The sequence below is a fragment of the Flavobacterium soyangense genome (genome assembly GCF_015277675.1).
GTDB lineage: Bacteria > Bacteroidota > Bacteroidia > Flavobacteriales > Flavobacteriaceae > Flavobacterium > Flavobacterium soyangense.
This window is the reverse complement of record NZ_JADHEC010000006.1, coordinates 57672-115342: the sequence shown is the minus strand read 5'-3', so window position 1 is coordinate 115342 and position 57671 is coordinate 57672. Positions and strand designations below refer to the sequence as shown.

Annotated in this window: 58 protein-coding genes (2 of these 58 cut by a window edge); 44 read left to right on the top strand and 14 right to left on the bottom strand. The window is 33.9% G+C overall.

Going from position 1 to position 57671, the window contains the following annotated elements; translation table 11 throughout:
- From IR213_RS04610 to IR213_RS04570, 10 genes are all read left to right on the top strand, one after another.
- On the top strand, nt 1-200 hold the 3' portion of the coding sequence (locus tag IR213_RS04610; RefSeq protein WP_194311132.1) for a DinB family protein. 328 nt of this gene lie to the left of the window's left edge; the window shows 200 of its 528 coding nt (coding positions 329-528); the start codon falls outside the window, past its left edge; the stop codon is at nt 198-200.
- Nucleotides 201-346: 146 nt separating this feature from the next.
- On the top strand, nt 347-472 hold the full coding sequence (locus tag IR213_RS16460; RefSeq protein WP_262892061.1) for a hypothetical protein: 126 nt from the start codon (nt 347-349) through the stop codon (nt 470-472).
- On the top strand, nt 447-1370 hold the full coding sequence (locus IR213_RS04605; protein WP_194311131.1) for a hypothetical protein: 924 nt from the start codon (nt 447-449) through the stop codon (nt 1368-1370). Before IR213_RS16460 ends, IR213_RS04605 begins: the two co-directional genes overlap by 26 nt.
- A gap of 181 nt (nt 1371-1551) precedes the next feature.
- Nucleotides 1552-2187: a LysE family translocator gene (locus IR213_RS04600; protein ID WP_194311130.1), complete on the top strand. Its 636-nt coding sequence runs from the start codon at nt 1552-1554 to the stop codon at nt 2185-2187.
- 105 nt (nt 2188-2292) lie between these two features.
- Nucleotides 2293-2862 carry a cysteine hydrolase family protein gene (locus tag IR213_RS04595; protein WP_194311129.1) on the top strand — a complete coding sequence of 190 codons (570 nt, stop codon included), beginning with the start codon at nt 2293-2295 and terminating at the stop codon, nt 2860-2862.
- 130 nt (nt 2863-2992) lie between these two features.
- Nucleotides 2993-3463, top strand: a complete 471-nt coding sequence (locus IR213_RS04590) for a DinB family protein (protein ID WP_194311128.1) — start codon at nt 2993-2995, stop codon at nt 3461-3463.
- Between the two features lie 253 nt (nt 3464-3716).
- Nucleotides 3717-4235, top strand: a complete 519-nt coding sequence (locus IR213_RS04585) for a GNAT family N-acetyltransferase (protein ID WP_194311127.1) — start codon at nt 3717-3719, stop codon at nt 4233-4235.
- A 55-nt stretch (nt 4236-4290) separates the two neighbouring features.
- Nucleotides 4291-5487 carry a serine hydrolase domain-containing protein gene (locus IR213_RS04580; RefSeq protein ID WP_194311126.1) on the top strand — a complete coding sequence of 399 codons (1197 nt, stop codon included), beginning with the start codon at nt 4291-4293 and terminating at the stop codon, nt 5485-5487.
- Between the two features lie 202 nt (nt 5488-5689).
- On the top strand, nt 5690-6286 hold the full coding sequence (locus IR213_RS04575; RefSeq protein ID WP_194311149.1) for an HD domain-containing protein: 597 nt from the start codon (nt 5690-5692) through the stop codon (nt 6284-6286).
- A 163-nt stretch (nt 6287-6449) separates the two neighbouring features.
- The gene (locus IR213_RS04570) at nt 6450-7037 is read left to right on the top strand and encodes a Crp/Fnr family transcriptional regulator (protein ID WP_194311125.1); all 588 of its coding nucleotides are present in this window, start codon (nt 6450-6452) and stop codon (nt 7035-7037) included.
- Between the two features lie 56 nt (nt 7038-7093).
- On the opposite strand, the gene IR213_RS04565 is transcribed toward IR213_RS04570, so the two are convergent.
- Nucleotides 7094-8077, bottom strand: coding sequence for an NAD(P)-dependent alcohol dehydrogenase (locus IR213_RS04565; RefSeq protein WP_194311124.1), 984 nt, complete (start codon nt 8075-8077; stop codon nt 7094-7096).
- A 127-nt stretch (nt 8078-8204) separates the two neighbouring features.
- On the opposite strand from IR213_RS04565, the gene IR213_RS04560 reads away from it, so the two are divergent.
- Nucleotides 8205-8873: a Crp/Fnr family transcriptional regulator gene (locus tag IR213_RS04560; RefSeq protein WP_317173116.1), complete on the top strand. Its 669-nt coding sequence runs from the start codon at nt 8205-8207 to the stop codon at nt 8871-8873.
- Between the two features lie 32 nt (nt 8874-8905).
- On the opposite strand, the gene IR213_RS04555 is transcribed toward IR213_RS04560, so the two are convergent.
- From IR213_RS04555 to IR213_RS04545, 3 genes are all read right to left on the bottom strand, one after another.
- The gene (locus IR213_RS04555) at nt 8906-9865 is read right to left on the bottom strand and encodes an NAD(P)-dependent alcohol dehydrogenase (protein ID WP_194311123.1); all 960 of its coding nucleotides are present in this window, start codon (nt 9863-9865) and stop codon (nt 8906-8908) included.
- 219 nt (nt 9866-10084) lie between these two features.
- Complete coding sequence (locus IR213_RS04550) at nt 10085-10792, bottom strand: LytR/AlgR family response regulator transcription factor (protein WP_194311122.1); 708 nt, start codon at nt 10790-10792, stop codon at nt 10085-10087.
- A gap of 1 nt (nt 10793) precedes the next feature.
- Complete coding sequence (locus IR213_RS04545; protein WP_194311121.1) at nt 10794-11849, bottom strand: sensor histidine kinase; 1056 nt, start codon at nt 11847-11849, stop codon at nt 10794-10796.
- Nucleotides 11850-12063: 214 nt separating this feature from the next.
- Here IR213_RS04545 and IR213_RS04540 point away from each other — a divergent pair, with 214 nt between their 5' ends.
- The 12 genes from IR213_RS04540 (at nt 12064) to IR213_RS04485 (ending at nt 24676) form a co-directional block, all read left to right on the top strand.
- On the top strand, nt 12064-13479 hold the full coding sequence (locus IR213_RS04540; protein WP_194311120.1) for a C1 family peptidase: 1416 nt from the start codon (nt 12064-12066) through the stop codon (nt 13477-13479).
- A gap of 505 nt (nt 13480-13984) precedes the next feature.
- Entirely contained in the window at nt 13985-14185 is a 201-nt protein-coding gene (locus IR213_RS16240; RefSeq protein ID WP_228479091.1) for an SRPBCC family protein, read from the top strand.
- Between the two features lie 636 nt (nt 14186-14821).
- A complete protein-coding gene (locus tag IR213_RS04530) occupies nt 14822-15886 on the top strand; it encodes a sensor histidine kinase (protein WP_194311119.1) in 1065 nt (354 codons plus the stop codon).
- A complete protein-coding gene (locus IR213_RS04525; protein WP_194311118.1) occupies nt 15879-16574 on the top strand; it encodes a LytR/AlgR family response regulator transcription factor in 696 nt (231 codons plus the stop codon). Before IR213_RS04530 ends, IR213_RS04525 begins: the two co-directional genes overlap by 8 nt.
- 134 nt (nt 16575-16708) lie before the next feature.
- The gene (locus IR213_RS04520) at nt 16709-16894 is read left to right on the top strand and encodes a hypothetical protein (protein WP_194311117.1); all 186 of its coding nucleotides are present in this window, start codon (nt 16709-16711) and stop codon (nt 16892-16894) included.
- A 31-nt stretch (nt 16895-16925) separates the two neighbouring features.
- A complete protein-coding gene (locus IR213_RS04515) occupies nt 16926-19307 on the top strand; it encodes a TonB-dependent receptor (protein ID WP_194311116.1) in 2382 nt (793 codons plus the stop codon).
- A 36-nt stretch (nt 19308-19343) separates the two neighbouring features.
- Nucleotides 19344-20168 carry a DUF4249 domain-containing protein gene (locus IR213_RS04510; RefSeq protein ID WP_194311115.1) on the top strand — a complete coding sequence of 275 codons (825 nt, stop codon included), beginning with the start codon at nt 19344-19346 and terminating at the stop codon, nt 20166-20168.
- 211 nt (nt 20169-20379) lie between these two features.
- Complete coding sequence (locus IR213_RS04505; RefSeq protein ID WP_194311114.1) at nt 20380-21075, top strand: porin family protein; 696 nt, start codon at nt 20380-20382, stop codon at nt 21073-21075.
- Nucleotides 21076-21153: 78 nt separating this feature from the next.
- Nucleotides 21154-21705, top strand: coding sequence for a hypothetical protein (locus IR213_RS04500; RefSeq protein WP_194311113.1), 552 nt, complete (start codon nt 21154-21156; stop codon nt 21703-21705).
- A 129-nt stretch (nt 21706-21834) separates the two neighbouring features.
- Nucleotides 21835-22683 (top strand): alpha/beta fold hydrolase, encoded by an 849-nt coding sequence (locus tag IR213_RS04495; RefSeq protein WP_228479090.1) that lies wholly within the window; start codon nt 21835-21837, stop codon nt 22681-22683.
- 198 nt (nt 22684-22881) lie between these two features.
- Nucleotides 22882-23646: a hypothetical protein gene (locus tag IR213_RS04490; protein ID WP_194311112.1), complete on the top strand. Its 765-nt coding sequence runs from the start codon at nt 22882-22884 to the stop codon at nt 23644-23646.
- Between the two features lie 172 nt (nt 23647-23818).
- Nucleotides 23819-24676: a CPBP family intramembrane glutamic endopeptidase gene (locus tag IR213_RS04485; RefSeq protein ID WP_194311111.1), complete on the top strand. Its 858-nt coding sequence runs from the start codon at nt 23819-23821 to the stop codon at nt 24674-24676.
- A 269-nt stretch (nt 24677-24945) separates the two neighbouring features.
- On the opposite strand, the gene IR213_RS04480 is transcribed toward IR213_RS04485, so the two are convergent.
- The 3 genes from IR213_RS04480 to IR213_RS04470 all read right to left on the bottom strand — a co-directional run bounded on the left by IR213_RS04480 (nt 24946) and on the right by IR213_RS04470 (nt 27512).
- On the bottom strand, nt 24946-25353 hold the full coding sequence (locus IR213_RS04480; protein WP_194311110.1) for a c-type cytochrome: 408 nt from the start codon (nt 25351-25353) through the stop codon (nt 24946-24948).
- 202 nt (nt 25354-25555) lie between these two features.
- On the bottom strand, nt 25556-27136 hold the full coding sequence (locus tag IR213_RS04475; protein WP_194311109.1) for an NADP-dependent glyceraldehyde-3-phosphate dehydrogenase: 1581 nt from the start codon (nt 27134-27136) through the stop codon (nt 25556-25558).
- A 64-nt stretch (nt 27137-27200) separates the two neighbouring features.
- Nucleotides 27201-27512: a rhodanese-like domain-containing protein gene (locus IR213_RS04470; protein ID WP_194311108.1), complete on the bottom strand. Its 312-nt coding sequence runs from the start codon at nt 27510-27512 to the stop codon at nt 27201-27203.
- 338 nt (nt 27513-27850) lie between these two features.
- Here IR213_RS04470 and IR213_RS04465 point away from each other — a divergent pair, with 338 nt between their 5' ends.
- The 13 genes from IR213_RS04465 (at nt 27851) to trpA (ending at nt 38025) form a co-directional block, all read left to right on the top strand.
- A complete protein-coding gene (locus IR213_RS04465; protein ID WP_194311107.1) occupies nt 27851-28306 on the top strand; it encodes a MarR family winged helix-turn-helix transcriptional regulator in 456 nt (151 codons plus the stop codon).
- Nucleotides 28307-28322: 16 nt separating this feature from the next.
- Nucleotides 28323-28955 (top strand): NAD(P)H-dependent oxidoreductase, encoded by a 633-nt coding sequence (locus IR213_RS04460; RefSeq protein WP_194311106.1) that lies wholly within the window; start codon nt 28323-28325, stop codon nt 28953-28955.
- Between the two features lie 51 nt (nt 28956-29006).
- A complete protein-coding gene (locus IR213_RS04455) occupies nt 29007-29573 on the top strand; it encodes a YceI family protein (RefSeq protein ID WP_194311105.1) in 567 nt (188 codons plus the stop codon).
- Between the two features lie 304 nt (nt 29574-29877).
- Nucleotides 29878-31278, top strand: coding sequence for an anthranilate synthase component I family protein (locus IR213_RS04450; RefSeq protein WP_194311104.1), 1401 nt, complete (start codon nt 29878-29880; stop codon nt 31276-31278).
- Nucleotides 31279-31331: 53 nt separating this feature from the next.
- Entirely contained in the window at nt 31332-31898 is a 567-nt protein-coding gene (locus IR213_RS04445) for an anthranilate synthase component II (RefSeq protein WP_194311103.1), read from the top strand.
- A gap of 53 nt (nt 31899-31951) precedes the next feature.
- Nucleotides 31952-32788, top strand: coding sequence for a c-type cytochrome (locus IR213_RS04440; RefSeq protein ID WP_194311102.1), 837 nt, complete (start codon nt 31952-31954; stop codon nt 32786-32788).
- Nucleotides 32789-33781, top strand: a complete 993-nt coding sequence (gene trpD / locus IR213_RS04435; RefSeq protein ID WP_194311101.1) for an anthranilate phosphoribosyltransferase — start codon at nt 32789-32791, stop codon at nt 33779-33781. It begins immediately after the preceding gene.
- A gap of 38 nt (nt 33782-33819) precedes the next feature.
- The gene (locus IR213_RS04430; RefSeq protein WP_194311100.1) at nt 33820-34188 is read left to right on the top strand and encodes a four helix bundle protein; all 369 of its coding nucleotides are present in this window, start codon (nt 33820-33822) and stop codon (nt 34186-34188) included.
- Between the two features lie 59 nt (nt 34189-34247).
- The gene (trpC, locus tag IR213_RS04425; RefSeq protein ID WP_194311099.1) at nt 34248-35027 is read left to right on the top strand and encodes an indole-3-glycerol phosphate synthase TrpC; all 780 of its coding nucleotides are present in this window, start codon (nt 34248-34250) and stop codon (nt 35025-35027) included.
- Between the two features lie 2 nt (nt 35028-35029).
- Nucleotides 35030-35656, top strand: a complete 627-nt coding sequence (locus IR213_RS04420) for a phosphoribosylanthranilate isomerase (RefSeq protein WP_194311098.1) — start codon at nt 35030-35032, stop codon at nt 35654-35656.
- A 10-nt stretch (nt 35657-35666) separates the two neighbouring features.
- Nucleotides 35667-36848 (top strand): tryptophan synthase subunit beta, encoded by a 1182-nt coding sequence (gene trpB / locus IR213_RS04415; RefSeq protein ID WP_194311097.1) that lies wholly within the window; start codon nt 35667-35669, stop codon nt 36846-36848.
- 15 nt (nt 36849-36863) lie between these two features.
- On the top strand, nt 36864-37205 hold the full coding sequence (locus IR213_RS04410; RefSeq protein WP_228479089.1) for a gamma-glutamylcyclotransferase family protein: 342 nt from the start codon (nt 36864-36866) through the stop codon (nt 37203-37205).
- Nucleotides 37206-37263: 58 nt separating this feature from the next.
- Nucleotides 37264-38025: a tryptophan synthase subunit alpha gene (trpA, locus tag IR213_RS04405; RefSeq protein WP_194311096.1), complete on the top strand. Its 762-nt coding sequence runs from the start codon at nt 37264-37266 to the stop codon at nt 38023-38025.
- A gap of 539 nt (nt 38026-38564) precedes the next feature.
- Here trpA and IR213_RS04400 read toward each other — a convergent pair.
- Nucleotides 38565-39122 (bottom strand): DUF4494 domain-containing protein, encoded by a 558-nt coding sequence (locus IR213_RS04400; protein ID WP_194311095.1) that lies wholly within the window; start codon nt 39120-39122, stop codon nt 38565-38567.
- Nucleotides 39123-39368: 246 nt separating this feature from the next.
- Between IR213_RS04400 and lipA the strand changes: the two genes are divergently transcribed.
- Genes lipA through IR213_RS04385 form a run of 3 tightly spaced genes read left to right on the top strand, consistent with a single transcriptional unit; the run spans nt 39369 to nt 43544 of the window.
- A complete protein-coding gene (gene lipA / locus IR213_RS04395; protein ID WP_194311094.1) occupies nt 39369-40268 on the top strand; it encodes a lipoyl synthase in 900 nt (299 codons plus the stop codon).
- Nucleotides 40269-40325: 57 nt separating this feature from the next.
- Entirely contained in the window at nt 40326-41318 is a 993-nt protein-coding gene (gene gap, locus IR213_RS04390; protein ID WP_194311093.1) for a type I glyceraldehyde-3-phosphate dehydrogenase, read from the top strand.
- A 51-nt stretch (nt 41319-41369) separates the two neighbouring features.
- A complete protein-coding gene (locus tag IR213_RS04385; protein ID WP_194311092.1) occupies nt 41370-43544 on the top strand; it encodes a tetratricopeptide repeat-containing hybrid sensor histidine kinase/response regulator in 2175 nt (724 codons plus the stop codon).
- 6 nt (nt 43545-43550) lie between these two features.
- Here IR213_RS04385 and IR213_RS04380 read toward each other — a convergent pair whose 3' ends face one another.
- Nucleotides 43551-44363, bottom strand: a complete 813-nt coding sequence (locus tag IR213_RS04380) for a purine-nucleoside phosphorylase (protein ID WP_194311091.1) — start codon at nt 44361-44363, stop codon at nt 43551-43553.
- Nucleotides 44335-45387, bottom strand: coding sequence for a tetraacyldisaccharide 4'-kinase (gene lpxK, locus IR213_RS04375; RefSeq protein ID WP_194311090.1), 1053 nt, complete (start codon nt 45385-45387; stop codon nt 44335-44337). Before lpxK ends, IR213_RS04380 begins: the two co-directional genes overlap by 29 nt.
- A 111-nt stretch (nt 45388-45498) precedes the next feature.
- Here lpxK and IR213_RS04370 point away from each other — a divergent pair, with 111 nt between their 5' ends.
- From IR213_RS04370 to rluF, 4 genes are read left to right on the top strand one after another with little or no spacing between them, the layout of a single operon-like run.
- The gene (locus tag IR213_RS04370) at nt 45499-46593 is read left to right on the top strand and encodes a Nif3-like dinuclear metal center hexameric protein (RefSeq protein ID WP_194311089.1); all 1095 of its coding nucleotides are present in this window, start codon (nt 45499-45501) and stop codon (nt 46591-46593) included.
- Nucleotides 46594-46603: 10 nt separating this feature from the next.
- Complete coding sequence (locus tag IR213_RS04365; protein WP_194311088.1) at nt 46604-47383, top strand: zinc ribbon domain-containing protein; 780 nt, start codon at nt 46604-46606, stop codon at nt 47381-47383.
- A gap of 41 nt (nt 47384-47424) precedes the next feature.
- Entirely contained in the window at nt 47425-48273 is an 849-nt protein-coding gene (locus IR213_RS04360) for an alpha/beta fold hydrolase (RefSeq protein WP_194311087.1), read from the top strand.
- 44 nt (nt 48274-48317) lie between these two features.
- Nucleotides 48318-49130: a 23S rRNA pseudouridine(2604) synthase RluF gene (rluF, locus tag IR213_RS04355; protein ID WP_194311086.1), complete on the top strand. Its 813-nt coding sequence runs from the start codon at nt 48318-48320 to the stop codon at nt 49128-49130.
- A gap of 59 nt (nt 49131-49189) precedes the next feature.
- Here rluF and IR213_RS04350 read toward each other — a convergent pair whose 3' ends face one another.
- From IR213_RS04350 to argS, 4 genes are all read right to left on the bottom strand, one after another.
- On the bottom strand, nt 49190-50071 hold the full coding sequence (locus IR213_RS04350) for a bifunctional 5,10-methylenetetrahydrofolate dehydrogenase/5,10-methenyltetrahydrofolate cyclohydrolase (protein WP_194311085.1): 882 nt from the start codon (nt 50069-50071) through the stop codon (nt 49190-49192).
- A 74-nt stretch (nt 50072-50145) separates the two neighbouring features.
- The gene (ffh, locus tag IR213_RS04345; RefSeq protein WP_194311084.1) at nt 50146-51504 is read right to left on the bottom strand and encodes a signal recognition particle protein; all 1359 of its coding nucleotides are present in this window, start codon (nt 51502-51504) and stop codon (nt 50146-50148) included.
- A gap of 128 nt (nt 51505-51632) precedes the next feature.
- Complete coding sequence (locus IR213_RS04340; protein ID WP_228479088.1) at nt 51633-52358, bottom strand: hypothetical protein; 726 nt, start codon at nt 52356-52358, stop codon at nt 51633-51635.
- 51 nt (nt 52359-52409) lie between these two features.
- Nucleotides 52410-54188: an arginine--tRNA ligase gene (argS, locus tag IR213_RS04335; protein WP_194311083.1), complete on the bottom strand. Its 1779-nt coding sequence runs from the start codon at nt 54186-54188 to the stop codon at nt 52410-52412.
- Nucleotides 54189-54426: 238 nt separating this feature from the next.
- Between argS and IR213_RS04330 the strand changes: the two genes are divergently transcribed.
- On the top strand, nt 54427-57671 hold the 5' portion of the coding sequence (locus IR213_RS04330; RefSeq protein WP_194311082.1) for a T9SS type B sorting domain-containing protein. Its footprint extends 1009 nt past the window's final position; 3245 of the gene's 4254 nt are visible here — the first part of the coding sequence; the start codon lies at nt 54427-54429; the stop codon falls past the right edge of the window.

The window sequence follows — 57671 nt, the reverse complement described above, 5'->3', positions numbered from 1 at the left end:
ACATGCTTAGTGTTTCATTGATGAAGATTGTTAGTGAATTATGCATAAAAATAGAGGATTTGAGTGATCAAGATCTTAATAGCCTGCAAATCCCCCATCCGTTATTGGGTAATTTGACCTTGCAAGAAATGCTCTACAACGCTATATATCACGTTGAACATCATCAAAAATCGACAGTCAGAAATTTAATGAATAAATAGACAAAAAAATTAGAATAAAAAGTAACTGATGATTTTGTTGGACAGGCAATTTCATGAAGTTATGTTAGGCAATGCATCGAATAATACATGAAAAGTATCAACTATTTATTCTTGATCAATTAGGGCTGTATTTTGTCAACAAAAAAATGATTAAACAAATAATTACAGACACTGCATCGGCCAAATTATTAAAAAAAGCAGGATTTAAACTCAATGAAAATCAGGAAATAAACAATTGTCACCAACATGAATACCAATACAATGATGTTTAAAAAAGAAAACTTTACCAAATTAGGGGTTTTACTATTAGTTATCCTATCGTCTTCATTTTATGTATATACGATTAAAGAAATATCTAACAGAGGTTATTCGACCTCTGAAAACATGATGTTTAGAGGCGGGATTTGTCTATTTATGGGAATAGTAATTTCAAAGATGAAAGGCTATTCTATAATCCCAAAAAACCAGAAAACACAAATGATACGGTTTTTTACCAGCGGTTTTGCTTCTTATTTTTATACGTCCTCATTTACGTTTTTAAGTGCTTCTACCATTGCTTTAATAGGAAGATTGGATATTCCTTTTTTGCTCATTTTAGTTGCTCTTTACACCAATCAAAAAAATAATCTAAAATCGAATTTGCAATTTTGGCTTTCGGTTTGGACAATAGTTGTAGTAGGTTATATTGCCATGAATGGAATATTTAGCAACGGAAATCCTGTAGGCTTTTTTTATGCTTTTCTTAGCATCTTGTTTATTGCATTGGGGTATCTCTTTATGAAAAACTCGGCGAATAAAGAGAATGTTTTAGTTTTAAGTAATATTTTTAGCTTGAGCATTTTAATCTTTGGCTTTATTTTATTGCTTATCAAAAAAGAAACTTTGCATTTTGACATAAAAGATAGTGGGGTGTTTTTATTGAATGCTTTTAGTCAAATTGGAATTTATGCCTTATCTGTAAAATTATACAAATGGTATGATGTTGAAAGGGCAAGACTACCCTATGTGATAGCCACTTTTACAATTTATTTTATAGAAATAATGCTTGGTCAAAGAAAATTTGAATTAACTGTATTTATGTTGTCTTTAATTATTACAGGAATGATTGTTACCATTATTCTTAATCCAAAAACACCTCAAACAAAACATACATTTTTAGACAATACATGAGCAAATGATATAATAAAACAGTCTAAGTGCTTTATAGGGCATTTTTGCAAATAAATTATTTTGCTTTTTTAATAATTAGCAGGAGTCTCAAATGAACCAAAAAAGCAGAAAGTTAGCATTGGGCAATTGTCTGAGGACAGAAAAACAATATATATAAAATTTAATTTAAAACCCATACAACATGATCCCTATTAATGAACTTTTACTATTTTCTCTGGCCGCACTTGTATTGGCAATTAGTCCTGGTCCAAACATGATTTATTTGGTTTCTCGTTCTATTACACAAGGCAAAAAAGCGGGAGTAATATCGCTTTTGGGAGTGATTTGCGGATTTTTATTTCATATTATTATGGTTTCTTTTGGTCTGACTGCCGTGCTTTTTGCAGTACCAATGGCCTATACGATTCTAAAAACTATTGGGGTTATTTATCTTTTGTATTTAGCCTTTCAAGCCATAAAGCCAAATAGTAACGGGATTTTTGAAACTCAAGGAAATTTGTCGATAGACAAGCCAAATAAATTATTCAGAACTGGACTTTTAACCAATGTCTTGAACCCCAAAACGGCAGTTTTCTATTTGTCGTTTTTTCCTCAATTCATAAAACCCGAATATGGATCGATTTTTACACAAAGTATTCAATTAGGCTTTACACAAATTGTAGTTAGTTTTAGTGTCAATTTAATGGTTGTTTTAACTGCATCAAAAATTTCAGTGTTTTTTTCAAATAATCCGGTTTGGGTGAAAGTACAAAAAAGGTTTATGGCCGGAGTTTTGACAACTTTGGCAGTTAAAATGGCTTTCACAAAAGTTAATTAAACTGTTCGAGAGTAGCATGTTAAATAGCACTTTTTTCCAAACCAATTTATCAATAATACAAAAAGTAGAATTCAATAATTTAATGTAACCAATACTAAATACAATATGAAAATTTCTAAAACAGACAAACCTGCCTTAATCCTGATTGACATTCAAAAGGCATTCGACAATATTCCGTATTGGGGCGGACAGAGAAATAATCCAAATGCGGAAGAAAATGCAGGTGAACTCTTGAAACTTTGGAGAAAAAATAAACTTCCAATTTTTCACGTCAAACATTGTTCTTCAAATCCGGAATCATTGCTGAATGAAAACAAGATCGGGAATCAGTTCAAAGACATGGTTCAGCCCATTGAAGGCGAACCCATAATTAAAAAGAAGGTAAATAGCGCTTTCATCGGGACAGACTTACAAGAGCAACTTGACCATGCAAAAATCACTTCGGTTGTAATTGTGGGATTGACGACAGACCAATGTGTTTCGACAACCACCAGAATGGCTGGGAATTTAGGATTTGAAACTTTTATCGTTAGAGATGCTACGGCAACATTCAACAAAAAGGGAGTGGATGGACAGAATTATTCGGCCGAACTTATCCACGAAACAGCACTTGCAAGCTTGAATGGAGAATTTGCCACAGTGGTAACGACAGACTTTTTGCAACAAAATATTTAACTAAAAAAGAATGACTGACATCCGTTTACAAATTGAGCGCTGATTTTATTTTGAAAAATCATTGGCTCCATAATCCTCAATTAGGCCAGATAGTATTCTGGTCGAGATAATCAAAAATCAATATTACAACATGACACAAAACGAAATTATCATTCTCAACTTTGAAGAAATAAGAAGAAGAAGCATAAAACTTTGGGAAGGAATTACACCCGACAATTATTTTTGGCGTCCTGACATCAATGCCTTGAATTGCCTTGAAATGGTTAGACACGTTTTAGAAGGAGAACACTTATTTCAAGTCATCGTCAACAACAGAGGAAATTTGGGCGACTACATTTCCCCATGGGCGAATAGACATTTTACTAACTTACAAGATGAACTTGACTTTGCCACACCTTTTAGAGAAAATTTTTTAGACAGCATCAAGGAGTTTTCACCTGACGATTTCACGACCATTGAAATTATTCGTTCAGAGAAAGGACAACGCAAACGACTTGGAGATTATTTGCAACGAATAGCCTATCACGAGGCAGTCCATACTGGACAAATGCTTTCGTATTTGCGAACACTTGGAGTTGAAAGACCTCAAATATGGGACTAACAAACCAAAGAAAAATAATAAACAAGAATAAAAGATGTATATCCCGAATCTTAACTTAATTACTGATACGACAGAAATCGTGGAATTAATGAAACGGTTCAGTTTTAAGACAATTATAGCTGCCAAGGGTAATCCTACAACTGTTGCCAATATACTATTTCTTGTAACAAATAATGAAGGCACTATTTTATAGGCTTTTAATTTTGCAAAAGCAAACTTACTAAACCTTATAAAAAAGCGAAGGAACTAAAAAATGAAAACATTTGAAACCGAAAGATTAATTCTAAAGCCTACATCTAAAGAAGATGCTGGTTTAATTTTGCAGTTATTTAACACCCCGAAATTTTTAGAATATATTGGAAATCGAGAATTATACACCCTTAAAGATGCAGAAGAGTATATTAAAACCAAAATACTTCCCCAAATAGAAAGGCTTGGTTTTGGTAATTATACGATAATAAGAAAATATGACAGCGAAAAAATAGGCTCTTGTGGCCTATATGACAGAGAAGGTGTGAAAGGAATAGACATTGGATTTGCATTGCTTCCGCTTTTCGAAAAACAAGGCTACGCTTATGAAAGCGTCCTAAAATTAAAAGAAATGGCTTTCAATGATTTCAAATTAAATCAAATCAGTGGAATAACCTCTGAACAAAATAAAGCCTCACAGGATTTGCTAATGAAAATTGGTCTCGAATTTGAAAAAATTATAAAACTTCCACATAAAAAAGAAAAAATAATGTTGTTTAAATTAAACCAAAATAAAGAATAGATTGAAATTAAAAACCGCTTGTATCAATCTAATTCCTAAATTAAAAATCTATAATATGAAAAAAATCATTATTTTCCTACTTTCAATTCTACTTTTTTCCTGTGCAAAGACTATAATTAATCCTAAAGACTATGCCTATAAAGAACCTCAAATACTTAATGATGGCTTAAAAATCAAAAACATTACAACAACTAGTATTAATTCAGACCTCATTCAAAAAATGACTAATGATTTAATCAATGAAGAATTACATAATCTACATAGCGTACTAATTTTCAAAGATAATGCTCTTGTTTATGAAAAGTACTTAAATGGAAAAGATCAAAAACATGGCAAAAACTTGGGGATTATTGAACATGATATAAATTCATTACACGATGTCAGGAGTATTTCTAAAAGCGTAGTTTCAGCTTGTGTTGGTGTAGCAATTAAGAAAGGATTGATACACAGCGTGGATGATCCCATCAGCATGTATTTCTCTGAAATTGGCAGGACTAATTCAAATGACGAGAGATTAAAGATTACTATCAAGGATCTTCTCACGATGTCAAGTGGCTTTTCGTGGAAAGAAATTGGGAATTACAAAAACCTGTTGCTGAATGATGAAACAAGAATGGATATAAGTTATAACCCCATAAAATTCGTACTGAATAAAAAAGTTGTAAATGAGCCAGGAACCATTTGGAATTATTCAGCCGGCAATACGCAATTATTGGCAGAAATAATCAAAAGAAAAAGCGGACAAAATATCGAACAGTTTGCACAAGAAAATATTTTTTCACCTTTACAAATAACAACCAGTGAATGGATTGGATTAACGATTACCAATGAAAAAGCGGCTGCCTCAGGACTAAGACTTACTTCTAGAAGCTTGCTTAAACTTGGAATTATGTATAAAGATTTTGGCAGGTTCAATGCTAAACAAATTATTGACAGTATCTGGACAGAAACCAGTACTTTTCCCCATATAAAGAGACCACCATTAAACCAGTTGAATATCCAGGACGGCAGTTATGGCTTTAATTTTTGGTTGTATGATTTTAAAATTAACGATAAAAATGTAAAAATTATGGAAGCCAAAGGCAATGGAGGTCAATCCATTTTCATATGCAAAGAACTGGATTTAGTAGTCGTTATTACGGCCGGGAATTACAGCAAGGTAAAATATAATGACTTACCTTATAAAATAGTATCTTCTTACATTTTACCCTCTTTGTTTACGCCCGGCCGACTTACAAAACAGAAAAACTGACGAAAATACTGTTTTCAAATCAGCACTTCATCCTAGATTAAAAACGTCAATGCGAACGATAGATCTTTTCTTGTTCGTTGACGATCATGACGATCATCATTTAGCCAGAATAACAGAATTATTAAACTTTCAATAGAATAATGAAAAAATGAAAAATCTAACAAATACGAGTAGAATAGAAAAAAAAACAGAATCAGTAAATATGCAATTTGAAAGTTTATTAAAACAAGTAGATTTCATAAAAGAAATTGATAAAGTAAAATACATTCAACGTAAAACCAAACTATTTAATAGTGAAAGGAATGAAAATGATGCAGAGCATAGTTGGCATTTAGCAATTATGGCTTTTGTACTTGCAGAACATTCAAATGAAAAAATTGATTTGCTAAAAGTAATTAAAATGCTACTAATCCACGATATAGTTGAAATTGATGCTGGAGATACGTTTATCTATGATACATTAAAAAATCATAAAAACACAGAAGAAGAGTCAAAAGCATCGAAAAGAATTTTTGGAATTTTACCAAAAAATCAAGCCGAGGAACTCATTCAAATTTGGGAAGAATTTGAAAAAGGGGAAACAATTGATGCGAAATTTGCAAAAAGTATGGATAGGTTTGAACCACTTTTACAGAATACTTCAAATAACGGTGGGACTTGGAAAGAATTTAATATTGATTATGAAAAAGTTTACAAAAAGAAGAAAGAAATTGATAAAGGCTCTAATTTAATTTGGGATTATGCTGAAAATTTATTAAATGAAAGTGTTGAAAAAGGAATTCTGACGAAAAGGAATTAAACACACATTTGCGTTCTGCAGTTTATGATCATATGCTTTTCAAAAACCTGTCTACCGTGTTAAATAGAATATTTGCTTTAATATTGTTTTTTTTATTAAATTAGCAGTCTAATTTTGGAAAAAGCCCCAAACGCTTTGCGGCAATTCAAATGAGGATACACCAATGGAAAACAAATATTTAAACAAATATTTAAACTATTTTTCTAGAATTTCAACTCTTTCGGAAGAAGAGATAAAAGTTCTAACGGATAGATTTGTCTATACTTCATTCAAAAAAGGGACAGTTTTATTAAAAGAAGGACAACAATCTGTTGACACCTACTTTATTCTGGAAGGTTGCATAAGGGAGTATATTTCAACTGACGGCGACGAGAAAACGACCAACTTTTTCACAGAAGAGCAATGGGTGATTTCACTTAGTAACTTTAGCCCACAAAACCCTACATTACTCAACCTTGTATGTGTTGAGGATACTACAGTTCTTATTGGAAATGAGCAATTGGCCCAAGAAATATTTTTATTGTGTCCAAGATTTGAGACCATATCGCGAGCCATAGTGGAAGCTGATTTTGCCGAGCAAAAGAAGGCTTTGACTTCATTTCTTACCGATACTGCTGAACAACGTTACCTTAAGTTGTTAAAATTAAGACCTGACTTATTTCAGCGAATACCCCAATTTCAACTGGCCAGCTACCTCGGTATCATGCCCGAATCGTTGAGCAGAATAAGAAAACGAATTACACTAAAATAATTACACTTTTATTGATGTATTCAAGGTGTATATAGCCACTGGAGAATATTTTTACCTCAAGAAGATAAATCACTGATTGTTATCACCACATTCCCTTTTTTATGCCCTTTCTCCACATATTCGTGAGCTTTGGCAATCTCGGACAATGAATAAGTTGTATCAATAACCGTTTTAATTTTTCCTGTTTCCATTAATTCTCTAAGTTCTTCAAAATAATTTAAACGTGCCTGAACAGAAAGCATACCAGTTGCTGAAGATTTTGCCTTCTTGCTTCCAAAAAGTGAAGTACAAATAATTTGCAGAAAAAGAGTAAAACTTATAACAGTTGAAAGATAAATACCCTTTTCAGTTAAAGAATTTTTGCATTGTAAATAAGACCTTTTCCCTACCGTATCAAAAATTATATCATATTGCTCGCCGTTTTGGGTAAAGTCTTCTTTAGTATAATCAATTACTTTGTCAGCCCCCAGAGAAATTACCAATCCCAAATTATTTGTACTGCAAACGCCGGTAACAACTGCGCCAAAATGCTTTGCAATTTGAATCGCATAGGTTCCTAAACCTCCAGAAGCTCCATTAATCAACACCTTTTGATTTTTTTGAATATTGCCTAATCCCTTCAAAAAGTTCATTACTGTGATGGCACTCCCATTTACTGGAGCTGCTTCTTCGTAACTAATATTATCAGGCATGGTAATTAAAACATCATTCTCGCTTACACAAACATACTCAGCATAACATCCAAGCCCAATAGTTCCGCCGAAAACTTCATCATCTACTTTAAACAAAGTAACTGCATTTCCAACTGCTGTGACTTTTCCAGCAAACTCAAAGCCTGGTATTGTTCTTTTAGGTCCATTTAAACCAGTATAAAATCTACCTACAAATGGTTTTCCTGTCCTCATCATAATATCTGCAGCCGTTACACTAGTAGCATAAACCCTGATTAAAACTTCATTTGACTTTGGACAAGGCATTGCCGTCTCAATAAGATGAAGAACTTCTGGTGCACCGTATCTTAAATATTCAATGGCTCTCATTTTTCGCTTATGTTTATTAATTATTTAAAAGACAAAAGTATTTACCTCATTTTACAATCTCATTGACTGAAGTTAAGAAATGAAATGTTGCTTCCTAAAGATGTGTTTAGCGGTTAATCAAGCTTTTGTGATACTTTATATCTTTTATGCTAAATTAGCAGACGGAATTGCACAAAGCCCCAAAAAGTCATATATCAAATCAAATGACAACCCAACAATGGAAAACAAACTCCTAAAATACTTTTCGGAAATTATGCCTATTTCAAAGGAAGAAGCAGATGCTATTGCAGCAACAATGCTCATTAAGCATTATAAAAAAGGCACTATTTTACTTAAAGAAGGACAAATTTCATCTGAAGCTTATTTTGTTTTAGAGGGTTGTGTTCGACAATATTATTTAGTGGATGGAGAAGAAAAAACTGGTAATTTTTTTACCGAAGAACAATGGGTGATTTCTTTAAACAGTTTTGGCAATAGCCTTCCCTCAAATCATTATATGGCTTGTGCTACAGACTGTTTTCTTGTAGTTGGCAATAGAGAAAAAGAAGAAGATTTGTATCAACGGTTTCCAAAACTAGAAACTGTTTCCAGAAAAGTAATGGAAAAAGTATTTGCAGAACAGCAGGAACTAATGGCTTCCTACACCACTGACACTCCCGAACAACGCTATTTGAAACTTTTAAATTCGAGACCCAATTTATTTCAAATAATTCCACAGTATCAAATAGCGAGTTACATCGGGGTAAAACCCGAATCACTAAGTCGCATCAAGAAAAGGATTCTGGAAAAATCCTAATCTATTATTTGGCTAAATTTACTGATTTACAATTATATAGTAATGACTACGCTTCCTTTTTTATGTCCTTTTTCAACATAAGTGTGTGCTTCAGCCATTTGCTCTAAGGAATACGTTCTATCAATAACGGATTTCAACTCCCCAGACTCTATAAGCACTTTTAGAAAATTAATATCATCAGCTGTGTGGCTGGCAACACCCGTAACCACTTTTATTCTTCTGCTACTTGTCATTGATACGAAGAGACCATGAAACATTTCTGAAATGCCCGCTGCACTTAAAATCAATTTTCCATTGACATTGAGTGACTTTACACTTTCTGAAATTACAATCTTATTGACTGTGTCAAAAATCACATCATATGTTTTACCATTTTTAGTAAAATCTTCTTTAGTATAATCCATTACCTTGTCTGCCCCTATAGATTTTACTAAGTCGATATTTGAAGTGCTACAAACTCCTGTTACAATCGCACCAAAATGCTTTGCCAGTTGGACAGCAGCAGTACCGACAGCTCCGGAAGCTCCATTTATAAGAACCCTTTGACCTCTAGTAATATTTGCCTTCTTAATGAAGTGCAAAGCTGTGATTCCTCCAAAAGGAATAACAGCTGCTTCATTATGTATAATAGTTACAGGTTTTAATGCAATAGACCCATTTTCTGGAAGACATTTATATTCTGCATAAGTACCAAAACTCATATCAGTGTGACCAAAAACTTCATCGCCCACTTTAAAAAGGGTAACTGCGCTTCCAATTTGTTCGATTTTACCTGAAAAAACACCACCAAGAATATTGGTTTTAGGTTTAAAAAGCCCAAAAAATAATCGAACTGCAAAAGGGTCGGCTTTTCGCAGTCGCACATCACCTGAGTTAACTGCTGTGGCTATAATTCTTATTAGAATTTCATTGGATTTTGGTATTGGCATTTCTATCTCCTTCAATTTGAGAACATCAGGAAGGCCGTATTTTAAATATTCAATTGCTTTCATTTTTGCTTGTGTTTAAATATTTCACAGAACAAAAGTAGCTTCCTTATTTTTCGTTTGCATTGACTTTTGTCAAGAAATGAAACCATCAGCCTTTGGAAAATCTTATCCATTACCAAAGATGAACTTATGCGGCGATTGGGCAAATTAGTTATGGCATATAGGATAGGTTTCTCCCCTCCCTTCGACAAAAACGCAGGGCAGGCTCTGTCTATTGAATCCTTACTTTTTTTTAATGATGCTCGAAAAATGTTCGCGATAAGTTATCCCTATCGGTATGCGTGTTTTATTGATCACGACCATGGTCTTTTCAATAATTTCAATATTTTTCAATGATATAATATAAGATTTATGAATACGCTTAAAGGTAGTGGAGGGTAGTATATTCAATATTTCGCTCATAGGCATCAAGGTCATGATTTTCCCTTTTTGGGTGTAAAACAACATATAATTCCCGGCTGCTTCAATGTAAAAAATGTCATCTGTCGCAATTTTGAATGTTTTGGAACCGCTTTTAATAAGCACGGATTGACTGTTGTGCTCGTTACTTGAAGACATTGATGTCTCTTCCTTTTTTAAGGAAGAAAGGTCAAAAACCTTATTCACTCCCTTAAGAAAGCGGACGTATTTCACAGGTTTCAACAGATAGTCCACAGCGTTAAATTCATAACTTTCCGCTCCGTACTCGGAATAGGCTGTGGTGAATATTATTTTTGGCAGTACGGGCAAGGACTTCAGTAATTCGATACCTGATAATTCAGGCATATTAATGTCGATAAACACTAAGTCTACGGGTGTTTGCAACAGGAAACTCATTGCAGTAAACGGGTTGGTAAATCCGGCAACAAATTCCAAAAAAGGTGTTTTTTGAATGTATCCTGAGATCAGTTCAAGAGCCAAAGGTTCGTCATCAATAGCGATACATTTCATGTTAATTTGGTTTTAGCTGTATTTCTAATCTTACCTGAAAAAAGTGTTCCCCATTACTAATTTCTAAACGATGCCGATTGGGATACAGCAGAAGCAGCCGTTCTCTGACATTTTTCATCCCAATTCCGGAATGCTCTTTGTCGGTTCCCACAGGGCCATTGTTCTTTACATTTTTCGTTTCAAGAATCAATGTGTCAGAATTTAAAAAAATTGATATCGACATTTCTGCTTTCTTAGTGAGCATTATGCCATGTTTAAATACATTTTCGATGAATGGAATCAGAATCATCGGAGCTATTCTTAAATTTTGATAATTTCCTCTCACTTCATATTTTAGCTGCGAGGCAATTTCCGGCGATAAACGCTGCAATTGAAGGTTAATATAATTGTCGATATAATTAATCTCCTTTTCAAGCATCGCTTTATCTTCATTGCTTTCATACAAAACATAACGCATCAGCCCGGATAATTTTTCGATGATATCGGCAGTCCCTTCATCATTACTTTTGATAGCACTGGCAAAAGCCATATTTAAGGTATTGAAAAGAAAATGGGGATTGATTTGTGCTTTGAGATATTTCAATTCAGCACTCAATTTGTCGCTGGCCAACTGTTGTTGCAATTTATTGCTTTTTATCCAGTTTTTGGTCAACCCATACCCTAAAGACAAAGATAAAATAAGTGTTTTAGTTTGAAAGTTAAGGATTAGTTCGGCAAAAAAAGGTTCTTTTTCACTTGAAAAAAGCGATATCGCATAAAAATGATCAAAAGCACTATTGATCAGTACAATACCGATATACAGGGCAATCAGCAGCGAGATATACAGGCGGTATCGTTGTTTCGAAAAAAAACGAGGAATTAGGTATAATGCATTAAAGTAAAACAACACTATGCTTAATATAGTGCTCCAAACCATAGGAGGGTAAATGGTTTCGTCCTGGTTGCGAAAAGGCCCAAGAGTTCTGACTTCCATCCATACAAACACAAAGAGAGAGCCCCAAATAAGAAAATGTATAATGGGTTCAATACCATATTTTAATCTGAATTCTTTGAACATTATTATAAATTTAAGTTGTAAAGATACTTACTAATGATTCAAAACAGGCACATAAAATTCATAGTTATTTGAATTGCAGCAATTTCTATTCGTATTGCATTCGTCCATTAAATGGAGGCAGTCCAATTGTTTTATAGCACATTCAAATAATAGATTTTTATATAAAAACATATAGAGGGTAATTTGTCAAAAAATAGCACTAAACCTCTTTATCATGAAAACAAAAAATTCTATTTCAATCATCCTATTATTTATCGGAATGGTAATCAATGCGCAGAGTGCAAAGACAATGGAAGGTTCCTGGATGGGTAAGATTAATACCAAGGACTTTTCTTTGCAAGTACTTTTGAGATTCGAATTCAAAAAAAATACAGTCAAAGGTTTCTTGGATTTACCTGAAAAAAGAATCAAAGATATTGCGCTGGATAAAGTTTGGAGTGTCAAGGATAGTGTATTTGCCGATGCAAAAAATGCATTCGGATGGGGACCGGAAGCTCCCTTGCTTTTTAAAGGACGAATAATGCCCGGAGATTCTATTTTAGAGGGGGTTTGGGGAAATCAGTTCCCTATAAAATTGAGTAAAACAAATTATGTGTTTACCCTTAAAACAAATACAAACCCACAAAGGACGGGTTATAAAATTATAAAGTTAATTGAAAGTACTCCTTTTAAGGATCAGCAGGCTACCGGCGATTGTTGGAGTTTTGCCTCCACTTCCTTTATTGAAACCGAAGCCATCAGACTTGGTAAAAAGCCTGTTGTGCTTTCGCCAATGTTTTTTGTCCGACCTACCTATATCAATAAAGCCGAGAATTATATCAGAAGAAATGGAAGCAGTTTTTTTAGTGAAGGAGATTTAACTTTTAGCGTAATGAAAGCCTATAAAGAATTGGGAGCCATTCCTGAAAGTGTGTATTCCGGAAAATTGGATTCTGTTGTAAAACACGACCATTCTGATATGAATGCTGCCCTGCTGGAGAAAGTTAAATTTTATAAAAATTCCCATGGTAATTTAACACCCGAAATTTACAGAAGAGACATGGATGAAATCCTGACCCAAACTTTAGGCAAGGTTCCAGATATTTTTGTTTACGATGGAAAGCAATATACCACTTCATCTTTTGCAAAGGAAAGGATTGGAATCAATCCCGATGACTACGTGGAAATCACCTCCTACACCCATCATCCTTTTTATTCAAAATTTAATTTAGAGATTGAGGCCAACTGGAACAACAATCAGTATTTGAATTTGCCAATTGATGATTTCATTTCTGTAATTGACCATGCATTATTGAATAATTATTCGGTTTGTTGGGACGGGGATATCTACGAAGGATTCAACGATGGTTTTGCAGTTTTGGGCGATATTAAAATCATCACACAACAGATTAGGCAGTCGGCTTTTGACAATCGTACCACCGAAGATGTGCATAATATGCATATTATAGGTATTGGAGAGAACGAAAAAGGCAATACATTCTATATTATTAAAAACTCATCTGATGGTAAGGATTGCGGGGGTTATCTTTATATGTCGAAGGAATATTTGCTTTTAAAAACAATTTCGGTGATGGTGCATAAAAATGCCATTCCGAATGCAATCGTGAAGAAAACAGGAAAGAATCTTTGATGCTTGTATTGAAGGTTTCCAAACAAAGCAATAACACCAGGACTATTCTTTATGACCTCTCAACTGGCAGAATTTCAATTGACAACCGAGTATACCTACATCCATTATTAGGCGAAATGACAATTATCGACTGGCTTAATTTCACAATTCATCATACACAACGACATATAGAACAAATCAAAGACATTATTAACAACTAACCAGAATGACCGAACAAATAACATAGGTTTTAAGGTTAGAGATGAAAATAAAAATGACATGCTAAAAAATCTACTATTTCTTTTTCTTCCGGTTTTGACAATTGGACAAAATAAAATAAATTATCAAGTATCTTATTCCAACAAACTTGAAAATGAAGGTTTGAGAATTCAGGTTTTTTATACTTCCAAAAAAGCACCTGACTCCAATTATTTTCGTTATTCAAACTAAGTCTGGGGACAAAAAAACATTACCAATTGCCTGAAATTTATTAAATCCGAAAATCCTAAATACACTTTTAAAATTATTGCAGATAGTAGTAGAATTGTTGTGTATCATCCGAAAGCAAAAAACATCAGTTTTTCCTATCACAGCGAAAATTGAACCCCTAGAAGCGAAAGGAATGACTTTTAAACCCAAAGTGTTGGCTTTTGAAACCAATAAAGAATTTCGTTGGCTGGGGCATTTATTGTTTCCGGGGTTATTTGACGGAGAACATAAATTTTAACTTGTCGACAACGGAAATGGAACAACCACTTTTAGACAAAGTAAAAAATTCAAAGGTATTCTTGTGCCTTTATTCAAAAAAATGTTGGACAACAACACCAAAAAAGGATTTGAAGAAATGAAAACGAAATTAAAAGAAATGGTGGAACAAAAATAACTACTGCCATTATTATGGATGATCCGACATATTTTGGATTGACCGCGGGAATTACATCAATCTTCCAGAAGTTGGTCTTGCGTTTACTAAACCAGAAACGACCAAAAAATGGACTATTACAGGTTTCACATTTGACTTAATTTTACTTTTGTATCGGAAAATGAAAGACGGAACTGTATTGTAGGGAATAAGAATACATACTATTTTTAGTTTAACATTGACCTCATCTTTATTCTAAAAAAAGTGACTTTTAAATTCATAGCCATGCTTTTTACCAAGTCCTATTCAACTTTTTTTGCAAACCCCAGATTGTATACTGTTGTGAATTAAGGCAACAACTCCATTTAACATTATTTCATTATGCCTTACGAATGAGACTTTGCTGATCTTGCAGACAAATATTGCCATTTTGAATACTATCTTTTCCAAACAATAAAAAATCATCGAATATTGTACTTTTAAATCCCTAAATTTGATCTTATGAAAAAATCAATCGTTATTTTGTTGCATATTGGTTTTTGGTTGTGCTATTTCCTGTTAATATCAATCATGTTAGCAGTTTTCTATAGAAGCAGTAGTCATGCCGTAGACCAGACAGCAAGAGTCTTGAATGCTTTTCAATCCCTTTTCCTGTTTGCTTTTCTACCTTCGTTCCTTACTTTTTATGCCTGTTATTTTATAGTATTCACTAAATACCTGCAACAAAAAAAGTTTATACTTTCCATCGTTTCCGGCATTTTTTTTTCAGTAATCGCTTCAATACTAGCGTATATCCTGATGCGGTATTTCATAGAATCCGGTCTACTAATCGATATGGATAAAGGTGGTATAAAAGGAAGATCCACTGCAATAAGAACTATATTGTTTATGAGTTTTATCGCTTCAATAGCTGGCTTGGCAGCATTAATACTAAAAGGCTTTATTACATGGGTTCAAGAAATAAAATTAAAAGAAGAGCTGCAACAAAAAAATCATGAAATAGAAATGGCATTGATAAAATCTCAGTTAGACCCTCATTTTTTATTTAACACACTGAATAACATCGACGTATTGATATTAAAAGATGCCACTGAAGCTTCAAATTATTTAAACAAACTATCTGATATTTTGCGTTTTATGTTGTACGAAACCAAAACGGATAAAATTATACTTATAAAGGAGATTGAATACATGGAGAAGTACATAGAATTGCAAAAAATAAGAACTGCGAATGCAAATTATGTAACTTTTGAGGTAATAGGCAATCCCATCAATAGAGCGATAGCTCCAATGGTTTTTATTCCATTTATTGAAAACGCCTTCAAACATAGTACCAACAAGAAAATTGACAATGCCATAAGTGTTCAAATCTATATTAATGAGGAAAACATTATGTTTGTATGTGAAAACAAATTCGATTCCAGTCGGAAATTTAAACAAGAAAGCAATGGCTTGGGCAATGATCTGATTCAAAAACGCCTGAATCTGATTTATCCAGGGCAACATTTATTAGAATTAGACAAACAAATCGACGTTTATAGTGTAAAATTGGCAATTTATGGATAGCTATTCCTGTATCATTATAGAAGACGAACCCTTGGCTCTAGAAAGAACCAAGGCTTTTGTTGATAAAATACCCTTCTTAAATTTATGTGGTACGTTTGACAATGCACTTAACGGTCTTGCCTATTTAAAAACAAATAAAGTCCATTTGCTTTTTTTAGACATTAATATGGATGAATTATCCGGTATTGAATTGCTTGAAAGTTCTAAAATTGACAGTCAGGTAATTATAACAACTGCCTATCAAGAGTACGCCATAAAAGGGTATGAACTCAATGTAACCGATTATTTATTAAAACCATTTACATTTGATCGATTTTTGAAAGCTGTAAATAAAGCTCAGGAAAACATAATCCAACCCATAGTTCCCACTACACAAGATTTTATTTTTGTAAAAACTGAAAATCGTTTAGAGAAAATAAATTTAAGCGATATTTTATTTATTGAAGGTATGCGGGATTACCGTAGAATTCATACGACACATAAAAGAATCATGACACTACAAAATTTTAGTGAACTGGAACAAATGATCCCCTTCCATCTGGTTTGCAGAGTTCACAAATCCTATATGGTTGGGATTAGCAAGATAGAATCGATTGAACGGATGAGAATAAAAATTGCTAATCAGATTATTCCAATTTCCGAAACCTATAAAGAGCTGTTTTTTAAGCTAATAAACAACAGAATATAACTTTTAAGTAAATGTCTTGCAGGCTTAAAATAATGGTTTGCAGACATATTAACCTACTTCGCATAATAAAATTGTAGCCATCGCTATATTCTTGGACTTTTGTATAAAATAACAACAATTTATACAGAAAAATTATGGATAAGCTCATTTACACCTATTTACTACTTACTGTTTTACCAAGTTTGGATTGTTTTCAAAACTTTACAAAATGTAATCTTCCTTTGGCATATTCTGACGTGTCATTGTCTCGAAATGCCTATGAATCAACTATAATTTTGCATTCAACAAAAAAGACAATGAATCATAATCGCAACAAATAAACAAAACTGAATTTACAAAAAAACCAAAATTATGAACACAAAAATTATTTATCATCTAACAATACTGCTGCTTCTTTTTATTAGCAGTATGTATTCCCAAGAGAAATATACCCTGAGCGGTACTGTAACCGATGCCAAAAGCAACGAAACCTTAATTGGTGTCAATGTCTATTTTCCTGAATTGAAAACAGGAACAACGACCAACGAATATGGTTTTTATTCCATAACGATTCCCAAAGGCATCCATCAAACCCAAGTGAGTTATGTTAGTTTCAAAACGTTAACAGAAAACGTAACGCTGTCTAAAAATACAAAAAAAAATTTCAAACTTTCATCTATTGAAGAGCAGTTGCAAGAAGTCGTGATTACGGAAAGTCGAAAAACCAATATCAGAAGACCCGAAATGAGCGTCAACAAACTTTCAATAGCTACAATCAAAAAAATGCCGGTAGTACTAGGTGAAGTTGATGTTTTAAAATCTATATTATTGCTTCCTGGTGTAACTAATGCCGGTGAAGGTGCTTCTGGTTTCAATGTTCGAGGCGGTGGTGCTGACCAAAATTTAATTCTTCTGGACGAAGCCACTATTTTTAGTTCCTCGCACGTTTTTGGTTTTTTCTCAGTTTTTAACCCTGATGCCATCAAGGATTTAAAGTTATACAAAGGAGGAATTCCTGCAAGATACGGCGGAAGAGCATCATCGGTTTTGGATATTTACCAAAAAGACGGAAGTAGTACCGGTTTTCATATGAATGGCGGTATTGGATTAATTTCAAGTCGATTATTGGCTGAAGGGCCAATTGTGAAAGACAAAGGTTCTTTTCTTATTGGTGGTCGCACTTCTTATGCCCATTTATTTTTAAAATTGTCCGATAAGCAGAAAGACAATGCAGCTTATTTTTATGATTTGAACACAAAATTATCGTATAAACTCAACCCAAACAATAATTTATACTTATCAGGATATTTTGGCCGCGATGTCATTAGTCTAGACAAAAGTTTTACCAATACTTATGGTAATGCCATTATTAACTTACGCTGGAATCATTTGTATAGTGATAAATTATTTTCTAATCTATCACTAATATATAGCGATTATTACTTCGGGTTAGGTTTAGATTTAGCTGATTTCAAATGGGATTCCGGAATTAAAAATTACAATATAAAATATGATTTCAAGAATTATATCTCTAATAAATTCAAATTGAATTTTGGTATCAATAGCATTTATTATAATTTTAATCCCGGAACAATAGCACCAACAAGTACAAATTCTGGTATAAATTTTAAACAATTAGATAAAAAACAGGCGCTTGAACCGGCACTATATGTCGATGCTGTTCAAGAAATTTCGAAGAAAATATCTCTTTCCTATGGTTTACGATACAGCCTGTTTTATAGACTTGGGAAGTCGAATGTAAATAGTTATGCCAATAATGAACCGGTGACTTTTAATCAAGAATTACAGATTTATGAAAAAGCAACTCCAACAGGAACCCGTTTTTATGACACAAACAAAGTAATCAAAAGCTATAATTATTTAGAGCCTCGATTTGCCGCCGCTTACGAATTGGATAAAAATCAATCCATAAAAGCAAGTTATAATCGAATGGTTCAGTATTTACAATTAATTTCAAATACCTCATCCCCTACACCATTAGATGTCTGGATGCCAAGTGACAAATTCATCAAGCCACAAATTGCAGATCAGGTGGCTTTGGGTTATTTCAAGAATTTCAACGATGATAATTATTCCCTTGAAGTAGAAACCTTCTATAAAAAAATCCAAAACAGAATTGACTACATAGATGGCGCTGATTTGATTGCAAACGATGCTATTGAACAAGTCATCCTAAACGGTCATATGCGCTCTTATGGTCTAGAACTGATGTTGCGTAAAAACGAAGGTAAATTTACTGGTTGGATTTCTTATACCTTATCAAAATCGGAGCAACAGACTCCAGGAAGAAATAGTTCCGAAATTGGTATTAATAATGGAAATTGGTATAGTTCTGCTTACGATAAGTTACACAACCTAGCCGTTACCAGTTCTTATAATTTAAATAGAAAATGGAGTTTTGGCGCAAATTTTATTCTCCAATCCGGTCAACCCGTAACCTATCCAAACGGTCAATATACCTATCAGGATATTGTGGTGCCCAGTTATGGTTTGAGAAACGAAAACCGCTTGCCTGTTTACAATCATTTGGACATTTCAGCAACCTTGACTCCCCACAAAAATGACAATAGAAGTTGGAAATCAGAATGGGTATTCAGTATCTATAATTTGTACAACCGCAAGAATGCCGCTTCTATCAATTTCAAGCAAAATTCCGATACGGGAAACAACGAAGCCTTGCGAACATCCATATTTGGTATAGTTCCCGCGGTTAGTTATAACTTCAAATTTTAATCATTATATAAGATAAATCATAAAAACATAGAACAAATGAGAAATAAAATAAATCTAATACTCATACTACTTACAGCCGTCTTTTTTAACAATTGTACGGATGTAGTTGACATTCCATTGAATACAGACAACCCCAGACTAGTCATTGATGCTTCTATAAACTGGCAAAAAGGTACACCGGGCAATAACCAAGTCGTAAAACTGACCACAACCACTGATTTTTATACCAATACAATTCCAGTAGTTTCAGGTGCCACGGTTTTTATAAAAAACAGTTCCAATGGTATTTTTAACTTTATTGAAACCCCCAATACAGGCGTTTATTTATGCGGTAATTTTGTTCCGGCACTAAACGAAACCTATACTTTGACTGTTATCAGTAAAGGCCAAACCTATACTGCTACAGAAACCCTGAAATCAGTTGCAGCAATTATTTCAGTAACGCAGCAAATCCAGACTGGTTTAGGCACTGATTTCCTTCAAATAAAGACTTTTTACAATGATCCCGCCAACGCCGAGAATTATTATCTCTATAAATACAAATTCACCAAAAACCTAAAACCGGAATACTCCGTAGATGACGATCTTTTCTTTCAGGGAAATACCTTCTTCAGTATGGTGCTTGAAGAGCATACTAAACCTGGCGAAACAGTAGAAATTACCCACTACGGCATCTCAAAATCCTATTATAATTATATGACCATACTATTAAGCGTGGCAGGAAGTTCAGGTGGCGGCCCGTTTCAATCCCCACCGGCAACTGTGAAAGGAAACATAAAAAACCAAACCAATTTTGACAACTATCCACTTGGCTATTTCAGATTAAGCGAAGCCGATGTAACGAATTATACAATTCAATAGTTGTAGCAGGAATCATACTGAAGTTATTGTATATCAGAACGGATGAATTAAAACATTATAACCGATATCAACAATTAGCATTGATTAAAACTAATCAGATAAAATAAACAAATAGAAGCAATCGGTGGTCGCAATGGAACGATTCCCACTGATTTCAATATTTTTTAGCCTTATTTCCGGCAAAAATATAAAACTTACTAATAAAAAAATCATGAATAAAATAGTACAAACAGGACTCATACTGAGTATGATTTTCCTAAGCACAAATACATTTTGTCAAACCATAGCGTTAGGTTCAAACAAAATAAAGGAGGATAAAAAAACAGCCAAAACTTATTTAGACCTGATGATTAATTTGGAAAATACAAACCTCAACTATGGCAATTTAAATAATGCACTAGCAGATTATAAAAAACCGGTTAAGGGCATACAAGCCGGACTCTCTTTCCAAGCCGGTATTACATCCTGGTTTTCATTGGTTCCTGAGTTATATTTTATGAGGAAGGGAGGTTCGTTAACAGCAAATAATCCTTTATCTACCAGAGAATCAACTCTTCATATAAATACATTAGAAATACCAGTACTGGCTCGTTTTCATTTAGGTAAATTCTATTTGAATGCAGGACCATCTATTGCTTATGCTCTTAGTGGAAACAAGAAAATTGACAATCAGACTACTAAACTCTCCTTCCAAAATTCAAGTGATGGTTTTAAAAGGTTCGATGCTGGAATTCAATTCGGAGGAGGCATTGAGTTTCCGTTGAAACAAAGTAGGATTGCGCTGGACATAAGATACAATTATGGACTAACCAATATAACTTACAACGAGGAAATATATAACAGGGCTTTGATGGTTAGTGTGCATTTTTCTAAAGCATGGAAAACAAACCCATTGGCGAGAAAATAAAGACATATAGCCGTTTACCTATTGTCGTCTATCATCTCACAAACAGTAATTTATAATTAAAAAAAATACTTAAAAACTATGATAAATTTTAAAATAACAATTAAATACGCATTAATTACATTAATAGCAGTTCTTTTTACATTTTTTTTTCACGAATTTACTCATTGGATTACAGGTGAATTATTAGGATATAAAATGACTATGCGATTAAATTATGTTTCATTAACGGGCGAAGGTGTATATAAAGAATTTTGGGAAGAAAATTTAATCAGTGCTTCTGGCCCAATTTTCACTATAATTCAAGGAATTGTTTTCTATTTAATAATGAAAAAATATAAAAATATAAATTTTTATCCTTTTTTATTCCTTCCTTTTTTTATGAGATTACTAGCATTTATAATGAGTTTTAAATTACCAAATGATGAAGCAAGAATAAGCCAAAATCTGGGAATAGGAACTTATACTTTATTTATTATTGTTTGCTTATTTCTTGGTGTACTAGTATACAAAACATCTAAAAAATATTTAATAGGCATCAAGTTTCAAATGATTAATATGGTTTTAACTACCGTTTTCATAACTTTAATTGTAATGGGAGATAATTTTTTAAAAATAAACATAATAAATTAATCCTTAAAAAAGGGGCGAATTTTAAAGGGTTATAAAAATTAAAAGAATACACAAATTGTGTTCTTTTGATGATATCCGAAAGTTGTATTCATTTATGCAGAAATTCATCAACTTTAACGAAAGAAAAACTTGAAAAGAGAAAATAAAGAAAACTATAGGCAACATTTAATCGACAAAATTGAAGGATTAGTTGAACAAAGAGAAGTAACTATTGGAACAATTAAAACGACCTATTTGTTATGTGGCAATGGTGAACCTGTAATTTTCCTGCACGGAGCTGGTGCAGGCGCTGTTACTTGGTATCCATCAATTAATACAATATCTAAAAATTTCCAAGTAGTAGCACCAGATATAATTGGATATGGAGAATCTGATAAACCTGATGCACCTTATAATAGACCCTATTTTTCAAAGTGGCTTAAAGATTTCCTAAAAGAATTGAAAATATCAAAGGCTCATATTGTCGGTTTGTCTCAAGGTGGTGCTATTGCGCTGCAGTTTGCTATAGACAATGCTGAAATGGTTGATAAACTTGTTTTAGTAGACTCTGCAGGTTTAGGTGCAAAAGTTTCTTTTTGGCCTTTAATTGGAACTATATGGATGAATTGTTTTCCATCATCAATGGCAAATCGTTTTAATTCACCTTATCTACTCCATAAACCCATAAACAGAGACCCGAACCATAGTAGCTACTCAATAGCCGTTCTCAAATATAAAGGAGGAAAAAAAGCATTTAAGCAAGGACGTGGAACCGCTGTATCTAAAATACCAGAAGAATTATTACAGCAAATAGAAAATGAAACACTTATCATTTGGGGGAAAGATGACAAATTATTTTCTGTTGAATATGGTGAAGCAGCAACAAAAATTATCCCAAATGCAAAGCTTCGGGTAATTCAAGATGCTGGACATTTACCGTTAATGGATCAACCAGAAATTTTCAATAAAATTCTGGATGACTTTTTAATAAGCACATAAAAACGGCATACAACCGCCGTCGGCAATAGGGCGGGATTAGGCTTAATTTGGAGTTGGCGTTGTACTCGAAAATTAGTCATTAACCAAAAGTTTAGGCTTTCTTAATCGGCCACATCGCCAAGCGGCCAAACATTATGATTGTTACCAAAAAACATATATAAAAGAAGTAATCGGAAGTAATTAAAAAACAAATATCTTATGACAAATAATTACAACAATGTTAAAATGCAAATACGCTTTTTATCAGTATACGCAATAGTTTCATCCATTTTGCTATTCATTGCCTTGTTCTTGATTTTTAGAATTGAAAGCAATTCAAAAAACTTAACAGTTGAGGAACTCACCGCAAAGCGGATAAATATTGTTGAACCAAACGGACAACCCAGATTAGTTCTTTCCAATGTGGAAAAATCGCCAGCAAATTTGAATCACGGAAAACCTTTTGGAATTCCAGGAGGCAACCGAGGCGGTTTAATATTTTATGATGACGAGGCCTCTGAATGCGGGGGGCTTGTATTTTCGGGAAGAAAAGATAGTAGTGGAAAATATTTTGCTTCAGGGCATTTTTCTTTTGACCAATACAATCAAAATCAGGTTCTGTATTTACAATATCTTGACGATAATGGAGACAGAAAAACAGGTTTATATGTAGATGACTGGCATAACAGTCCTTCTTTCCCTGAGTTTCGTCGCACATACAAGGAAGCAGAAAAATTACCAAATGGCCCCGAAAGAGATGCTAAACTCAAGCAGCTCCTAGAGCCTGTTAATGGTGACCCTGCCTTTGCCCATAGGGTTTTTATTGGTAAAGACGCAAATAAATCAGCATTAATAAACCTAGCAGACGGTAAAGGTAAAACGAGAATTCAACTTATTGTTGATTCCAATGGGGATGCAAAAATTAATTTTTTAGACGAAAAAGGAAAGGTTGTTTATAGTTTACCAAATAAAAAGAATCAATAAAAATAACAACAGCTAAAAAAACTATAAACTAAACAATAAAAAAAAAAATTTGACAACTACAACTTAGCTATTGTAAGCAAATCAGATGTAACGAATTATACCATTCAATAAATAATTAAAAAAAAAATCTAAAATCCATTCCATTTATATAAACTCTCTTAATTTAAAACTTATGAAAACAATTACCACCAAACAACAAATTTTAAATGCTTCAATAACCAGAATTCTACTCGGTCTTTTACTATGTTTTATTACTTTTATAATTGCTCAGCAATTGACTGGAAAAATTCTTGAAATTACCGTTGCAGATAAAAATCTAAGAAACCTGATTAAAGGCCTCATTTCATCTGCAGCTGTCATTGAAGTCTACATCTATTTTTTTAGAAAATATGAAAACAGAGCAGTAACAGAATTTTCGAGTAAAGGAATCTCTAAATATACTCTAATTGGAATGGTTATAGGAGTACTATTACAATGCCTAACCATACTGGTAATTATTGTTAATGGCGGTTTTGAAATCGTTGCTATTAATCCTGTTTCCAATATAATTATTCCCTTTACGGTTGCTTTTTCAGTGGCGATTTTTGAAGAAATATTAATCCGAGGCATTATTTTTCGAATAGTGGAAGAAAAATTAGGCAGTTACATTTCTTTAATAATTACGGCAATTATTTTTGGAGCATTGCATTTGGCCAATCCCAATAGTACGCTACTATCCGGATTGTGTGTTGGTATTGAAGCCGGATTTTTAATGGGTGCTGCTTATATTTATGCCCGAAATTTATGGTTCCCAATTGCGATACATTTTGCCTGGAATTTTATGCAATCCGGAATTTTTGGCGCCATTACTTCCGGCAATGAAAAAACATCCAGTTTATTAACTACTAAAATAACAGGCAGTCCCTTATTTACAGGTGGTGAATTTGGTCCTGAAGGAACAATCCAAGCTATCCTCTTTTGTTCATTGGCTTCAATCCTTATACTTATATTAAGCGAAAACAAAGTGGTTTCTCCTTATTGGAAAAGATAAAAACGCAAATCGACCTCATAAAAGTTCGAGAGAACTCTTCTTTCCTCAACTTGTCGTATCTAAAAACTTCTAAATAATTTAGAGGTTTTTTGGTTTAAAATCTATAGTCAACATAAAAAATAAGGTGTAAATACCAACTCAAATTGCAAATTTAAAGCTAACTACTAAAAACAAAAAAACAGCAAAAAACATAAGTTTAATGCTGTCTAAAATTGTACTTTTACCAATTATTCATTGGTTCTTAAATACCAATACCGAAAAAAAATAAATTATTTTTTTTTATTGAGCTCTCTAATGTAATTTACTAATTTCCATCTCTGGTCTTCAGTTAATAATTCATCATAAGATGACATCGGAGGTTTTCCAACAGTTATTTTCCAAAAAATTTCTCCGTCTGTTTCATTTGGAATATCTTTAATATGGAGAAAATTTGCAGGCTGCTGATCTAGACTTAAACCCGCTTCTCCATTTCCTTTTCCAGTCAATCCATGACATAAAACACACATCTGTTCATAGATTTCTTTTCCTTCTTTGGTGGCGCCAATATTGCTTTTAAATGGGTTTTTTAGCCCCTTAGTATATTCTGGAACCGCCCAACTACTCTTTTGAGCAAAACTAGTATTACCCCCGAAAAAGAAAAATACTAATATAATCAAAAAAAAATACTTATTTTTCATTGCATCAAAGTTTAAATTCTATTCCGTAAATTTAGTCTAGTTAAGATTCAAAAACAATGATATTTATCACAAATTTAAATATAAATTAAAAAAATATAACAAATTCAGTTTAAACAAATCATTTTTCTTACTAAAATTATATGACGCTTTTTCTATTGCATCTTTACAATTCGGAATTAATACAAACTTTTAATGAATTTAACTATAAAATATAATCGGTATTGATGAAATTTGATTCTTTACTATTCAATAATTCCTGCAATATTTTATTATTATAGTCATTGTCTTTTGAAGCCACAAAAGTTCTGATAGAGAAAGACCGCAACGCATCATGAATACTCAAAGTCCCCACTGCTGAATCTTTTCTTCCCGTAAACGGAAAAACATCAGGTCCTCTTTGACAAGAACTGTTTAGATTCACTCTGCAAACTAAATTAACTAAAGTATCAATAAGCGGCGCAATGGTTTTTATGTCTTGCCCAAACAAACTTACTTGCTGACCATAATGTGATTCTGCCATATCATTCAATGGTTCTTGGATATTTTTGAAAGAAATAACGGGTACAACCGGTCCAAATTGCTCTTCGCGATATACTCTCATTTCCTTATTTATTGGATACAAGACAGCTGGATATATAAAATTTTCAGAACGCTCTCCTCCTTTTGCATTAATGACTTTTGCTCCATTATTTGTAGCATCATCAATCAATTCCTGTATATAGTCAGGTTTATCTTTTTCTGGCAATGGTGTTAAAAACACTTCTTTATCCCAAGGATTTCCATAAGTTAATGCATCTACTTTGGCTGCAAAACGTTTATTAAATTCATCAACTATAGATTCATGAACATATAAAATCTTCAAAGCTGTACATCGCTGTCCGTTAAAGGATAAAGATCCTGCAACACATTCCTGAATAGCCAAATCTAAATTTGCATCCGGTAAAATTATAGCGGGATTTTTTGCTTCCAATCCCAAAACTAAACGCAACCTGTTTTTATTTGGGTGTAAATCCTGCAATGCAATTGCCGATTTACTGTTCCCAATTAAAGCCAAAATGGAAACCCTTCCAGATTTCATAATTGGAGAAGCAACTTCACGGCCACGACCATATAATATATTAATTACACCTTTTGGAAAACTACTTCTAAAGGCTTCCAACAAAGGAGAAATTGATAAAACTCCGTGTTTAGCAGGTTTAAAGATAACAGGATTACCCATTATTAATGCCGGAATCAACAAAGTAAAAGTCTCATTCAAAGGATAATTATAGGGTCCAAGACAAAGAACAACTCCTAATGGCCCTCTTCGAACCATGGCATTTATTCCTTGCACCTTACTAAATTTAGCACTACGACTGTTTAATTCTTTGTAACTCTCGATAGTATCATAAATATATTCTACGGTTCTGTCAAATTCTTTTTCAGAATCGCCCAATGATTTTCCTATTTCCCACATCAAAAGCTTAACAACTTCAGATCGTGTTGCTTTCATTTGGGAAACAAAATTCTCCATACACTTGATACGATCAACTACTTTCATTGTTGGCCACAAACCTTGCCCATTATTGAATGCAGCATCTGCAGCATCTACAGTTTCCATAGCTTCTTTCTCTCCCATAAAAGGAATAGTACCTAATAAAGTAGGTTCATAATTTTCAGTTGAAGAAATTGTAGAGTATACAGGAGTTGTAGTTCCTGTCCATTTTTTTAATTCACCATTAACTAAATAAGTGTCTTGAATAAGCAATGAGCTAATTTGGAATTCTTGAGGTATTATATTCATTATATGTTTATTATATTAAATTTTAAGGTATAAATAATAAAGAGACACCAGCCTCTTTATCACTTTATGGCGAAACTATTTCACCATCCCATTCTAAGATTCCTCCCAGTAAATTATAGGTGTTTTCAAAACCCAGATTATTCATTGCTTCACATGCTTTTGCACTTCTGACTCCAGAGCGACAATAAACATAATAGTTTTTTGTTTTATCTAACGCATCTAATTTTTCTATAAACTTCTGACCTTCGTATATGTCAATATTTATAGAATTAGGAATAATTCCATTATTGCACTCATCTTCAGTCCTAACGTCTAATATTACTGCGTTTTCATCAACTTCGAGTTGAGAAACCCAATCTTCTTGTGTTAAATTCATAATATAGTTTTTTGTAAAAATACGAAGTTTTTACATAACAAAAATTAGTAAAAATGTGAATTAGATAATATTTTGTAGAAAACGATTTCGTATAAACGTAAAATAAGAGTATTTATAAATTCATAAAATAATTCATAAAAATATTAAAATAAATCAGTCTTAATATTTAAAAGATACATATTACTCGCTTTTACACTACTTATAATCAATGGATGTTTTTTTAAAATTAACTATTTCCACAACCCAAAAAATGTTTTTAATAAAAAAAAAGTTAAAACATTTGTATATACAAACAAAATTACGCTACATTTGTACCTACAAATTACATATATACAAATATGAAAATTGAAGAAGAAATTAAAAGTACAGTTGCTTTAGATAATTCTAAAAAAATTATACTGAATGTTTTGTATACTCAAAACGTGATTACAGATAAATTAAATGAAATTTTAAAGCCTTATGATTTATCCGGTGAACAATTCAACGTATTAAGGATACTAAGAGGCCAAAAAGGGAATTCGGCAAATATGTTCGTGATTCAGGAACGAATGCTAGCCAAAACAAGCAATACAACTCGATTAGTAGATAAATTATTATTAAAAAATCTTGTGACTCGAAATGTTTGCAGTAAAAATAGAAGAAAAATAGAAGTATTAATAACCCAAAAAGGGCTTGATGTTTTAACCGAATTGGATCCAAAAGTACAGGAACACGAAAATTCTTTCTCAAAAAATTTAAATTCAGAAGAATTAGAACAGTTAAATCAATTATTAGAAAAGTTTAGAAATCAATAAATAGAAATAACAAATTATGAATCATTTTTTAGAAACTCAAAACTGGAGATATGCAACAAAGAAATTTGATGCTTCCAAAAAAATCTCAACCGAAGATTTAAACACATTAAAAGAAGCCATTCGCTTAAGTTCATCTTCTTATGGTTTGCAACCTTACAAAGTCATAATCGTGGAAAACCCTGAATTGAGAGCGCAAATTCAACCTGCTGCTTGGGGGCAATCGCAAATTACTGATGCATCACACCTGCTGGTATTTGCAAATCAAACCAGTATTGGCGATACAGATATCGATACCCTAATACAAAATATGAGTGCAACTAGAGGAATCGACAAAGAAACATTGTCAGGCTACCAAGATTTTATGAAAAGTAATGTTAATGGACTGTCCGAAGAGGCAAAAGCTATTTGGAATTCAAAACAAACCTATTTGGCTTTGGCTAATTTATTAAATGCGGCCGCTGAATTAAAAATTGATGTTACCCCGATGGAAGGTTTTGTTCCTGCTAAAGTAAATGAAATACTTGGATTGGAAGCATTAGGCTTAAACGCAAGTTTGTTGGCCACCGTGGGCTATCGACATGAAGAAGATGCAACACAATATTATAAAAAAGTTAGAAAATCAAACGAAGAATTATTTATCACACTATAATTATTAATTTACAAACAAAAAATTATTTATTCACAAACAAATTTAAAATCAATGAAAAATTTAAAATCAATTGCATTAGCATTAGTAGTAGTTTTATCTACTTTTTCAGTAACAGCACAAACTAAAAAAGTGGACGCTGCAAAAAGTTCTATCAACTGGTTAGCTAAAAAAGTTACTGGACAACATAATGGAACCGTAAATCTTAAAGATGGTGCCTTAGTTTTCAAAGGAAAAAAATTAGTTGGCGGAAGTTTTACAGCTGATATGACATCATTAACTTCAACAGATCTTACTGGTGAATACCTTGGCAAACTAAACGGTCACTTGAAATCAGAGGACTTCTTCAGTACTGAAAAATTCCCAACTGCAACTTTAGTTTTCAAAAAAATAGGAAGTAAATCACCAAATGTTTACACTGTAATTGCAGATTTAACTATTAAAGGAATCACAAACCCAGTTACTTTTGACATTACAGTTGCTGAAAATTCTGCAACTACAAAATTTATGGTAGATAGAACAAAATATGACATTAAATATGGTTCTAAATCATTTTTTGAAAGCATTGGAGACAAAGCTATCTATGATGAATTTGAATTAAACGTAAATTTAACTTTCTAATTTTAGAAAAATAGTTATAACGAACCCTAATAAGAAATTGTTAGGGTTTGTTATTTAACAAAATCACAAAAAAAAATATTTTTTGTTCATTCTGCTTGGATAATCAAATTTCATTTATATATTTGTGGCAAGAAATTATGAAAACAATTACAAACAATACTTGGTGGTGGAACAATTTACGTCAGTCGTCGTGAACTAAGCTCCTATAGTATAAACTATAAATATAAAAGGCTTGTCATCACGACAGGCCTTTTTTTATGCCAAAATTATTTGAAAACAACATTCAACAATAAAATTTAACAAATTGGAATCATTAAAATTAAACACAAATTATAAGCAAATCCTCGCTGACACAATTACTCCAGTGAGTGTTTACTTAAAAATTCGGGATCAATTTCCAAATAGTTTGCTTTTGGAAAGTAGTGATTATCACGGTAACGACAACAGTTTTTCATACATCTGTTGCAATCCGATTGCTTCGATAAAAATCGAAAATGAAACCATTTATAAAAATTATCCTGATGGAAGTATTGATACTATCGCTATCGACGAAAACACCGATATTCCACAAGTAATTCAGGAGTTTTCAGGACAATTCAAATCGGAGAAAAATAATTTTAAATTCATCAACAACGGCTTATTTGGTTATATTTCGTATGATGCCGTTCGTTATTTCGAAAAAGTATCAATTTCCAAAAAAGAAAATAGCAATACCATTCCTGATGTGTATTATGCGGTTTACCAAAATATTATTGCCATTAACCATTTCAAAAACGAAGCCTATATTTTCTGTCACAGCTTGGATGGGAAAAATAACATTTCGGAAATTGAACAATTATTACAATCCAGAAATATTGCTTCGTATAAATTTTCGAAAGAAGGAGATGGAGTTTCAAATCTTACAGACGAAGAATTCAAACAAAATGTAGCTTTAGCCAAAAAGCATTGTCACCGTGGCGATGTTTTCCAATTGGTTTTATCCAGAAGATTTACCCAGGGCTTCAAAGGTGACGAATTCAATGTCTATAGAGCTTTAAGAAGCATCAATCCTTCACCTTATTTATTCTTTTTTGATTATGGCGATTTCAAAATATTTGGATCTTCACCTGAAGCCCAAATCATTGTCAAAAACCGAAAAGCCGAAATTCACCCAATCGCAGGAACATTCAGACGAACTGGAGATGATGAAAAAGATGCAATTCTTGCCAAAGAATTATCCGTTGATAAAAAAGAAAATAGTGAACACGTAATGTTAGTCGATCTGGCCAGAAACGACTTAAGCCGGAACGGTCACGATGTCAATGTGGAAAAATATCGCGAAGTACAATTTTTCTCTCACGTCATCCATTTGGTTTCAAAAGTGACGGGACATTTACACGAAAAAGCCACAACGATGCAAGTCGTGGCCGATACATTCCCGGCAGGAACATTAAGTGGAGCCCCAAAACACAGAGCGATGCAATTGATAGAAGATTACGAAAAAACAAACCGTAATTTTTATGGTGGAGCCATAGGCTTTATGGATTTCGAGGGAAATTTTAATCACGCGATTATGATTCGAACTTTCTTAAGCAAAAACCATCAATTGCATTCTCAAGCCGGTGCCGGAATTGTGGCCGATTCGAACGAGGAAAGCGAAATGCAGGAAGTTTACAATAAATTATTGGCGCTGAATAAAGCGCTGGATTTGGCAGAAACAATTTAAAATAATTTAAAGGTTGCCGAAACCCGAGAATTTTTCAATGAAAAGATAAAAAAATGAAAAAAATACTAGTCATAGACAATTACGATAGTTTCACTTACAACTTAGTGCATTATCTCGAAGATTTAGATTGCGAAGTAACCGTTTATAGAAACGACGAATTCGACATTGACGAAATCGCCCATTTCGATAAAATATTACTTTCCCCAGGACCAGGAATTCCTGATGAAGCGGGTTTATTAAAAGCGGTCATCGCTAAATATGCCCCTACAAAAAGCATTCTTGGCGTTTGCCTTGGTCAACAAGCAATAGGAGAAGTCTTTGGCGGAACACTTTCTAATTTGGATAAGGTATATCACGGTATTGCCACTATGGTAAAAACATCGGTGGATGATGAACAATTATTCAAAGGTTTAGGAAATGAATTCGAAGTCGGACGATACCATTCTTGGGTTGTCGATGCCGAATTACCGGATGTTTTAGAAGCCACTTCTTTCGACGAAAATGGGCAAGTAATGTCTTTGCGCCACAAAACTTTTGATGTGCGTGGCGTACAATTTCACCCCGAAAGTGTTTTGACACCAAACGGAAAAAAGATTTTAGAAAACTGGCTTAAAAATTAGATCCTCCCCCCAACCCCCTCCGAAGGAGGGGGAGCCGAAACTCAAATAAAAAAATGAATAAACCGATAATCAATATAATAATTTCCAGCTTTTTTATTTTTAGCTTCCTTTCTTGTGACCAAAAGAAGGAGCAAAAAGTAGAATTAACAACTATTGCCCAAGCTGAAATTAAATTGGATTTATTGGATTTACAGAAAAAAAACAGACTCGGAAAAGACACGGTTGTAACAATCGCAAATGATCCGGTTTATCATAAAGAGAAGAAATACAATGCCGTAAGCGCATCAGTTCTTATCAAAAATGAAATTGATTTGACGAAAATTGATCCAAAAAACACTAAAATAGTGTTTGAATGCATCGATGGTTACAAACCCGAAATGCCTTTGGAATTATTTATAAAATCAAATCCTTACTTGGCTTTCAAAGATGTTGACGCGCCAAAAGGTGCTAAATGGGAACCGATTATTAAGAACGGAAATGAGATGAATGCGGAACCTTTTTATATTGTTTACACTTCAGTTTCAGAGAAAGATTCTCGTTATAAATGGCCTTATAATTTAGTAAAAATTTATCTTGAACCCCTTAATAAATCAACAATAGAATTGTTTCCGTTAAAAAACAAAAAATTGGAAACGGGTTATACTTTATTCAAAAATCAATGCCTAACCTGCCATTCGATAAACGGAATTGGAGGAACAATGGGACCTGAATTAAATTTTCCGAAAAGCGTTACCGAATATTGGAAAGAAAACGAACTCGTCGATTATATCGTTAATCCGGCTTCTTTTAGAAACAAAGTAAAAATGCCAACACTCGGAATTACAAAACAGCAATCTCAGGAAATTGTTGACTATTTAAAATATATGTCTGAAAATAAAAAGAAATTATAAATGAAAATTATATTAAACAGGCTCATCAATCACGAAATTCTTTCGAAAGAAGAGGCTAAAAACGTATTGGTCAATATTTCCAACGGGAATTATAATCCCAGCCAAATCGCATCCTTTCTTACCGTATATATGATGCGAAGTATCACTATTGAAGAGTTAGCCGGTTTTCGTGAAGCCTTGTTGGAATTGTGCATTCGTGTCGATTTATCCGCTTACAACACCATCGATTTATGCGGAACAGGTGGTGATAGCAAAGACACTTTTAATATTTCCACTTTAGCGTCATTTGTGGCCGCCGGAGCAGGAATTAAAGTGGCAAAACACGGGAATTACGGAGTTTCTTCTATTTCGGGATCGAGCAACGTGATGGAAAAACTGGGGGTAAAATTTAGTAATGACAATAATTTCTTGAACAAATGTATCGATCAAGCCGGAATTTGTATTTTGCACGCACCATTATTTCACCCAGCGATGAAAAATGTGGGGCCTATTCGAAAAGAATTAGGCGTGAGAACGTTTTTTAATATGTTGGGACCAATGATAAATCCCTCGTTTCCAAAAAACCAATTGGTTGGCGTTTACAATCTCGAATTAGCCAGAAAGTATGCTTATTTATATCAAAACACTGACATTAATTTTACCATTCTGCATTCATTGGATGGTTATGATGAAGTTTCATTAACTTGCCCGACGAAAACTATTTCTGACCGAATTGAAGGCGTTTTGAAACCCGAAGATTTTGGCGTTAGACAATTGCTACAAAGCGAAATCGAAGGCGGAAAAACCATCGAAGAATCTGCAGAAATGTTTATGAATATCCTTTCGGGAAAAGGAACCGAAGCTCAAAATAATGTGGTTTGCGCCAATGCCGGAATGGCGATTGCGACCGTTACAAAATGCTCGCCGCTCGAAGGTTTTAAATTGGCAAAAGAAAGTTTACTTACAGGAAAAGGATTGGCGGCTTTGAATAAATTACAAGAATTAAGCAAATAAAAAATTGAAAGATTTAATGATTTAAAAATTGAAAGATTATGACAAAATCCTTTGAAGAATTTGATGTTTATAAGAAAGGAATTCAATTGGCTAAACTAGTATTTAAATTATTAGAAAATAAAACTTTTGAAAGAGAATATGGTTTTAAAGATCAAATAAAAAGAGCCGTTATTTCAATAACTAATAATATTGCAGAAGGTTCTGAATACAACAATAACAAACAACTTATTAGATATTTAAAATCTCAAAAGGAAGTTGTGCAGAAATTTAGAAGTATGCTAATAGTATCTCGGGAACTTGGATTTTGTTCTCAAACAGAAATCGAAGAAAGCTATAAAACAAGTATAGAAATATCACAAAACTTGTCCAATTTTATAAAATATTTAAGTACTAAAATCAAAGACTAATTTTTATTTAGGTTGGAATTTTTCAATCTTTAAATTTTTCAATCTTTAAATTAAAATAAATGAACATTTTAGATAGAATCATAATCGACAAACGCAGAGAAGTCATTCTCAAGAAATCAATCATTCCTGTTTCGCAATTGGAAGCTTCGGTTTTATTTGATAGAAAGACCATTTCTTTAAGTCAAAATTTAAAAAATAGCAATTCTGGAATCATTGCAGAACACAAACGCCGTTCTCCTTCGAAAGCCGAAATAAATTACAGCTTTACGGTCGAAGAAGTTGTCAAAGGATATGAAAATGCTGGTGCTTGCGGGATTTCAGTTTTGACGGATGGAAAATATTTTGGAGGTTCATTAGACGATTTACTTTTGGCAAGAGCCTCGGTAAATATTCCGTTATTGCGAAAAGAATTCATCGTTGACGAATACCAAATATTGGAAGCCAAAGCCCACGGAGCTGATTTAATTCTATTGATTGCTGCAGTTTTAACAAGAGATGAAATCAAAAGTTTATCTGAATTTGCAAAAAGTTTAGACTTGGAAGTATTATTGGAAGTTCACAATTCAGCCGAATTAGAAAAATCGATAATGCCAAGTTTGGACATGATTGGCGTGAACAATAGAAACCTGAAAACCTTCGAAGTGAGTTTAGATTTCAGCAAGCAATTGGCAGACAAAATACCTACCGATTTCGTGAAAGTTTCCGAAAGTGGGATTTCTTCAATCGAAGCCATTAACGAACTAAAACCATATGGTTACAAAGGGTTCCTGATTGGAGAAAACTTTATGAAAACCAATAATGCCGGAGAGTCCGCAAAAGAATTTATTTCAAAATTATAAATATGAAAATCAAAATCTGCGGAATGAAATATCCCGACAATATGCTCGAAGTAGGCTCGCTCCTCCCCGATTATATGGGCTTTATATTTTGGGGAAAATCGGCACGCCATTTTGATGGCATCATTCCCACGTTGCCAAAATCAGTCCAAAAAGTGGGTGTTTTTGTCAATGAAAGTTCCGGAGAAATTCTGAAAAAAATTAAAAAATACGATTTGCAAGCTGTACAATTACATGGAAACGAATCCGCAGAATTTTGTGCAGATTTGAAGAATAAAATTGGAAACAACATTCAAATCATCAAAGTGTTTTCTGTAAACGATGATTTTGATTTTGAAGTTTTGAAGCCCTTCGAAAGTCTTTGTAACTACTTCCTTTTTGACACCAAGGGGAAACTGCCCGGTGGAAATGGGACAACCTTTGATTGGAAAGTATTGGAAAATTATCCCTCAACCAAACCCTTTTTCTTAAGTGGGGGAATTGGAATCGAAGAGTTCGAAGACGTTAAACAAATATTAAAAACCAATTTACCCATTTATGCAATTGACCTAAACAGTAAATTTGAAATCGAGCCTGGATTAAAAAACATCAATCTTGTACGGACAATTCGCGAGTTGTCCCAACAGTCATAAATAAATAAAAATGTCATACAACGTAAACGAAAAGGGTTATTACGGGGAATTTGGAGGAGCTTACATTCCCGAAATGTTGTACCCAAATGTAGAAGAACTACGCCAAAATTATTTAAAAATCACAGCCGAACCGTCCTTCCAAGCCGAGTTTGATGCGCTACTAAAAGATTATGTAGGTCGTCCTACTCCACTTTATTTTGCAGAGCGATTATCGGCAAAATATAATACTAAAATCTACCTCAAAAGGGAAGATTTATGTCATACCGGTGCGCATAAAGTGAACAATACCATTGGGCAAATTTTGCTCGCAAAACGACTAGGAAAAACCAGAATCATTGCTGAAACTGGCGCAGGGCAACATGGAGTTGCAACCGCAACAGTTTGTGCTTTGATGGGATTGGAATGCATCGTGTACATGGGTGAAATTGACATTAAGCGTCAAGCGCCAAATGTTGCCCGAATGAAAATGCTGGGAGCCGAAGTTCGTGCTGCACTTTCAGGTTCCAAAACCTTAAAAGACGCCACAAACGAAGCCATTCGCGATTGGATTAATAATCCCGTTGATACCTATTACATCATTGGATCTGTCGTAGGGCCACACCCTTATCCGGATATGGTGGCCCGTTTTCAAAGTGTGATTTCCAAGGAAATCAAAGAACAATTATTGGAAAAAGAAGGCCGCGAAAATCCTGATTTTCTTATCGCTTGCGTAGGCGGTGGTAGCAATGCTGCCGGTGCTTACTACCATTTCTTGGATGACGAAAGCGTGAATATTATCGCTGTTGAAGCCGCAGGTTTGGGAGTTGATTCGGGTGAAAGCGCCGCAACTTCGGCTTTGGGGAAAATTGGTGTCATTCACGGAAGCAAAACCTTGTTGATGCAATCTCCTGATGGTCAGATTACCGAACCGTATTCTATTTCTGCCGGATTGGATTATCCCGGCGTTGGTCCGATGCACGCTAATTTATTCGCAACCGGTAGAGCGGAATTCATTTCGATTACCGATGATCAGGCAATGCAATGGGGTTTGAAATTGTCCCAAATGGAAGGTTTAATTCCGGCTATCGAAAGTGCGCATGCCTTTGCCGTTTTAGACGAAAAACAATTCAAACCTACGGATATTGTCGTGATTAATTTATCCGGTCGTGGTGATAAAGATTTGAATACCTATATTGATTATTTTAAATTATAATAAAGACTCACAAAAATGAAAACTTTGATAAAATTATTCACTTACGGTACTTTGCAACACAATGACGTTCAGGAAAATCTTTTTGGACGCATTCTAACAGGAACTCCTGAAACATTAATAGGATATGCATTGAAACAAATTAAAATCGAAGAAGAATTTGGAATTGTACACTACCCTATCATCGTAGAAACGCATCAACCGGAAGATACTATCAACGGAATTGTTTACGAAATAACTACCAAAGAACTTCATCAGGCTGATCTATATGAAGGATTGCATTACAAACGCGTTGAAGTACAGTTGCAATCGAACCAAAAAGCCTGGGCTTATAGCGTTGCAACAAAGAGACACTATTAAATTAATTTAGACCTGACAGGTTTCTAAAACCTGTCAGGTCTAAACAAAAACAAATAAAATGAACAGAATAAATCAAAAACTACAAGAAAACAAAAAGATACTTTCCATCTATTTTTCGGCGGGATATCCAAGTCTGAACGATACCGTACAAATCATTCAGGATTTAGAAAAAAGTGGTGTCGATATGATCGAAATCGGATTGCCGTTTAGCGATCCATTAGCCGATGGACCAACGATTCAAGAAAGTTCAACCCAAGCTTTGCACAACGGAATGACTACCCAGGTTTTGTTTGACCAACTGGCAGCCATTCGAAAAACAGTTTCGATTCCATTAGTGATTATGGGATATTTTAATCCAATGTTGCAATATGGTATAGAAAATTTCTGCAAGAAATGTGCTGAAATTGGCATCGACGGTCTAATCATTCCGGACCTTCCGGTTGACGTTTATGCCGACGAATACAAAGCTACTTTTGAGAAATACGGACTCAAAAACATCTTCCTGATTACGCCTCAAACTTCGGATGAGCGCATTCGTTTTATCGACAGCGTTTCGGATGGATTCATTTATATGGTAAGTTCGGCAAGTGTCACCGGTTCGCAATCTGGTTTTGGAAGTACGCAAGAAGATTACTTCAAACGCATTGCCGATATGAACCTGAAAAATCCTCAAATCATCGGTTTTGGAATCAGCAACAAGGAAACTTTTAATCAAGCGACGCAGTTTGCCAAAGGCGCGATTATAGGAAGTGCTTTTATTACAAACCTGACGGAGAATGGTGTTGAAAGTATTGGGGAGTTTGTAAATGCAATTCGATAAGTAGTTTAGAATATAAAATTATTAAAAACCGCTCTGCGAAGTCTCCCGACTTCGTAGCTACTTCAAAAATCAACATAAGAAGGCAATAAACAGCAAATAAGAATGGGCACAAAGTCGGGAGACTTAGCGCAGCATCCGAGTTTGTAAATGCGATTCGATAAGAAAAATATAATTTTTATATAAACCAAGGCGGTGTTTAAAGTTATTTTAAACGCCGTTTTTTTATGATATAAAACCGCTCTGCGAAGTCTCCCGACATCGTAGTTACTTCAATAATCAACATAAGAAGGCAATAAACAGCAAATAAAAGTGGGCACAAAGTCGGGAGACTTTGCGCAGCATCCGAGAAAAACTCAACCAATTATAGACCAGCTCTGCGAAGTCTCCCGACTTCGTAGCTATTACAATAATCAACATAGGAAACCAAAGAAATTAAAAAGTCATTGCGAAGAACGGGCGCCATCACATTTGTTACTCTCGATAGTAGGATTGCTTTGTTCCTCGCAATGACGAAATGGAGCTTTTTTACCAATAAAATTTCAATAACGCTCCGCCACAACTTCAGCATCAAATTCCATTGTGTCTGCCATTTCTACAGCATCATTTTCAGGTTTTGAAGCTTTGAGCGCATTGAACTTTTCCATTTGTTCCAATTCGTCTTCTTCTCCAGAGAAATAAGGAAAAACATCCATAATCGGGGATTCCGAAATAGCAGGAATGGTGTAATCACCCATCGTGCCTTTCATCACTTCGACAGTATTATCAAAAGCTTCTTTTACATCATTTGCCTGAACTAATAAATACATATTCGTCTTGCGCTCTTTCCCGCTTTCTTCGTCATAAGCCATTAAAGAAACCTTGGATTTAAACCAACGATCCGCATTTTCAAAAGGATGAATCTCGGCATAATTGGCCACTTTTATATTCGTGATTTTAAATTCTTCACTGATATAAGCTTTCATTTCTTCGTTGATTCTGGATTCCGCTTCCGTATAGGATAAAGCATCTACCAAATACGGTTCGGTAGTTACTTTTTGTGCTCCAATATCATCTGTTTTTCTGTATTTTACTTTGCATTCATACCACATTCCGCTCATAATATATTTTTTTAAGGATGCCAAAGATAGATTTTAGAGGTAAAAAATAACATCATTTCTAAAATAGATATTCACAATTTTTGAGTGAATTTATATAAGTGTTCACACTCAAACAATTGCAAAACAAGTACTTTTTATTTCCCCAATTTTAATATAAAATCCCAATTCCTGCATCAAAAATCCCAATACACAAATTCCAATTCCTAAATCTACTTTACTTATCTTTGCACTTTCAAAAAATACTTTATGGAATCTGTTTTAGAAAATGCATTACCTGTTGACACTCGAGGCAAAGCCGAACAGGGCGTAGCCAAACCAAAATGGTTGCGAGTAAAACTACCAATCGGTCAAAAATATACAGAACTCCGTGGTTTAGTTGACAAATACAGCCTGAATACTATTTGCACCTCGGGAAGTTGTCCGAATATGGGCGAATGCTGGGGCGAAGGAACGGCAACGTTTATGATTTTAGGAAATATCTGCACGCGTTCTTGTGGATTTTGTGGCGTAAAAACCGGAAGACCAGAAACCGTTGATTGGGATGAGCCGGAGAAAGTAGCGCGTTCCATAAAAATAATGAACATTAAACACGCCGTAATCACGAGTGTGGACAGAGATGATTTAAAAGATGGCGGTTCCATTATTTGGATAGAAACCGTAAAAGCTATTCGCAGAATGAACCCAACTACAACTCTTGAAACACTTATTCCGGATTTTCAAGGAATCGAAAGAAATATAGACCGCATCGTGGAAGCCAATCCAGAAGTAGTTTCACACAACGTGGAAACTGTTCGAAGATTGACTCGTGAAGTGCGTATTCAAGCAAAATACGACCGAAGTCTAGAAGTTTTAAAATACTTAAAAGAAAAAGGAATCAACAGGACTAAATCTGGAATTATGCTGGGTCTTGGCGAAACCGAAGAAGAAGTTTTCCAAACGATGCAAGATTTATACGATGCCAATGTTGATATTGTAACCATTGGTCAATACCTGCAACCGAGCAAAAAACACCTGCCGGTAAAAGAATTCATAACACCGGAACAATTCGCCAAATATGAAAATTTTGGTTTGGAATTAGGTTTCCGACATGTTGAAAGCGGGCCGTTGGTGCGTTCTTCCTATAAAGCACAAAAACATATTTTATAAAGTTGAATTGATTAATCGGTTAAACGATTAACCAGTTAAACAATTAATCTAAAAACATTGAAAACAAGAATTGCCATAAACGGTTTTGGAAGAATTGGGCGAAATTTATTTCGTTTGCTTTTAAACCATCCCACCATTGAAGTTGTTGCCATTAATGACATCGCCGATACTAAAACAATGGCGCATTTAATTAAATATGATAGCATTCACGGGGTTTTACCTTTCGAAGTTTCTCACGATGAAAAAGGAATTATCGTTGAGGGAAAACATTTTTTATTTTTCCACGAGAAAAGCATTTCAAACCTCGATTGGAAATTAGCAAATATTGATGTTGTTATTGAAAGTACCGGGAAATATAGAACTTTTGAGGAAATCAATGCTCATATTTTGGCTGGAGCCAAAAAAGTAATTCTTTCTGCTCCATCCGAAGTTGATTCCATAAAAACAGTGGTTCTTGGTGTCAACGAACATATTCTTGACGGAACCGAAACCATTATTTCGAACGCGAGTTGCACCACAAACAACGCCGCTCCGATGATGAAAGTCATCAATGAACTTTGTGGAATTGAGCAAGCTTACATCACAACTATACACTCTTATACAACTGACCAAAGTCTTCACGATCAACCGCACAAAGATTTACGTCGTGCTCGTGGCGCAAGTCAATCTATTGTTCCAACGACAACTGGTGCAGCAAAAGCTTTAACAAAGATTTTCCCGGAATTCGAAGGTAAAATTGGAGGTTGTGGCATTCGTGTTCCCGTACCTGATGGTTCACTGACCGATATTACTTTCAATGTAAAACGTGCCGTAACAATTGAGGAAATCAATGCAGCTTTCAAGATGGCTTCGCAAACAAATTTAAAAGGAATCCTGGCTTATACCGAAGATCCAATAGTTTCCGTTGATGTAATTGGCAACAGAAATTCTTGTCTTTTTGATGCGCAACTAACCTCGGTAATTGATAAAATGGTAAAAGTTGTTGGCTGGTATGATAATGAAATTGGTTATTCCTCTCGAATTATTGATTTAATTATTTTAACGAATTAAATCAATAATTCAATATCTTTATGGCTGTCATAAGGAAATTCCAAATATCTAATGAAGTCATTACTATTATTTTTTGTTTTAGTCAGTACATTTTTATATTCTCAAAAGAAATCAGCTATTGAGAAAATAGATAGCGTTGCTTATTACAGCAGTTTGCGTAATGCAAATGTTAAAGCAAATAAATATAAAGATGCACTTCTTTATACTCAAAAGTCCATCCATTATTCAAAAGTAAATAATAAAACTGAAACTCAGGCTAGCGAAACATTTAGCTTGGGGAAACTTTATTATGATGTCAAAAAATATGATGATGCAATAAAAGCTTTCAACAAAAGTATTTCATTGTCGAAAACCCTAGAATACACTACCCTTAAAGCATCTACATATTACTATCTAGGAATGTGCTATATGCAAAAAAGAAGTTTTGATAAAGCTGAAATTTGTTTTGACAAAGCCCAATCATTATATGACATCTTAGAAATTACTGATTCTGTTGATTTGATAAACCTTCAAAGAGGAATTATTTATAAAGCAAAAGGCAAATTTGATTTGGCTTCAACTATTTTCAATACAATAATTGCCAAACCTGATAATCAAGTAGCTTTGGATAGCAAAACTGAGGCTTTGTATCAAATAGGAACTATTGAAATGGCTCAAAACAAAAATAATTTGGCCTTAAATTATTTCAATAAAGCATTGGAATTAAATGCGAAAACTAAAAATTCAGAACAGAAATCAGCTATTTTACTTGCATTGAGTTCTGTTTATGAAAAAATATTGGATAAAAATAGTGCCTATTCCTATTTAAAACAACACACGAATTTAGAAGAAAGTATTTCTATTTTGGACAATGAAAAACTTGGAGTCGATGATTATGAAAAGTTCAAGGAGTCCGAGCGATTAAAAGAGATTGAGCAAATAAATAAAGAAAATAAACAGCAGGAAAAAGCGAGTAAATTTTCAAAACTTATCAACATTCTTGCCATTGCATTAATTTCTATCTTATCCTTGTTAAGTTTGGCTTTGTACAAAAATAATATCATCAGAACCCAATCAAATCTATTGTTGGAAGAAAAAAACAAGGAACTGATTATTGCCAAAGAAAGAGCAGAAAAAGCTTCAAAAGCCAGATCTGAATTCCTTTCGACAGTAAGTCACGAACTGCGGACACCTTTGAACGCAATTAACGGTATTGCTCATTTATTATTGGAAGAAAAACCTAAGAAATCACAATTAAAATATTTGAAATCTTTGGAGTTTTCAGGAAACTATCTCACAACATTTATTAATGATATTCTGGAAATCCAAAAAATAGATTCTAACAAAACTGAAATAGAAAGTATCGATTTTAATCTAAAAAAATTATTAGAAAATATACAAAACTCTTTAAAAGAATTAGCTTCGATAAATAACAATAATTTTGTACTCGAAATTGATTCAAAAATTCCAGATAATTTGATTGGCGATCCTACTAAATTGTCACAGATTATTTTGAATTTAATTAATAATGCATTGAAATTTACACATGATGGAAGTGTAAAATTAATTGCAAAACTCTTATCGTTAGAAGATAAAAATGCAACTGTTTATTTTGAAGTAAAGGATACAGGAATTGGAATTCCAGAAGATAAATTAGATTCTGTATTTAATAGTTTCTCACAAGGTTCCGTTGGAATAAACCGTAAATACGGAGGAACTGGCTTAGGATTGACTATTGTAAAGAAACTAACTGAAATTTTGGGAGGTGACATAAAACTTAAAAGCATTGTTGGGAAAGGCTCTTCTTTTTCATTCGAATTGAAATTTAAAGAAGGTGAAAAAAATTTAAACATTGAAGAAAAACTAAAAACTTATGAAGACTCTACTCTAATAAATAAAAAAATATTGGTTGTTGAAGACAATAAAATCAACCAAATGGTTTCCAAAAAAATGCTAAAAAATAAGAGAATTCATTGCGAGATTATTGACAATGGCGAAGACGCTATAGAAATAGCCAAAAACAATAAATTTGATATGATCCTGATGGACGTTCATTTGCCTGGAATAAATGGAACTATTGCCACTCAAGAAATTAGAAAATTTGACAAAACCACTCCTATTATTGCACTCACAGCAATTTCGTTAAATGAAAATAGAGATATGCTTTTGTCTTATGGTATGAATGATGTCATCACAAAACCATTCGTTCCAGAAGATTTTTATGCGATTATTGCTAAACATATCTAGACAATTTTAATATTTCAAAATCAATTCCTTGATTAGAATTCTCACTTTAGGTTCCGCGCTTTTTGCTGCTTCCAACACTTCATCGTGAGAAATAGTTTCGATACTATCTTCATCGCCAATATCAGTAATCACGGATAACCCAAAAGTTTCCATTTCCATATGACGTGCCACAATTACTTCGGGAACGGTTGACATCCCTACGCAATCAGCACCAATGTTTTTTACCATTTTATATTCGGCAAGAGTTTCAAATGTTGGCCCTTGAAGCCCAAGATAAACACCATCCAGAACTTTAATATTTAGATTTTTGGCTAATTCTTTGGCTTTTGTAATCATATTTTTCGAATAAGCTTCGCTCATATTCACAAATCTTGGCCCAAAACGTTCGTCATTTTTGCCTCGCAAAGGATGTTCCGGCATCATATTGACGTGGTCTCTGATAATTACGATATCGCCAACATTATAATTCGTATTTACACCACCGGAAGCATTGGAAACAATCAGTTTTTTGACACCCAAATATTTCATCACACGCACCGGAAAAGTAACTTCCTGCATCGAATAGCCTTCATAGAAATGGAAACGACCTTGCATAGCAACTACTTTTTTGTCTCCAATGAATCCAAAAACCAAAGCTCCTTTGTGACCTTGAACTGTCGAAACAGGAAAATTTGGAATTTCAGTATAAGGCAAAGTGAATTCGATTTGAATATCATCCGTAAAACTACCTAATCCGGAGCCTAAAATCACACCATATTCTGGAGTGAAATTGGTTTTTTCTTTTATAAAACTAACAGTTTCTTGTACTATTTCCCACATAATTTGTAATGGTTTTATCAAAATTTTCAGTCGCAAAAAGAAATGAACTTCGTATGGGCAAATAGAAAAGCTGCTCTTTTGGAATTCTGCCTTTCAATCTCACGAAATCTTTTTCGGTGGTGATGATTATTTTATTTTGTGCTTTATTTCCTATTTCTAAAAGATCTTTTTCTGTAAAATGGTAATGGTCAGAATAAATCAGGCATTCATCCTTTTCGCCTTGTAAATATCGGAAAAATGGATCAGGTTTTGCAATTCCAGCCAAAAGTAATTTATCAACATTCCTGACTTCTTCAACTTTCATCATTTTGTCTTCTGAAAAAATGAATTCATCATATTCAATACAGGAAAAATACAATTCTTGAGTCGAAATAAGCTTCAATTTGGTTTTAATATTATTTTGTTCGTCAATAGAAAGGGTCGCAGGGCATTTGGTGACAATTACAACATTGGCTCTTTTTGCTCCGCATTTTCTTTCGCGCAAATTTCCCGTTGGTAACATAAAATCGTCTGAATACAAATCTCCGTAAGAAGTCAGCAAAATATAGAAACCCGCCTTTACTTTCCGATGTTGAAAAGCATCGTCCAGCAGGATAATTTGCTTCGCCTGTTCGCTATCGCTCGAGTCAGGTTTTTCGGTTTGTGAAAGCAGTTGTTCAATGCCGTTTTTTCTATCAGCATCAACGGCTACCTGAATGTTGTTGAATTTTTTAAAAAACTGAAACGGCTCGTCTCCAAGGATTTCAGCATTTGAAGTGGAATCTGCTAAAATAAATCCTTTGGACTGTCTTTTGTATCCGCGACTTAATGTGGCAACTTTATAATTTGGCGAAAGCAACCGAATCAAATATTCAATTTGAGGAGTTTTTCCGGTGCCACCAACACTTAGATTACCGACAGCAATAATTGGAATATCAAAAGAATAGGATTTCAAAATACCTTTGTCAAAAAGAAAATTCCGAATACTCGTAATGAATCCATACAAAATGGCAAACGGAAACAGTATTTTTCGAAGTAAATTCATAATACGAAAGTATAATAATTTATCTTTGAAATATAATTTTTTGTTTCATTTGTTTAAAGTTGAAAGTTGCTCAACCTTGAACTTTAAACATAAATTTTAAAACTAAATTCAATGAAAATCAAAGAAATAATTTCCGTACTTGAAGAAATGGCGCCACTCGCCTATGCCGAAGATTTTGACAATGTTGGTCTTTTGGTTGGGAATCAAGATTCGCAAGGAACTGGCGTTTTGGTTTGCCACGATGCCTTGGAAAGTGTGATTGACGAAGCGATTGCTAATAAATGTAATTTGGTTGTTTGTTTCCATCCCATTTTGTTCTCTGGATTAAAAAAAATCACGGGCAAAAACTATGTAGAAAGAGCCATTATAAAAGCCATAAAAAATGACATCGCGATTTATGCCGTGCACACTGCATTAGACAATCATCAAGATGGTGTGAATAAAATATTCTGTGATGCCTTGGGTTTAACCAAAACTAAAATTTTAATACCGAAAACCAATTTCATTCGGAAATTAGTGACGTACACCATTCCGGAAAATGCCGAAAAACTACGTAATTCATTGTTTGATGCTGGGGCGGGAAACATTGGCAATTATGAAAATTGTAGTTTCAACTCGAAAGGAATTGGAACCTATATGGGTAACGAACACAGCAATCCTGAGATTGGCGAGCGATTTGAATTTGTGGAAGGAGACGAAATCAAAATCGAAGTCACTTTCGAAAAACATTTGGAAAACAAAATTCTAAAAGCCCTTTTTAAAAATCACGTTTACGAAGAAGTAGCTTATGAAATTTATGATTTGCAGAACAAAAATCAGAACATTGGACTGGGAATGATTGGCGAATTAAGTCTTCCAATGGACGAAAAAGACTTTCTGAATTTCGTAAAAGGTAAAATGCAAAGTGAAGGAATTCGGCATAGTACTTTTTTGGGGAAACCCATAAAAAAGGTTGCTGTTCTGGGCGGTTCGGGAAGTTTCGCCATAAAAAACGCAATTCAGGCTGGTGCAGACGTTTTTTTGACGGCAGATTTAAAGTACCATCAATTTTACGAAGCTGAAAATCAACTACTTTTGGCTGATATTGGTCATTTTGAAAGCGAACGCTATACAAAAAATTATATTGTTGATTTTCTTAGGAAAAAAATCCTTAATTTTGCAATCGTTTTATCAGAAGAAAATACAAATCCAGTTAAGTACTTATAGACAATAGAATATGGCGACTACAAAAGAATTGAGTGTTGAAGACAAATTAAGAGCAATTTATGATTTACAATTAATTGACTCCAGAATTGACGAAATTAGAAACGTGAGAGGTGAACTTCCTCTTGAAGTGGAAGATTTAGAAGATGAGGTTGCTGGATTAAGCACACGTTCAGAAAAATTGAAAAATGATCTTGAAACTATTGAAGATCTTATCAAGGTAAAGAAAAATGCAATTGATCAGCACAAAGAAGCTATCAAAAGATACGCCAAACAACAAGAAACTGTTCGTAACAATAGAGAATTCAACTCTTTGACCAAAGAAGTTGAGTTTCAAGAATTAGAAATTCAATTAGCCGAGAAGCAAATCAAAGAAATGAAAGCTTCTATCGAACACAAGAAAGAAATAATTGCACAATCAAAAGAGAGATTAGAAACTAAATCTAATCACTTGAAACATAAAAAATCAGAATTAGACGCTATTATGTCTGAAACTGCTAAGGAAGAGGCGTTTTTATCAGAGAAATCAGTTGAATATCAAGTATTAATCGAAGAAAGATTATTAGCCGCTTATAACAGAATCAGATCAAGTGTTCGCAATGGATTAGCTGTTGTTTCTATCGAAAGAGGAGCATCTGCAGGATCGTTTTTTACCATTCCACCGCAAACTCAAGTAGAGATTGCTTCCAGAAAGAAAATTATCACTGATGAACATTCAGGAAGAATATTAGTCGACAGCGTTTTAGCTGAAGAAGAGAAGGAGAAAATGGAAAAGCTTTTCGCTAAATTCTAAAATCATTTAAGTCCCGATACATTTCGGGACTTTTTTTTAATATGAAAAAATTCATTAATTTTTTTATTGTTAAGTCCATTGGATTATACATCAACTTTTTGAGCTTTATATTTCCAAAAAAAGCTACTCAGCTTGCGCACGCCTTATTTAGCGAACCAAGAAAAGGAAAATTAACTAAAGAAAATCTCCCTAATACCCTTAAAGAAGTTCATTCAGAAACCATTCAGCATAATGGAGATTCGATTCAAACCTATACTTGGAAAGGAGATGAAACCGTTATTTTATTGATTCACGGATGGGAAAGCAACTCCTCAAGATGGAAAAAAATGTTGCCTTATTTAAAAAAATCAGGTCATACAATCATTGCAATTGATGGACCAGCTCAAGGATTATCGAGTGGAAAAGAATTTACTGTTCCTAAATATGCCGAATTTATTCACGTAATTGTCGAAAAATTTAAACCGAAATATCTTATTGGTCATTCAATGGGAGGAAAAACGTGTTTATATTATCAATACAAATATCAAAGTGCTTCCATCCAAAAAATGGTGGTTTTAGGATCTCCGAGCGATTTTAAAATTATATTCCATAATTTCATTGCCTTATTGAGTTTGAACTCCAAAATTTCAAAAGCATTGGAAAAAAAATATATTGTAATCTTAAATCGAAACCTCGAACAATTTTCAGGACAATTATTTGCTTCAGAAATTAACATAAAAGGACTGGTAGCGCATGATATTGACGATAAAATTGTCTTATTCAAAGAAGCAATAAAAATTGTTGGTGCCTGGAAAGATGTACAATTTATTGAAACTTCAGGTTTAGGGCACAAATTGCACGATCATGATTTATATAAAAAAGTGTACCAATTTTTATTTGAAACGGAATAACCCGTTTACAAATCACAACCAAAATAATTGATTACTTTTGTCTAATGGAAGAAAATCTAAAACGCCTCAACAAATTCATAGGAGAAACAGGCTTTTGCTCGCGTCGTGAAGCCGATAAAATAATTGAAGAAGGTCGTGTAACCATCAACGGAATCGTACCGGAATTAGGAACAAAAGTTTCTCCAGATGATGAAGTACGTATTGATGGCAAATTAATTCGGGAGAAAAACGAAAAATCCATCTATTTAGCTTTCAATAAACCCGTTGGTATTGAATGTACCACAAACTTGGAGGTTCGCAATAATATCGTCGATTACATCAATTATCCAAAACGCATTTTTCCCATTGGAAGATTGGACAAAGCCAGTGAAGGCTTGATTTTTATGACCAATGACGGAGATATTGTCAACAAGATTCTTCGCGCCAGAAACAATCACGAAAAAGAATATACAGTTACGGTCAACAAACTCATAACCGATCGTTTTATTGAAAAAATGGGAAATGGAGTTCCAATCTTGGACACTGTTACTCGAAAATGTAAAGTAGAAAAAATCAGCTCTACCACGTTTAAAATCGTCATTACACAAGGTTTAAACCGCCAAATTCGTAGAATGTGCGAATATTTGGGTTATGAAGTTACAGCTTTGAAACGCATCCGAATTATCAATATTTCGCTAGATATTCCCGTGGGAAGATTCCGTGATTTGACTGATTTCGAAATCAAGGAACTTAACGAATTGATTGAACCTTCAAGCAAAACTGAAGAAGCGAGTTTGCCAAAACAAGAAGTTCCAAAACGCAAAACTGAATTCATCAAAAGAGATGATCCACGATTTAAGAAAAGAGGGGATTATTAAATAAAAAAGCAAAACCCAAGATTATCATCTTGGGTTTTGCTTTTTATATTTTTAAAATATTATTTTTTACTCCTAATTTTTCTCGCCAAAAGCGTATTTTTCAACAACATCGCAATAGTCATTGGCCCTACTCCACCGGGAACCGGAGTTATAAAAGAAGATTTTTTACTTACTTCATCAAAATCAACATCGCCAGTAATAACATACCCTTTTGGATGAGAAGTATCTTCGACTCTGGTAATACCTACGTCAATTACAACAACTCCATCTTTTACCATATCTGCTTTAAGATAATTAGGAACGCCAAGAGCTGTGATGATAATATCGGCATTTTTAGTAAATTCTTCTATATTTTTGGTTCTACTATGAGTAAGCGTTACTGTTGAATCACCTGGATATCCTTTTCGGCTCATCAAAATACTCATCGGGCGACCAACAATGTGACTACGCCCAATAACTACGGTATGTTTGCCTGCAGTTTCTACTTTGTATCGCTCCAATAATTCCATTATTCCATAAGGAGTCGCTGGCAAAAATGTTTCCATTTCCAAAGCCATTTTACCAAAATTGGTAGGATGAAAACCGTCCACATCTTTATCAGGATCAATAGCCATAAGGATTTTTTGCTCGTCAATATGTTTTGGCAAAGGCAATTGAACGATAAAACCATCTAAATCATCATCATCATTTAATTCCTTAATTTTTTTAAGCAACTCCAATTCCGAAATAGTTTCTGGCAAGGAAACCAAAGTAGATTCAAATCCTATTTGTTGACAAGATCTTACTTTACTGCCTACATAAGTTAAACTTGCCCCATTACTACCAACAATAACAGCTGCTAAATGAGGAACTTTCTGCCCATCAGCTTTCATTTTTTGTACTTCGGCAGCAATTTCGCTTTTAATATCTTCCGATGTTTTTTTTCCGTCTAGTAGTTGCATTTTTTTGTTTAAAGTTTAAGGTCTAAATTTTTAGATTTCAACAACTTGAAAACTAAAAATTTAAACAAATATTTTTATCTCATTCCAGGTGCCCCTCCAGGCATTCCTTTCATGTTTCCCATCATTTTCATCATATTTTTTCCGCCTGGCCCTTGCATTATCTTCATCATCTTACTCATTTGTTCAAACTGTTTCATCAACTGATTGACTTGCTCAATTTTTGTTCCTGACCCTTTAGCAATTCTGGCTTTTCTTTTTACATCAATTATGACAGGTTTAGATCTCTCTTTTGGAGTCATCGAATGAATAATTGCTTCTATAGATTTGAATGCATCATCTTCTATTTCGACATCTTTCATTGCTTTTGTGGCACCAGGAATCATCCCAACCAAATCTTTCATATTACCCATTTTCTTCACCTGCTGAATTTGGGAAAGGAAATCATCAAAACCAAATTCATTTTTAGCGATTTTCTTTTGGATTTTTCTGGCTTCTTCTTCATCGAATTGTTCTTGAGCCCTTTCTACCAAAGACACAACGTCTCCCATTCCTAGAATACGTTCCGCCATACGGCTTGGATAGAAAACGTCAATAGCATCCATTTTTTCGCCTGTTCCAACAAATTTTATTGGTTTGTTAACAACCGATTTAATAGAAATAGCAGCTCCTCCACGAGTATCACCGTCTAATTTAGTTAAGATTACACCATCAAAATTTAATCTATCATTGAATGCTTTTGCTGTATTTACGGCATCTTGACCGGTCATTGAATCAACCACAAACAAGGTTTCGTGTGGTTGAATGGCTTTGTGAACGTTTGAAATTTCGGTCATCATTGCCTCATCCACAGCGAGACGACCGGCAGTATCGACAATCACAACATTAAATCCATTTGCTTTTGCGTGTTTGATTGCATTTTGGGCAATTTCTACAGGATTTTTATTTTCAGGCTCAGAATAAACCTCAACTGCAATTGAATCTCCAACAACATATAATTGTTGAATCGCCGCAGGACGATAAATATCACAAGCAACCAAAAGTGGTTTTTTGTTCTTTTTGGTTTGAAGATAATTGGCTAATTTTCCGGAAAAGGTGGTTTTCCCTGAACCTTGTAATCCTGACATTAAAATAACAGTAGGATTTCCAGAAAGATTGATTCCGGCTACATCTCCACCCATTAATTCGGTCAGTTCATCTTTGACAATTTTCACTAACAATTGTCCTGGTTGAAGGGTTGTTAATACGTTTTGACCAATTGCTTTTTCTTTTACTTTGGTAGTAAAATCTTTGGCAATTTTAAAGTTAACATCGGCATCTAATAAAGCACGACGTACTTCTTTTAGAGTTTCTGCAACGTTTACTTCTGTGATTTTTCCGTGACCTTTTAGTATATGAAAGGCCTTGTCTAATTTATCGCTTAAATTATCGAACATAATTTTTTTCTCTTTAATTAAGGTGCAAATTTAAGCATTTGATTTTGAAGTTTAAATAGTATTATAAATAAAAAGAGGCTGTCTTTTTAAGATAGCCTCTTTTATTATGGAATCAATTAACCTGAAGATTAATCCTTATCGTCTAAATGTGTTTCCTTTTCAAGTAAATCTCTTATAAGCTCTCCTAAATCATGATGTCCATCATCGCTACCTGTAGTAATTTCGATAACACCATCCCCATCAGCGTCTGTAAGCAATCCTTGACCGGCTAAAGCAGTTATCTTCGCCATAATTGCATCAATCTGAATTTTGATATTAAGAGAAATATTATTGCTATTCACTGTGAAGTCTTTAGAAGGATCACTAAAGTCCATTCCTAATTCCACTTGTTTAGCACTCCAAACAACAAAATTTTTCCCGTCTACAGTACCTTTAATCATGAAACTCTTTCCATTCATTTCTCCAGCCAAAGTGCTTGGTTGAAATTTGAATTTTATCTCTTCATATTTAGCATTCGGAATAGAAACCGAAGTAATAACTTGTGATAAAGTTTTATCTGGATCTAATAAATCAAGCAAAAAAGGACCTGTAAGCTTAACATCTTCATGCAAAGGATCCTCAGTATGTCTCACATCTTCTGAATCTGTCTCCAATTTGATACTACCAATGTTAATTTTAAAATCGGTAATAACTACAGTTGATGCCGCTGCAGTTCTAGCTGTCAAAGAAGTCTTTCCAGTTGTTGATACTGCTGAGGCTTTTAAAGTGACATTCCCGCTAGTTGAGTCCGTTTGATTATCGGAACATGAAATTGCTGCAATGACCAGCAAAGCTAAAATTGATATTTTTTTCATAATGACATCTTTAAATTGTTATTAATCAATAACGTAAAAGATTTATCATTATTACATTCTTTCCGGAACACTGATACCTAATAAACTAAAAGAAGCAGCAATAGTGTCCGCAACTTTTTTAGAAAGTTGTACTCTAAATATTTTTTCTATTGCAACATCTGAACCTAAAATAGGAACCGCTTGGTAGAAAGAGTTGTACTCACGTACTAAATCATATGTATAATTTGCCAGTAAGGCCGGACTGTGATTTTGCGCTGCATTTTGAATAACTTCAGGAAATAATTCAAGTTGTTTTATTAATTCTTTTTCCTTTTCGTGAAGCGTTACTATTTCTGATTTAATTGAAAAATCAAAATTGGCTTTTCGAATAATCGACTGTATTCTCGCATAAGTATATTGAATAAATGGCCCTGTATTTCCGGCAAAATCTACTGATTCTTCAGGATCAAAAAGGATTCGTTTTTTTGGATCAACTTTCAAAATATAATATTTCAAAGCGCCAAGTCCAATAGTTTTGTATAATTTTGATTTTTCTTCAGGCGAATAGCTGTCTAATTTTCCTAAATCTTCAGCAATTTTCTGAGCTGTATCTGTCATCTCTTGCATCAAATCATCGGCATCAACAACGGTTCCTTCACGGGATTTCATTTTTCCGGAAGGTAAATCAACCATTCCGTAGGATAAATGAAAGAGGTTTTTAGACCATTCGAAACCTAATTTTTTCAAGATTAAAAACAATACTTTAAAGTGATAATCCTGTTCGTTTCCAACGGTATAAACCATTCCGCCAACGTCTGGAAAATCCTTCACACGCTGGATTGCCGTCCCTATATCCTGTGTCATATAAACCGCAGTACCATCAGAACGAAGCACGATTTTACGATCCAAACCTTCATCAGTTAAATCAATCCAAACTGAACCGTCAGGATCTTTTTCGAAAACACCTTTTTCTAAACCAATTTGAACTACATCTTTTCCGAGCAAATAAGTATTGCTTTCGTAGTAATATTTATCAAAATCAACTCCAAGGTTTTTATAAGTAATCGCAAAACCGTCATAAACCCATTGGTTCATTGTTTTCCAAAGTTCAATCACTTTAGCATCTCCAGCTTCCCATTTCAATAACATTTCTTGAGCTTCCAGAATTATTGGCGCTTGTTTTTTTGCCTCTTCTTCTGTTTTTCCTTCCGAGATTAATTGTGCAATTTGTTCTTTATACGCTTTATCAAAAGCCACATAATAATTCCCAACTAACTTATCGCCTTTCAAACCGGTTGATTCCGGAGTTTCTCCATTTCCAAATTTTTTCCAAGCCAACATCGATTTGCAAATATGGATTCCACGATCGTTTATGATTTGGGTTTTGTATACTTTCTTGCCAGAAGCTTTGATAATTTCGGCAACAGAATAACCTAAGAGATTATTACGAACGTGACCTAAATGCAATGGTTTATTAGTATTTGGAGAAGAATATTCTACCATTATAGCTTTATCTTCTGGTCTTGGAGTAACAAAACCAAATTTTTCGGCATCTCTTATTTCGTTGAAGAAATTCAAATAATATTCGTCAGAAATAACAATATTTAAAAAACCGGAAACCACATTAAACCGACTTACTTCAGGAACATTTTCGACTAAATAGTTTCCAATTTTATTTCCTAATTCTACCGGATTACTTTTTACAACTTTCAATAAAGGAAAAATTACCATCGTGATGTCGCCTTCAAACTCTTTGCGTGTACTTTGAAATTCAACTTTGTCAATCGCAATTTTAAATAATGCTTGGATTGCTTTTTCAATAGAAGGCGTAAGAATCTGTGTTAATGTCATTTTATTGTCAATTTTAAGGCTGCAAAGATAGGTATTTAAGAGGGAAATTGTTTTAGATTTGTATGAAATAATATCTGTCTTTTTTCGTTCAAATATTAGTTTTCCATATTAATTTATAAGTTAATTTTGGTAATTATTTGTTTCATTTGAAAATTATTATAAATTTACTGTGTGTTTTACCGATAAAAATAAAGTTTTTATCGGTAACATTATATTTTTGCCCAAAATATATTTCTTTATGAAAAAAAGCCTAATTCTTATAACTTCACTCTTTTGGATAGGATGTTATTCGCAGGCTATTAATGTTGATACTAGCACTCATACTGTTCCACAATTAGTTCTCGATGTTTTAGTTAACAAAACTTGCGTTCCTGTAAGCAACATTATGTGGAGAACCGGAACAAATTTTGGTTCTACAAACGGAATTGGATATTTTGAGAATACAAACCCAGCTTTCCCATTGTCAAGTGGCGTGATTTTGAGTACGGGGGATGTAAGAAATGCTCCTGGACCAAACACAACTCAACTTGATGATGGTAACGCCGCTTGGTCTGGTGACTCTGATTTAGAAGCTACATTATTAGCCGCAGGAATCTCAATGAAATCCACAAATGCAACGGTTTTAGAATTTGACTTCGTTCCTTTTTCTTCAAACTTTGACTTTAAATTTTTATTTGCATCCGAAGAATATGGTAATTTTCAATGCAAGTTTTCTGATGCTTTTGCATTTCTATTAACTAATAAAACAACTGGAGTAACAACAAATCTTGCTGTAGTCCCAAGTACAACAATTCCAATTTCGGTAGTTACCATTCGTAATTCATTATATAATTCGTCTTGCCTGTCAGAAAACCCAACCTATTTTGGAGCATTTAATGGCGGTTCAAATGCTGTTGGTTCAGCAACAAATTTTAATGGACAAACTGTTGTTATGAACGCCGCATCATCAACTTTGACACCAAATATAACCTATCACATAAAACTTGTAATTGCTGACAGGCAGGACAATCAGGCCGATTCTGCCATATTTTTAGGAGCCAATAGTTTTAATGTTGGTCAAGATGTTTTAGGGGCTGATTTAACAACGGCAAGAAATACAGCTATTTGCAATAATAAAAGCCAAATCATTCGTTCAGGTCTTGACCCTAAGATTTATTCATTTAAATGGACTTTTAACAAAAATCGAATAGGTGGAGACACACCAGATTTGATCGTAAACCAACCCGGAGTTTATGGCCTTACTTATACCATTATGTCTACACCACCTTGCGAAGTAACTACTGATTATATAAATGTTGAATACAATAAACCAATTGTAACTCCTGATCCAGTAAATTTATACAAATGTGATTCTGCTGGCCAGACCGGCTTTACTTATGATTTATCTTTTAACACGCCTATCGTACAAGTTCCCGGAACTAAGATAAGTTATCATTCCTCTTCTGCAGATGCCGATTCAAATAGCAATCCACTGCCAACAAGTTATACTATAGCAACCGGAAGTTTACCGGCTACAATTTGGACTAGGATATTGGACATTACAACAGGTTGTGCCGTAACAAAATCATTTGAATTAGGACTTACGCCTCCGCCAATTGCCAATAATCCTGTAGACATCACTTTATGTGAAACAACAATGGGTTCAAACACTGCTGATTTTGATCTTGCTTCACGAACAGCCACCATTTTAGGAGTACAATCACCAACAAAATACGATGTTTCATATTACCGCTCTATGGCTAATGCCATTACAGGAAAAAATCCGATTAATACATCTGTTATTTTTCCTTCAGGAAATGCAACAATAGTTGCAAAAGTTCAAAATACGACAGACCCTACTTGTTTTAACACTACAAGTTTTAGTTTAATTGTTAAACCAAAACCAGTTTTAGACCTTATTCCTGACCAGTATGTCTGTATAGGTTTTACCTTGCCTACTCTTAAAAATCCTGGAAATTATTATTCCGGACCAAACAAAGGTTTACCAATGCTAAGTGCCGGTGATGTAATTACTGCTGACCAAAATGTATACATTTATAACGAAACTGGAGGAACTCCAAGTTGTTCCTATGAAACTAAATTCAATGTAAAAATTGTTGTACCAGCAGATATTACACCCACTGATATAGTAGCCTGTGATCAATATTTGTTACCTAAATTAGGTTTCGGATCTCGCTATTTTACATTACCAGGCGGGCCAACAACTGCTGGTAATACAGAACTTTTTGGAGGAACAACATTAATAACAACTTCAGGGCTAGTATATACCTATTTTATTTCAACTGATATTACTCCTTGTGAAGTTCAAAGTAAATTCAATATTACCATAAATGTTACTCCAAAAATTACAGGCTCTTTCCCTAATGTTTTTTCTTGTGGTACATATAATTTACCGCCATTAACAGTTGGAAATTATTACACTTTCAATGCTGGAACTGGTCTTTACACACTAGCAGTTTCACCAATAACAACGACAACAAAACTTTATGTTTTTGCGATAAGTAATACTTGTAGAACTCAAGATAAGATCTTTACGGTCTATATCGACACTATAGGATTAGTTGACATAACCCAATGCCCTGCTTATAATCTCCCTAAAGCACCTGTTGGAGAATACCGTGATGCGCCAAATGGTGGCGGAAACATAATTCCTCCTGGGCTTATTGAAAAAACAACAAAAGTTTATATATATGTTCCGGGAGCAGGAACACCTAATTGTACAGATAATGAATTTTTTACCATAACAATAAATGCTCCGTTCCTAACTACGCCTTCGAATATGACAGCTTGTGAACGTTTCTCTCTACCGGCTCAGGCTGATGGTGGCACTTATTATTCAGGTCCAAACAAAGGTTTGCCAATATTAAAAGTTGGCGATATAATAACTACAACTACGACAATATATATTTATAAAACTTCTTTAACAGCTGCAGGTTGCTACAATGAAAAACCTTGGCTAATTACTATAAATCAAAAGCCAATAATTGATTCCAGAGATAAAAAAATAGATGCATGTAATTCTTATGTTTTAAGTCCACTAACTAACGGGAATTATTTTTATGATCAATATGGTGTAAACCCAATTGCTGCAGGAACTATTATTAGCAAAAACAATAGAATTTATATTTATGCAGTAAATCCAAATGACTCATCTTGCTATTCTGAAAACTTTTTTGATATTTCAATAAATGGTGTTAAAGCAGATCCAATTCCTGCCCAATTATCGTATTGTGATAGTTTTACTTTTCCTCCGCTACCAACCCCTAATAATTTTTATTTTGATGCTCCTGGAGGGCTTTTGGGCGGAGGAAAAATAATCCCTTTTGGAACTATAGTAACCCCAGCAACAGTATTACCAAAATATTATATTTATTATGAAACCGGAGATCGGTTAAATTGTAGCGATGAAAATCCGTTTACAATAACCATTGCACCTAAACCTGTTGCATATCCAGTTACTACATTAGTTAGCTGCGATACATT

Excerpts from the sequence above, each read along its gene's own strand:
- IR213_RS16460 (WP_262892061.1), top strand. The coding sequence starts at position 347 with ATGATTAAACAAATAATTACAGACACTGCATCGGCCAAATTATTAAAA.
- IR213_RS04605 (WP_194311131.1), top strand. The coding sequence starts at position 447 with ATGAATACCAATACAATGATGTTTAAAAAAGAAAACTTTACCAAATTA.
- IR213_RS04600 (WP_194311130.1), top strand. The coding sequence starts at position 1,552 with ATGATCCCTATTAATGAACTTTTACTATTTTCTCTGGCCGCACTTGTA.
- IR213_RS04595 (WP_194311129.1), top strand. The coding sequence starts at position 2,293 with ATGAAAATTTCTAAAACAGACAAACCTGCCTTAATCCTGATTGACATT.
- IR213_RS04590 (WP_194311128.1), top strand. The coding sequence starts at position 2,993 with ATGACACAAAACGAAATTATCATTCTCAACTTTGAAGAAATAAGAAGA.
- IR213_RS04585 (WP_194311127.1), top strand. The coding sequence starts at position 3,717 with ATGAAAACATTTGAAACCGAAAGATTAATTCTAAAGCCTACATCTAAA.
- IR213_RS04580 (WP_194311126.1), top strand. The coding sequence starts at position 4,291 with ATGAAAAAAATCATTATTTTCCTACTTTCAATTCTACTTTTTTCCTGT.
- IR213_RS04575 (WP_194311149.1), top strand. The coding sequence starts at position 5,690 with ATGCAATTTGAAAGTTTATTAAAACAAGTAGATTTCATAAAAGAAATT.
- IR213_RS04570 (WP_194311125.1), top strand. The coding sequence starts at position 6,450 with ATGGAAAACAAATATTTAAACAAATATTTAAACTATTTTTCTAGAATT.
- IR213_RS04565 (WP_194311124.1), bottom strand. The coding sequence starts at position 8,077 with ATGAGAGCCATTGAATATTTAAGATACGGTGCACCAGAAGTTCTTCAT.
- IR213_RS04555 (WP_194311123.1), bottom strand. The coding sequence starts at position 9,865 with ATGAAAGCAATTGAATATTTAAAATACGGCCTTCCTGATGTTCTCAAA.
- IR213_RS04550 (WP_194311122.1), bottom strand. The coding sequence starts at position 10,792 with ATGAAATGTATCGCTATTGATGACGAACCTTTGGCTCTTGAACTGATC.
- IR213_RS04545 (WP_194311121.1), bottom strand. The coding sequence starts at position 11,849 with ATGTTCAAAGAATTCAGATTAAAATATGGTATTGAACCCATTATACAT.
- IR213_RS04540 (WP_194311120.1), top strand. The coding sequence starts at position 12,064 with ATGAAAACAAAAAATTCTATTTCAATCATCCTATTATTTATCGGAATG.
- IR213_RS04530 (WP_194311119.1), top strand. The coding sequence starts at position 14,822 with ATGAAAAAATCAATCGTTATTTTGTTGCATATTGGTTTTTGGTTGTGC.
- IR213_RS04525 (WP_194311118.1), top strand. The coding sequence starts at position 15,879 with ATGGATAGCTATTCCTGTATCATTATAGAAGACGAACCCTTGGCTCTA.
- IR213_RS04520 (WP_194311117.1), top strand. The coding sequence starts at position 16,709 with ATGGATAAGCTCATTTACACCTATTTACTACTTACTGTTTTACCAAGT.
- IR213_RS04515 (WP_194311116.1), top strand. The coding sequence starts at position 16,926 with ATGAACACAAAAATTATTTATCATCTAACAATACTGCTGCTTCTTTTT.
- IR213_RS04510 (WP_194311115.1), top strand. The coding sequence starts at position 19,344 with ATGAGAAATAAAATAAATCTAATACTCATACTACTTACAGCCGTCTTT.
- IR213_RS04505 (WP_194311114.1), top strand. The coding sequence starts at position 20,380 with ATGAATAAAATAGTACAAACAGGACTCATACTGAGTATGATTTTCCTA.
- IR213_RS04500 (WP_194311113.1), top strand. The coding sequence starts at position 21,154 with ATGATAAATTTTAAAATAACAATTAAATACGCATTAATTACATTAATA.
- IR213_RS04490 (WP_194311112.1), top strand. The coding sequence starts at position 22,882 with ATGACAAATAATTACAACAATGTTAAAATGCAAATACGCTTTTTATCA.
- IR213_RS04485 (WP_194311111.1), top strand. The coding sequence starts at position 23,819 with ATGAAAACAATTACCACCAAACAACAAATTTTAAATGCTTCAATAACC.
- IR213_RS04480 (WP_194311110.1), bottom strand. The coding sequence starts at position 25,353 with ATGAAAAATAAGTATTTTTTTTTGATTATATTAGTATTTTTCTTTTTC.
- IR213_RS04475 (WP_194311109.1), bottom strand. The coding sequence starts at position 27,136 with ATGAATATAATACCTCAAGAATTCCAAATTAGCTCATTGCTTATTCAA.
- IR213_RS04470 (WP_194311108.1), bottom strand. The coding sequence starts at position 27,512 with ATGAATTTAACACAAGAAGATTGGGTTTCTCAACTCGAAGTTGATGAA.
- IR213_RS04465 (WP_194311107.1), top strand. The coding sequence starts at position 27,851 with ATGAAAATTGAAGAAGAAATTAAAAGTACAGTTGCTTTAGATAATTCT.
- IR213_RS04460 (WP_194311106.1), top strand. The coding sequence starts at position 28,323 with ATGAATCATTTTTTAGAAACTCAAAACTGGAGATATGCAACAAAGAAA.
- IR213_RS04455 (WP_194311105.1), top strand. The coding sequence starts at position 29,007 with ATGAAAAATTTAAAATCAATTGCATTAGCATTAGTAGTAGTTTTATCT.
- IR213_RS04445 (WP_194311103.1), top strand. The coding sequence starts at position 31,332 with ATGAAAAAAATACTAGTCATAGACAATTACGATAGTTTCACTTACAAC.
- IR213_RS04440 (WP_194311102.1), top strand. The coding sequence starts at position 31,952 with ATGAATAAACCGATAATCAATATAATAATTTCCAGCTTTTTTATTTTT.
- trpD (WP_194311101.1), top strand. The coding sequence starts at position 32,789 with ATGAAAATTATATTAAACAGGCTCATCAATCACGAAATTCTTTCGAAA.
- IR213_RS04430 (WP_194311100.1), top strand. The coding sequence starts at position 33,820 with ATGACAAAATCCTTTGAAGAATTTGATGTTTATAAGAAAGGAATTCAA.
- trpC (WP_194311099.1), top strand. The coding sequence starts at position 34,248 with ATGAACATTTTAGATAGAATCATAATCGACAAACGCAGAGAAGTCATT.
- IR213_RS04420 (WP_194311098.1), top strand. The coding sequence starts at position 35,030 with ATGAAAATCAAAATCTGCGGAATGAAATATCCCGACAATATGCTCGAA.
- trpB (WP_194311097.1), top strand. The coding sequence starts at position 35,667 with ATGTCATACAACGTAAACGAAAAGGGTTATTACGGGGAATTTGGAGGA.
- IR213_RS04410 (WP_228479089.1), top strand. The coding sequence starts at position 36,864 with ATGAAAACTTTGATAAAATTATTCACTTACGGTACTTTGCAACACAAT.
- trpA (WP_194311096.1), top strand. The coding sequence starts at position 37,264 with ATGAACAGAATAAATCAAAAACTACAAGAAAACAAAAAGATACTTTCC.
- IR213_RS04400 (WP_194311095.1), bottom strand. The coding sequence starts at position 39,122 with ATGAGCGGAATGTGGTATGAATGCAAAGTAAAATACAGAAAAACAGAT.
- lipA (WP_194311094.1), top strand. The coding sequence starts at position 39,369 with ATGGAATCTGTTTTAGAAAATGCATTACCTGTTGACACTCGAGGCAAA.
- IR213_RS04385 (WP_194311092.1), top strand. The coding sequence starts at position 41,370 with ATGAAGTCATTACTATTATTTTTTGTTTTAGTCAGTACATTTTTATAT.
- IR213_RS04380 (WP_194311091.1), bottom strand. The coding sequence starts at position 44,363 with ATGTGGGAAATAGTACAAGAAACTGTTAGTTTTATAAAAGAAAAAACC.
- lpxK (WP_194311090.1), bottom strand. The coding sequence starts at position 45,387 with ATGAATTTACTTCGAAAAATACTGTTTCCGTTTGCCATTTTGTATGGA.
- IR213_RS04370 (WP_194311089.1), top strand. The coding sequence starts at position 45,499 with ATGAAAATCAAAGAAATAATTTCCGTACTTGAAGAAATGGCGCCACTC.
- IR213_RS04365 (WP_194311088.1), top strand. The coding sequence starts at position 46,604 with ATGGCGACTACAAAAGAATTGAGTGTTGAAGACAAATTAAGAGCAATT.
- IR213_RS04360 (WP_194311087.1), top strand. The coding sequence starts at position 47,425 with ATGAAAAAATTCATTAATTTTTTTATTGTTAAGTCCATTGGATTATAC.
- rluF (WP_194311086.1), top strand. The coding sequence starts at position 48,318 with ATGGAAGAAAATCTAAAACGCCTCAACAAATTCATAGGAGAAACAGGC.
- IR213_RS04350 (WP_194311085.1), bottom strand. The coding sequence starts at position 50,071 with ATGCAACTACTAGACGGAAAAAAAACATCGGAAGATATTAAAAGCGAA.
- ffh (WP_194311084.1), bottom strand. The coding sequence starts at position 51,504 with ATGTTCGATAATTTAAGCGATAAATTAGACAAGGCCTTTCATATACTA.
- IR213_RS04340 (WP_228479088.1), bottom strand. The coding sequence starts at position 52,358 with ATGAAAAAAATATCAATTTTAGCTTTGCTGGTCATTGCAGCAATTTCA.
- argS (WP_194311083.1), bottom strand. The coding sequence starts at position 54,188 with ATGACATTAACACAGATTCTTACGCCTTCTATTGAAAAAGCAATCCAA.